Source organism: Rhodanobacteraceae bacterium, from assembly GCA_016713135.1.
In the GTDB taxonomy this organism is placed as follows: domain Bacteria; phylum Pseudomonadota; class Gammaproteobacteria; order Xanthomonadales; family SZUA-5; genus JADKFD01.
Window position 1 is genome coordinate 114,085 of sequence record JADJPR010000016.1, and the last position, 57,671, is coordinate 171,755.

A 57,671-nucleotide genomic window follows, 5' to 3' on the forward strand; every position below is an offset into this window, starting at 1 on the left:
GCAAAGCCCGCGCCGCGCGGCAGGCGTTCTACCCAGGCGTACAGCACGCGCGCGCCGGTGCGCTGGGCGAGTTTGGGGAACAGCGCCATGGTCAGCGCCGGGTGGCCGAAGAAGGGGGCGAAATCGCCCTCGCCCACCTTCGGCTGCTGGTCCGGCAGGATGCCGACCACGCCGCCGTCCTTCAGCCGCTTGAGCAGGGTGCGCACACCGGCGGGCTCGGCGCGCACCGGCTCGGCGCCGAGGCGTCCGCGACAACGGTTGATCAGCGTCTCCACCCAGGCCAGGCGTGGCGGACGGTAAAGGATCGCCACCGGCGCGGTGCGGCTCAGGTACAGGTTCAGCGCCTCCCAGGCGCCCAGGTGCGGCGCTGCGATCAGCACGCCTTTGCCGGCGGCGATCGCGTCGAGAAACAGGCGCTCGCCCTCGACCACCCGGATCGCGCGCGCCAGGGTGGCGGGGCTGCGCGACCACAGCCAGGGCAGTTCCAGCGCGGTGCGCCCGGTCTCGGCCAGGGTGCGCCGCAGCAGCTCGTCCCGCGCGGCGGTGTCCAGCTCCGGAAAGCACAGGCGCAGGTTGATCGCCGCCACTCGCGCCTCACGAAAGCCAGCGCGTAGCCACAACCAGCCGAGTCCCGCACCCAGCAGATGCAGCAGCACCAGCGGCAGTCGGCCCAACAGCCACAGCAGCGTTTGAATCGAACGCGACAAGACCATGAATCGGCGAACTCAGGGGCGGCGAGCATAGCCCCGCCGAATGGCGCGCGCGGCATGCAGGCATCGTTGCGTCGTGGTGAGCCTGGTGTTGATCGCGTGGAAGCTGATCGGGAACAAGCGCTGGTCGCGCTGCGCATGGACCTTGCCCCGATCGGCGCATCCCAACGGAGATTCCGCCATGACAACCAACCCGGCGATCGCCCGCAGTCTTCCGCCGGCGCTCCGATGTGAAACGCGACCAGATCTCAAGACGCCTTGACCCACATCAGGTGCGGACATCAATTCGGCGGTCGCCGGGTGCGAATCGCTCGCATCTGACCCAGGTCATTTTCGCGCGCGGGGTACCCCGAGGAGCATCCGCTGCGACACATTCCAATTCCGCGGAGGCGGCCATGTCAGATACCCGAAAGCTATGGACGATCCTGAGCCTGCTGCTCATTTCATCGTTCTCCGTGCTGCTGTGGATGGGCAGCGAGATTTACCGCCAGGCACCGCCCGTGCCGGCGGCGTTCCAGAGCAGCAACAGCGAGGTCCTTTACACCCGGGACGACATCCAGACCGGGCGCGAGGTCTGGCAGTCGATCGGCGGCATGCAGCTCGGCTCGATCTGGGGCCACGGCAGCTATGTCGCCCCCGACTGGAGCGCCGACTGGCTGCACCGCGAGGCGCTGGCGCTGCTCGACATCTGGGCGCAGCGCGAGTTCGGCCGCAGCTACGCCGAACTGGCGGTCGGCCAGAAGGCAGGGCTGGAAGCCCGGCTGCGCGAGGAAGTCCGCGCGAATACCTTTGACCCTGAAACCGGAAGGGTGACGCTTTCGCGCGACCGCATCGCCGCGGCGCGCGTGGTAGCGCAGCACTACTTCGGCCTGTTCGGCTCCGACCCGGCCTTCCAGGGGCTGCGCGAGAACTATGCGATGAAGGAAGGCACCATCCCGGACGACGCGCGACGAGCGAAGCTCGGCGCCTTCATCCACTGGGCCGCCTGGGCCGCCGTCACGCAGCGCCCCGGCAGCGAGATCAGCTACACCAGCAACTGGCCGTCGGATCCGCTGGTGGGCAATGAGCCCACGTCCGACATCTTCCTGTGGACGGTGTTCAGCTTCCTGTTCCTGATCGCCGGCGTGGGCGCGCTGGTGTGGTACCACGCCGCGCACGGCAACCATTCCGACGATCCGGTGCCGCCCAAGACCGATCCACTCGCCGGCCTGGCACTGACGCCATCGATGAAGGCCACCGCGAAGTACTTCTGGGTGGTCTGCGCGCTGTTCCTGGTGCAGATCCTGCTGGGCGCCTTCACCGCGCACTACCAGGTCGAAGGCCAGGAGTTCTACGGCTACAAGATCGCGGAAGTCCTGCCCTACTCGCTGACGCGCTCCTGGCACACCCAGATCGGCGTGCTGTGGATCGCGACCGCCTGGCTCGGCACCGGCTTGTTCATCGCGCCGGCGATCGGCGGGGTGGAGCCGAAGTTCCAGCGTGCGGGCGTCAATTTCCTGTTCGCCTGCCTGCTGATCATCGTGGTCGGTGCCTTCACCGGGCAGTGGTTCGCGGTGATGCAGAAGATGGGCCTGGCGGAGAACTTCTGGTTCGGCCACCAGGGCTGGGAATATGTCGACATCGGCCGCTTCTGGCAGGCCTTCCTGTGGGTTGGCCTGATCCTGTGGCTGCTGCTGATGGGCCGCGCGCTGTGGCCGGCCATGCGCCGCCGCGACGAGACCCGCTCGATCGTCACCCTGCTGTTCCTGTCGACGGTCGCGATCGGCCTGTTCTACGGCGCCGGCCTGCTGTGGGGCCGCCACACCCACATCTCGATGGTCGAATACTGGCGCTGGTGGGTGGTGCACCTGTGGGTCGAGGGCTTCTTCGAAGTGTTCGCCACCGCCGTGATCGCCTTCCTGTTCGTGAAGCTCGGTCTGGTGCGCGGGCGCACCGCGACCGCCGGCGTGCTGTTCGCGACGGTGATCTTCCTCACCGGCGGCGTGCTCGGCACCGCGCACCACTGGTACTGGGCCGGCACGCCGACTTCGATCATCGCCATCGGCGCGAGCTTCTCCGCGCTGGAGGTGGTGCCGCTGGCGCTGATCGGCTTCGAGGCCTTCGACACCTACCGCAAGAGCTCGGCGACGCCGTGGATGGCGCGCTACCGCTGGCCGATCCTGTTCTTCGTCGCGGTCGCCTTCTGGAACCTGGTCGGCGCCGGCCTGTTCGGCTTCCTGATCAACCCGCCGCTGGCGCTGTACTACATGCAGGGCCTGAACCTGACGCCGCTGCACGGGCACACCGCGCTGTTCGGCGTGTACGGCATGCTCGGCATCGGCCTGATGCTGTTCGTGCTGCGACTGCTGAAGCCGCAGGCAGTGTGGGACGGCGCACTGCTCGGCCGTGGTTTCTGGGCGCTCAACATCGGTCTGGTCGGCATGGCCCTGCTGTGCCTGCTGCCGATGGGCGTGCTGCAGGTGACCGCCGCCATCGAACACGGATACTGGTACGCGCGTTCGGCCGAGTTCATGCAAGGCGCGATCATCGAGACCCTGGTCTGGCTGCGCGTGCCCGGCGATGTGATCTTCTCGGTCGGCGCGCTGTGCATCGCGTGGTTCGTGGCACGGCTGTGGCTGCTGCCGAAGCAGAGTGCGGAATTGACCGTCGATGGCGGCGAGGTCCAGGCGAAGGCCTGAGGCCAGGTAGGAGCGGGGGAGGTGAAGCGGGGCGGGTGAAGCGGGGCAAGGGACCAACTGCACGGTGCAAATGGTGGTGTGTCGTGGTGCGCAGCTGAAACAGACTTCAAAGCTCATGCGGAGCCAGTGGCTGGGCCCCCGACCCCTGCCCCGCTTCATCGCCCCCGCTTCATCTCCGCCAGGTAGGAGCGGGGGAGGTGAAGCGGGGCGGGTGAAGCGGGGCAAGGGACCTGCCAGGCGGTGCAAATGGTGGTGGGGCTGACAAATGGGACCAGGCTGGCCGACCCTGCTTGGCCCCGCTTCTCCAGAGGGGGGGGGACCTGCCAGGGGCGGTGGTGGGGTGGCAGCGAAGATCTCAAGCTCATGGGAGCCAGTGGCGGGCCCCGACCGCCCCGCTTCGCCCGCTTCATCTCCCCAGGAGGGGGGGAGGGAGGAAGGGGCGGGACCGAGGCGGTGCAAATGGTGGTGTGTCGTGGTGCGCAGCTGAAACAGATCTCAAAGCTCATGCGGAGCCAATGGCTGGACCCTCTCCCCCTGCCCCGCTTCATTCCCCCGCTTCATCCCGATTCCCCGCCATGATCGAGTTCTACCCCCAGATCAAGTCGATCCACGTCTGGCTGGTGATGGCCAGCGGCAGCCTGTTCCTGCTGCGCGGGCTGCTGGTGCTGGCCGGACAGCCTTTCGGCAACCACGTGGCGCTGAAGTACCTGAGCTACACCATCGACACCGCGCTGCTGACCGCGGCCTTCATGCTGATGACCATGCTGCACATGTACCCGATCAGCCACGACTGGCTGACGCTGAAGGTGCTGCTGCTGGTGGTCTACGTGGTGCTCGGCGTGCAGGCGCTGCGCCGCTGCCGTACCCAGGCCGCGCGCCTGGGCTGGTTCGCCGCCGCGCTGGCGACTTACCTCACGATGTTCGGTATCGCCCGCGCGCACCATCCGCTCGGGTGGCTGCGCTGGTGGGGGTGGGTGTAGCGAGGGCTGAAAAGGCGGGGCAAGGGGAAGGGGGCAGGGGGTCTGGTTGACGGCGCTTTGGTGTCCAGAGGCAACTTGCGGACCGGGAGGCTGGCAACCCGACCCTGCCGCCGTCCAGGTCCCCTGCCCCCTTCCCCTTGCCCCGCCTTTCCAGCGTCCCGGCCATCGTCCCGCGCTATCCTCCCGCCCATGGACAAACCCACCACCCATTTCGGCTACCGCGACGTTCCGGTGGCCGAGAAGAAGGACCTCGTCGGCGCCGTGTTCAGCTCGGTGGCCTCGCGCTACGACGTGATGAACGATCTGATGTCGCTTGGCCTGCACCGGCTGTGGAAGCGGCATTTCGTGGCCTGCGCGAATGTGCGGCCGGGCGACCGGGTGCTCGATCTGGCGGGTGGCACCGGGGATATCTCCGGGCTGATGGCGCCGCTGGTGGGCGACCAGGGCCTGGTGGTGCTGTCCGACATCAACGCCGAGATGCTGGTGCGCGGGCGCGACCGGATGCTCGACGAGGGGCATTCGGCGCGCATCGCCACCGCGCGCGTCAATGCCGAGGCGCTGCCGTTCCCGGACCGCAGCTTCGACGTGGTCACCATCGCCTTCGGCCTGCGCAATGTCACCGACCAGCCGCGCGCCCTCGCCGAGATGCGCCGCGTGCTGCGCCCCGGCGGGCGCGCGCTGGTGCTGGAGTTCTCCGAAGTCCGCCAGCCGCTGCTGAAGCCGCTGTACGACGTGTATTCCTTCAGCGTGCTGCCGCTGCTCGGGCGCGTGGTGGCCAAGGATGAGGACAGCTACCGATACCTCGCCGAGTCGATCCGCAAACACCCCAACCAGGAAACCCTGGCCGGGCTGATGCGCGACGCCGGCCTCGAACGCGTGTCCGTGCGCAACCTGCTCGGCGGCATCGTGGCCATCCACTCGGGCTACGCCGTATAGCCCCTTTCAACGCGGAGACGCGAAGGGCCTGACCCGGTTAAACGCAGAGACGCAGAGGACGCAAAGGAACGCAGAGAAAAGCGCTTGAAGCTCTTCTCCGCGCCTCTGCGCCTCCGCGTCCAATTGGGTTCGCAAGTCCGCTGCGTCTTCGAGTGGAATGGTGGCCAGCAGTTGCAGAGAAAGGCCCTTGAAGCTCTTCTCCGCGCCCTCTGCGTCTCCGCGTTTAATTGACTGCTTGTCCCAAGGAGCCGGCCAGCGCCTCGCGCGTCAGCTGCAGGTGCAGCAGCAGGTCGATAGCCGCGTCGGCCAGTGCCGAAGCCTCGCCACGCGCGGGATCCTCGATGGCGAGCGCCAGCGCGAGCGTCGCATCGGCCAGGTCCTCCCATCCGACACGCCGGAGTTGGGTGGCGAGTTCGCGTCCGCGGGTCGACCAACCCGCGGCGCCGGCGCCCGAGAGCAGGCGGCTGGCGAGCCAGTCGCCCGCCCGGTCCAGCACCTGCGCCAGCGGGTCCTGGGCGGCGGGCACGGCGCCGATCGGTAGATCGCGCACCGCGCCATCGGGCAGCGCCAGGTCCGGGATGACCAGCGACGCACCGTCGCTGAGCGCCCAGGGATCCAGTTCGGGCAGGCCGCCGGTGTCGCGCAGGGTGCCAGCAACGTGTCTCGGTGGATTGGCGGCGGTCAGCGCCCGCGCCAGCGCGTCGAGCGCACCGGGCGCCGCGCGCTCCCACGGGCGCGTCAGCAACAGCGCCTCGTCGTCGGCATCGACGAGCAGCGCGTGCACGCTCTGGGTGGCCGGGTCGAATCCCACCTCGCTGATCGCCGTCGGCGCGAACACCACGTGGTCGGCCAGTGCATGCCGCGGGCGCAACAGCGCGGGCGGCAGGTGCGCGCGTGCCTCGCGCCAGGCGGCGAGCCTTGTGACCACCAGCGCGGGCGGCAGCTCGGACCAGTCGGCCGATTGCCCGAGCAGCGAAGTGCGCCCGCCATGGCCGGCGCCCAGACGAAGCTCGCCATCGGCGCGTCGATGTGCGCTGACGGTGACCAGTTGGCCTTGGGCCAATTCCACCAGGCGCCCGCTGTTGCTGACCCGCGCCTGCTGGTTGCGGGTCACCGCGGCAGCAGCGGACTGCCCGGCATTGTCCCAGCGACAGGTCCAGGCGATTCGCGCGGAGGTGTCCGGATCGTGCAGCGCCACGCGCGCGCTGCGCTGCTCGCCGTCGGCCTCGATGCGCAGTCCGAGCGCGCGCAGGCGCACGCGCGCCAGCGGGGTTTCCAGCTTCTCGCCGATGCCGAGCGCATGCTGCGCGGCAAGCTCGCCGCCGCCGCGCGCGGCGCGCAGGCGCGCGCCCAACTCCGCCAGCAGCGGCAGCCCGTCCAGCAGGTGGAAGCGCGCGCTGCGCGCATCGAAAGCCACCAGCCACTGCTCCAGGGCCTGCAGCGCCAGCTGCACCCAGGTGGCACCGACCCGACCCGCCGCCTCCAGCGCCTGGGTCAGTGGCGGCGCGTGGCGCGCGCCGCCATCGGCCAGCCCGTGGCGCAGCAGCGCGGCGATGAGCGGCTTCAGCGCCTCGCCCAGGCCATCGGCCGCCACCGCGCGCGCGCCGAGTTGCACCCGCAGCTGCGGCGCGGCGGCATCCTGCGCGTCGGCCAGGCGGAAGGCCCAGGCGGCGAGCACCACGCAGGCGCGATGATCCGCCGGGGTGGCATCCGACTGCGCCGCGCCCGGGTCGTCGCCGCCGTGGAAACGCACGGCCGCATGCGGCAGCAGCGCGGTCGGCACCGGGTCGGCCGGCGACGCGCGGCGCACATCGACCAGCAGCCCGGCGGCGCGCAGGCGCTCGGCCTGCGCCCATGCGGTGGCGCCGGCCCAGGCCTTGAGCGCTTCCTCGCTGGCCGCGCCGGGAGACGCCAGGGCCGGCGCCGCTTCCGCGCTCCCGGCGCGCCGTTGCCAGGCCAGCACCACGATCAGCCGGTGGCGGCACAGCGCCGCGCCACAGGTGCAGCACGCGTCGGCCACGCCCTGCCCCGGCGCGAACTCGGTACGCACGCCGTCGGCGAACTCCGCGCGCAGCACTCCATCCGCGCCGCGCCCGAGCTGCGCCGGCGCGCCCGCCTCCACCTCACGCTGGGCGCGCTTGACCAGGCCCAGGTTGGTCAACTGGGCGAGGGCTTCGGGGGTCAGGCGGAGCAGCGGATCGGGGGCGGTCATGCGGAGCCCCGTGCTTTGCGCCGGTTGTTGGTTGTTGGTTGTTGGTTGTTGGCGGCGAAATGCGCACGCCGCAGGCCTATGGGAGCGGCTTCAGCCGCGATCTTCTCCTGGCGGCCGCTGGAAACATCGCGGACAGAGTCCGCTCCCACAGGCTTTCGGATTGCCGGCTCCTGCTGCCAACAACCAACAACCAACGACTTACAACCGGCCGCGTCCCAGACTCCGCGAGACATTCCGGCGTCGCATCGAGCATTGTCTCCCACCCTAGCCACGCAACTTCTCCCCGATCCACTTCGCCAGTTGTCCGGGGGTCATCGCGCCGACTTCGGCGCCGACGTCGACCAGGCGCTTCGCCAGCGCGCGGTCGTAGGCGGGTTCGGCCTTGTCGTCGAGGGCGGCGAGGCCGAGGACGCGGGTGCCCTGGGCGACCAGGTCGCGGGTCAGGCCAACCAGGCGCTGCGGCGAACCGCCCTCGAAGAAATCGGTGATCAGGACGACGATCGCGCGGCGCGGCGCGCTGATGCGCTGCGCGGCGTAGGCCAGCGCGCCGGCGATGTCGGTGCCGCCGCCGAGTTGCACCTTCATCAGGCACTCGACCGGATCCTCGATGCGGTCGGTGAAATCGACCACCTGGGTGTCGAAGGCGATCAGATGGCTCTGCACCCCGGGCAGCCCGTGCAGACAGGCCGCGGTGACGGCCGCGTGGATCACGCTCGGCACCATGCTGCCGCTCTGGTCGACCACGATCAGCAATTGCCAGCGGTCGAGCTGGCGCCGGCTGCGGGTGGCGAACAGCGCGCGCTCGATGCCGAGCTGGCGGCGCTGCGGATCGTAGTGCTTGAGGTTGGCGCGCAGCGTGGCCTGGGCGTCGAAATTGCGCGCATTGGCGTGGCGCGTGCGCCGGCGGCGGTTCAAGGTGCCTGCGGTGGCCTGGCGGATCTCGCGCGCGAGCTTCTCCATCAGCTCGCGCACCACCCGCGCGACCAGCTGGCGCGCCATCGCCAGCACCTGCGGGTTCATCAGGTGGCGGGTGCGCATGACCGCTTCGAGCAGCGCCGGATTCGGCTCGATGCGTTCCAGCACCTTCGGATCGGTGACCAGCTCGACGATCCCGTAACGCTCCACCGCATCGCGTTCGAGGCGCTCGATGGTCTCCTTCGGGAACAGCCGGTGAACCTCGTTGATCCACTCGGGAACCGACAGGCTGCTCGGCCCGCTGCCACCCTCGCGCCCCATCTGCTCGCGCGCCGCCTCGCCCTGCTCGCGCCCGTAGAGCCATTCGAGCGCGGCCTCGCTGGCCAGCGCATCGCCCGACAGCCCGCCGCAGGCGTTCTCGGCGGCAGCGCCGAGCAGCAGGCGCCAGCGGGTCAGGGTGGGGTCGGTGGTGGGGGGCATCAGGATTTCGATTCGATCAGGGAAAGGGGGGGAGGGGAGGGGGGGGGTGGTGTTCCGTAATGGGGAAGGAGATTTCCGATGAATTTTGCGGCGGGGCAAGGCGAGGAGGAGTCATAGCAGGGCTATGGCGACGACGAGCAACGCCGCATCGGCGCAAAAGGCGCGGAAATAATTCAAGGTAATTCCGGAACACCACACTAGGGACCTGATTCGGGACTTGGGACGGGCACCTCGGTACTCGGATGCACGTGGTGCAGCTTCGAACGGACTCGAGGGATGGTTCTCGCCTGGCTACCCGTCCCTCGCCCCCTGCCCCCTGCCCCGCTCTTCCGCCTTTCGTACCTCATTCCAGCCCCCATCGCCGCATCGCCTCGCGCACGCGCGCCTGCAGCGCGGCGCCGCGCGCGGCGGCGCCGACGTCATCGGGCAGGGTCAGCAGCGCCGCGGCCAGGCCACTGCCGCGGCCGTGCAGGCGCGCGACCATCTCGGCGATGGCGGCGCGCTCGCGTGGCGGGAACCAGTTGAAGGCCTGGCGCAACGCCGGCAGGGCGACCAGGAATTCGTCGTCGCCATAACCGGCGACCAGTGCGTCGAGCGCACCGATCAGGCCGGCGGCGCGGGTGGCGACATCGCGCGCCAGCGCGAACAATCCGATCAGCCAGTCGCCGAGCGCCTGCGCGGTGGGCAGGCGGCGCGCAGCGGCGGTCACTGCGGCCTCGTCGAAGTGCGCATCGTCTTCGGCTTCCGCCGCCTGCCACAGCGCGCCGGCGGCGGCGCCGCGCAGCGCCGGCGCCGCCTCGGGGTCGAGCGCGCGCCGCTGCAGCAACTCGGCCAGCGCGGTCGCATGGTCTGCATCCTCGCTGCGCGCGCGGCGCCAGGCGAGGAAGCGCACCGCATCGATGTCCGCCGGATCGGCGCTGGCGCTGACGCCCTGGCGGCCCTCGATCAGCCAGGACAGGCGCTGCTCCACCAGCACCAGCAGCGGATCCAGCAGCGCGGCCAGGTCGGCGCCCCAGAAACCGGCGTCGGCGAGCGCGCTCATGCGCCGGCCGGCCTGCGCCAGCGCGGTCCAGTCGGCCGAATGCGCCAGCGCGGCCTGCGCCGCCGCGGCCAGGCGCGCACCGAGGTCGAGGTAGCCGCAGCGCAGCGCGGACAGCACCGCGTCCAGCAACTGCGCCGGTCCGGCGGCGCGCGCCCGGTCTTCCAGCTTGCGCGCGGCGGCCTCGGCCAGCGTGGCGCCCCAGGCGCCGGCCTCGATCAGCTGCGCGCGCTGCTGCCCCGGCGCCGTCAGGGTCCAGCGCTCCTGGTAGTGCTGGTCGACGCTGAGCGCGCGCGCGGCGCCCGCCGCGGCGACGCCATCGAGCGCAAATCCGGCGATCTCGAGCGTGCGCAGCCGCCACAGGATCTCGCCGCGCTGGCTGTCGTCGCGCCGGCGCCGGTCCAGTTCGAGCTTGCGCGGCCCGCTCGGCGCTTCCAGGTCGTGCGCCGCGAGCAACGCCAGCACCTCGTCGACCAGCGGCGGCTGCGGCGTGCCGCTGGCCAGCGCGCCGCGGCCATCGCCCGCGAGCACGCGCAGTGCAGACCGCAGCCGCGCATCGGTGGTGCCGGCCATCCGCCGCGCATTCCACGGCGGCGGCTCGTCCAGCGCGCTGTCGCACAACGCGTCGAGCAGCCCGTCGAGCACATCGCTGCGCAGCGGCACGACATGCCCGCGCAGCTGTGCCAGCCCCAGGATCCGCGCCCGCGCCTGCACCAGTTGCGCCGTCGCCAGCGGCTGGCGCGCCTTGCGCAGCGCCGCGACGATAGTCGTCAGCGTCCGCATGCCCGCAGCCGCGGTCCCGTCCCGCCACTGCCAGCGATACCACAAGGGAGAGGGCATCCCGGCGCCATAACCGGCGTAGGCGTCCAGTTGCAGCTCGCTGTAGGGCACGAGGTAGGAGCCGACGCGGGTGAGGGTGGCGGGCGGGGTGAGGGTGGGCTCGGCCTCTGACGAGGGCACGAGGGCCTCTGACGAGGGCACGAGGGCACGAGGGCACGAGGGCACCGGGTGCTGGCAGATCGCGGAGCGCGCTTCGTCGAAGGCGCTTCGGGCTGCGATCAGGGTCCGATGCTCGCGGCCTCCTCGTGCCCTCGTGCCCTCGTGCCCTCGTGTCCTCCTTTTTCACTGCGCCCTCCCGCAATCAACGCCCCCCGATGCCACCCGCCACACACCACCAGCACCGGGCCCGGGGTGGCGCAGGCCCAGGCGATCCATTCGCGCATGTGGGCTTCGCGGGCCTGGTCGGAGGGGTGGCCGGGTTCGTCGGCGCGCAGTTCGTCGAAGTAGTGGTCGAGCGCGGCTTGCAGCGCCACGGTGCGCTCCGGATCGACACCGATCGCATCGGCATCGCGCTCGTACAGGTGGTCCCACAGGGCATCGTCGCCGTCGACGCCGAAGCGCCGCTGCAACAAGGCGCTTACGCGCGCATAGCGCTCACGCCCGGGCAGCGTGTTCAGGGTGTAGCGCTGCGGCAACTCGCGCGCGCCCTCGTGCCAGTAAGGCAGGTCCATGAAGCGCACCCGCGCGCCGACCTCGCGGGCGGCCTGCATCGCCGCCCACTCGGGCGCGAACTCGGCAAACGGCGCGTGGCAGCTCGCCGTGCCCTGCTCATCCCCGTGATAGCTGTAGATCGCGATCGGCAGGGTGTGCGGCAGCGCCAGCTCATCCAGCCGCGCATTGAAGTCGCTCGGCCCCTCGATCAGCACCGTGTGCGGCCTGATTTCCCGGATACGCGCCCGCACCAGCCGCGCACAGGCGGGCGAGTAGTGGCGGATGCCGAGGATGTGGGGCTTCATGCGGGACGTGCCTGGTCGTGAATTGCGTCAAACGTCAAACGGAAAACGTCAATGGGTGCGCGGCCAATTGACGTTTCACGTTTCACATTTGACCCTGCTTGCCAGCAGCCATGACAACTCCAGTGCTATCCCGGCAGCCGATGCCTCGCCTCCCACAACGCCCGCCACGCCGCGCCCTTGCGTTTGGCGACGCGCTGGTCGAGGTAGCGGCGGAGTTTCTTGAGGTCGTCGGGATCGTCCTTGACTGCGGTGCCGGCGAGCGCCTCGACGATGTCGCCGGGTTCGCCGCGGTCGCCGCGCAGGTAGTGGCCGCGCAGGCCGATGGCGCAGGCCACGCTGACCGCCTCGGCGGTCGAGAGCACGGTGGACATGCGCTCCATGCCGCCGCCTTCGGCATCGACGCCCTGGCGCAGTTCGCGGAAGCTGGCCACCAGCACTTCGAGCACTTCGCGCGGCGGGGCGAAGGGCACGCCGGACTCGGCCAGCAGGCGGGTGGCTTCGCGTTCGACCAGGGCCAGTTCCTCGTCCAGGTCGGCGATCGGGAACACGGTCTCGAAGGCGAAGCGGCGCTTCAGCGCGGCGCTCATCTCGTTGACACCGCGGTCGCGGATGTTGGCGGTGGCGATCAGGTTGAAGCCGGCGCGCGCGTATACCGCGGCGGCCTCGCCGAGTTCCGGGATCATCAGCACGCGCTCGCTGAGCACGCTGAGCAGTCCGTCCTGCACCTCGGCCGGGCAGCGGGTGATTTCCTCGAAGCGCACCAACTTGCCTTCGCGCATGCCATTGAGCAGCGGCGCCGGCACCAGCGCGCGCTCGCTCGGGCCCTCGTTGAGCAGCAGGGCGTAGTTCCAGCCGTACTTGATCTGGTCCTCGGTGGTCGCCGCGCCGCCCTGGATGGTCAGGGTGGAATCGCCGCTGATCGCCGCCGCGAGCAGTTCGCCGAACAGCGACTTCGCCGTTCCCGGCTCACCCACCAGCAGCAGCGCGCGGTTGCTGGCCAGCGTCACCAGCGCACGCTCGACCAGTGCCGCCGGCAGCACCAGCTTGGCGCCCGCGCCCGGCCCATCGCCGAGGATGAAGCTGCGTACCGCGTGCATCGACAACTGCCAGCCGGGCGGGCGCGGGGCCTTGTCGGCCTTGCGCAGGCGCGCCAGTTCGTCGGCGTGTTGCGCCTCGGCGGCGGGGCGTTGCAGGGAGGCAGGCTTCATCGCGGCGCATCCGTACGAGGGCACGAGGGCACGAGGGCACGAGGGCACGCAAGAGCCACGAGCCGCGGCGCTCCGGCTTCTCCGTGCCCTCGTGCCTTCGTGCCCTCGTGCCCTCGCAGAAGGCCTTCGTGGCCTCCGGTCAGCTTCGCCATTCCCGCCATCACGCCACCTCCGTCAGTCGTTCCACGTCGCGCAGCACTTCGCTGACCTGCACCGGGTGCAGGCTGTGCCAGGGCGTGCCTGCATCATCGCCGAAGACGCGCGCGCGGCGCAGTTGCAGCTTGCCGAGGGTCTGCACCGGCTCGGCCAGCGGTTCGCGCGGGTCGCAGCCCGGCCCGAACGACAACTCCGCTGCGTGCTCTCCTAGCGCCCGGCGCAGCGCGGCGAAGTGCTGGTACTCGCCGTCCCGGCGCCAGCCGCGCGATTCCAGGCCGAGCAGGCTGCCGCTGGCGACCCGGCGTCCGCTGAAACGCTGCAGTGTGTCGCCCGCGGCTTCCGCCGGATCCAGTCGCCAGACCTCGCGGCCGAGCTGCGGGAACGGCTGCAGGATCTCGTAGTCGGCGAACTGTCCAAAGGCCATGGCAGCGGCCGGGTCCAGTTCGCAAGGATGCGCCAGGCCGATCTCGTCGCCGTCCGCGAGCGTCAGCAGGCTATCGCTGGCATCCGCGAAGCTGCCGTCCTCGGCGACGCGCAGGCAGCGCTGCGGACGATCGTCCACGTACACCGCCCACAGCAGCCGGCGCGCGAGGTGGCGCAGCAACGGATGGCGCACGATCAGGGTCTGCCACTCGCCGGCGTTCCAGCGCCTTCGCGTGCACATGGCCTGTTCCAGCCGCGCGATCTGCAGGCTGGCGAGCGCGCGCGCACTGGCCTTGAGGCTCTTCCACTGCGCGCTCGCCAGCGAGGCGAGGGCGGCATCGTCGCCGCGACTTGGTTTCGGCAGCTCGCGCAGGCGCTTGCCGTCGCCGTCGCGGACGTAGGGCGCCAAGGCCTCGTCGAAGCCGACCGTGAACTGGCGCGGCCCGAAGTCCAGGCGCAGCGAGCCGTCGGCGTCGAGGCCGAGGTCGGGCACCAGGCGGTCGTCGAGTTGCTCGCGGCTGAGTTCGCGCGCCTGGGCGATTGCCGCGATCTTCGCCTCGGCGCGGCGCTGCAGCCCGCCCACCTTGCGCTGCTGGGCGAGGCCGTTCAGGTGCATCAGCGCGACATCGCTGGCGATCGCGGCGAGCACTTCGAGGCCCGCCAGCGCGCGCGCCAGTTCGCCCGCACGCGACCATTCGCGCAGCCGCCGCGCAAGGCGTGTGGCGCAGTCGTCGTCGCCGAGGTGCGCGAGCGCGTGGAAGGCCCAAGTGTCCTTGCCGGGCGCGGCGCCGGCGTGCCAGGCCTCGAACAAGGCCCAGGCGAAAGCGCCGAGGCTGGCCGGACGGCACAGTGCGCGCAGGCGGTCGAGGCCGGCGTAGCGCTGCTCCAGGGTAGAGATCGCGAGCATCTCGCCGATCGCATCGAGCGCCTCGGGCGGCAGCGCGCGGCCGTCGAGCAGCTGCGGGCGCGGCCATGCGACCGGCGTCCAGAAGGCTGGCATCTGCGGAATCCGCAGGGGCGCAAGTTGCATCGGGTCGAAGGCGCGCAGCTGCGCCAGCGCGGCCGCCCCGGCCGTACCGTGCAGCGCCGCCGCCTGTTCCAGCGCCGCCGGGTCCTGCTCCAGCAGCCAGCGCAGCGCCGGCAGCGCATCAGCGCCGGCCTTGCGATCGGCGAGCTGCGGCAACAGCGTCGCCGCAGCCAGCGTGGCGTGCCGTTGCAACCAGGCCTGCGCCTGCAGGCGTGCGCCGCGCGCCTTGCCGCGCAGCGCGCGCGCCGCGCAGGTGGCCACGCGCGCGCTCGCCAGCGCTTGCGCCAGGCGCAGGCCGATCTCGGCGTGGCGATCCGGCAGCGCATCAAGGACCGGAATCGCGGCCTCGTCGAGCCAGGCGACCACGCCTTCGAGTCCGGGCGGCGACCATGTGGTCCAGCGGCGCGGATCGCGCAGCGCCAACAGCGCCACTGCTGTGGCGGGCGGCAGCACCAGCAGCGCGGCCGCCAGCGCGTCGTGGCTGCCGTCGACGTCCTCGGCCTGCAGTGCCGCGCCGGCGAGCGCGCGCGCCTGCGCCGCGGCGGCGACGCCGAGATGGGTGAGCAGCGCCGGCTCCAGCGGCCTGCCCTGCAACCAGGCGTGCCCGGCGAAGCGCTCGCGCACGCGCTGCGGTGTCTGCCCGTCGAGCCAGCGCTCGCGCTCGCCGGCGCGCCAGGCGAGCGTCGGCGGCGGTGCGTAGACCGGCAGCGCCGGCCAGGCCAGCGCGCGGCGGCCGCGCACGCGCCACGGCGGCGCGCGCAACCAGTCCGGCAAGTCCGCGAGCGCTGCTTCGGGCTGGGCGGATCCGCTGTCCGCCAGCTGCTCGAACAGTTCGCGCAGCGCGCCTTCGCTGCGCCCCTGGCAGGCGACGAGCGCGGCGGGCTGCGCACGTGCCAGCCACGCCAGCCAGTCGCGCAGCGCCGGCCGCGGCTGCGCCAACTGCGCCTGCGCGACCTCGCGCAAGGCAAACTCCGGCCAGGCCTGCGCGATCTCCTCGGCGTGCGGTCGCACCTCGCGATCTTCCAGGCGGGTCAGCAGCCAGCGCAGCGCGGCCGGGGAATCGTGCGCGCGGATCAGGTCGAGGATCGCGCGCCGGCCCGCCGCATCCTGCTGCTGCGGCAGCGCCGCGATCGCAAAGTCGAGCGCGTCCGCCAGTTCGCAGCGCACCGCGTTCAGCAGCGCGATCCGCCAGTGGCCCGCAGAGGTCAGGAATCCGAGGCGGGCGTGCACCTTGCGCGCCTGCGGCCCATCCAGGCGGCAACCGGCCAGCAGGGCGGCGCGTGTGATGTCGGCGTCGGAGCCGTCGAGCGCGGCGCGCACCAGCGCCGCCTCGCCCGGCAACAAGTGCGCGGCGAGGGTGGCCGCGTGCCCGCGCAGCCCGGCAGCCGCCACTTCCGCGAGCAGCGCCTGGTATTCCGCCTCAGGCAATGCGGCGATGCGCTCGCGCAGCTCGTCGAAGCCGCAGGCGGGATAGCAGTGCAGTGGCAGGTCTGCCGGTGCCAGTGCGGCGACCGCGGCGAGCACCTGGCGGGTCGCGAAGACGACCCCATGAGCGGCCGCCGCCAGTTGCCACAGCGTATGCGGCCGCGGAGCTTCCTTGCGCCCGTAGAGCTCGATCGCCACCAGCAGCGCGCGCAGCGCGCCCTGCCAGGCGCTCTCGTCGGCCTCGCGCGCCAGCGCCGCCGCATCGATCAGGCTGACGCGGGTCGCGCCGATTTCGCGATAGCGCGGGATCGCTGCGTGGCGATACGCGATCTCCGATTCCAGGTCGCTGCGCTGCAGGACGGTCTGCGCCGCTTCGAACTGCGCGAGGCACTGCTGCGCATCGAGTGCGACCGGCGCCGTCAGCGGCTCGCCGCGCCACACCGGCAGCGCGCGTTTCCAGGCCGGTGTCCACAGGAAGTGGCCCGGCGGCTGCGGCTCGCCCGCTGCGATCATGCCAGCACCGCCAGCCGGTCGACCTCGCGCAGCAACTCGCTGGCCAGCACCGGATCGAGCGCACCCCAGTTCGCCGGGCCTTCGAGTTCCAGCGTCTCCAGCGTCTGCACCGGCTCCGATTTCGCATCGCCGAGCCAGGCGCCGGGCGCGAAGGGCAGGCGCACGCGGACGCCATCGCCGAGCGCGCGCACCGCCTGCGTGTGGCGGCCGCTCTCGATGGTCAGCTCGTCCTTCGCCCAGCCGCGCGACTCGAGGCCGAGCAGGCTGCCGATCGCGACCTTGCGGCCGGCGAAACGGTCGATCGCGGTCGCCGCACGTTCGGCTTCCGCCAGGGTGTACACCTCGCGACCGAGCTGCACGAAGGGCTGTGCGATCTCGTAGTCGGCGAAGATCCGGGCGAAGGCGGCGAGCTCGTCGGCCGCAAGTTCCAGCGGATGGGCGAGGCCGACCACGGCGTTGTCGGGAAGCGTCAGCAGCGCGTCGCGTGCGTCGGCCAGGCTCAGGTCCTCGGCGACGCGGAAGCCGCGCACCGCCGCGCCATCGGCGTACTCCGCCCACAGCAGCCGGCGCGCGAGGTGACGCAGCAGCGGATGCTCGACGAAGCAGGCGCGGAACTCGCCCGCGCGCCAGCGGCGGCGCAGCACCATCGCCTCCTCGAGCCGCCGCAGTTGCTGGCCGGCAAGCGTGCGCGCGTCCTTCTTCAGTGCCTTCCAGCGCGCCACCGCGTCCGCGGCGAGCGCGGCATCGTCGGATTTCGCTGGCGTCGGCAGGTCCTTGAGCAGGGCGCCCGTGGCATCGCGCAGCTGCGGCTGCAGATGCTCGTCGAAGCCGACCTTGAACTGGCGCGGACCGAAGTCCAGCAGCAGTGTGCCGTGCTCGTCGAGGCCAAGATCCGGCACCAGCCGGTCGGCCAATTGCGCACTGGACAGGCCGCGCACCTGCGCCAGCTGTTCCAGCTTCGCTTGCGCCTTGGCCTGCAGCGGCTTGCTCTTGACCTTCTGGGCGATGCCATGCAGCTGCATCAGCGCGATGTCCGAGCCGAGCGCGGCGAGCACGTCGAGGCCGGACGCCGCGCGCGCGCTGGCGCCCTCGCTCGGCCAGACGCGAATCAGCTTCGCCAGCCGCCGCGCGCACTCGTCGTCGCCGAGGTGCGCGAGGGCGCCGAAGGCCCACTTTTCCTTCGACGGCGCGCCGGCGCTGTCCCAGGCCTCGAACAGCGCCCAGGCGAAGGCGCCGAGGCTCGCCGGCGTGCACAGCGCGCGCACGCGGTCGAGGCCGGGGTAGCGCGGTTCCAGCGGCGAGAAGGCAAGCATCTCGGCGATCACCTCGAGCGCCTGCGCCGGCAGCGCGCGGCCGTCGGCCAGCAGCGGTGGCGGCAGCGCGCTGGCCTGGAAGAGATCCGGCAGCTTCGGTGCCTTGGCCGGTGCACCGTCGGCGCTCGCCGCGCCCTTGCGGCCGCGCCAGGCGGGCGCGCGCAGCCACTCCGGCAGCTCCGCGAGGGGGACCTGCGGGCGCTCCGCCGGCAGGCTCTGTTGCAGGCGTTCGAGCAGCGGTCGAATGGCCGCGTCCGCCTGCGCGCAGGCCGCGGCCAGCGCCGCGCGCTGTGCCAGCACGAAGCGCTGCAGCCAGTCGCGCAGCGGCTTGTCCTCGTGGGTGACCAGGCGCTCGGCGGCGAGCCGGATCGCGGCCTGCGGCCAGGCGTGGGCGAAGGGATCCAGCTGCGCGCGCACCAGCGGATCGTCGCTGCGCCCGAGCAAGGCGGCGAGAGCGGCGAGGCTGTCGTGTGCGCGCACCACCTCGAGCGCCGCGCGCCTCCAGTCCTGCGCGCCTTGGCGGCCATAGCCATCCAGCGCAATCTCGGCCGCCTGCGGATGGCGCAGCCGCGCCAGGTTCAGGTGCAACACACGCCAGGTGGTCCAACGGTGGTCATATCCGGCCGTGCTGGTGTACACGCGCCGCGCCTGCGCCTCGTCGAGGTGACAGGCCATCAGCAGACTGGCCTCGCTGCCGGCGGTGGTTGCCGGCAGGGCCTCGACCGCTGGCGTGACCAGCTCTGCCTCGGTCGGGAACAGCCAGGCCATGAGGCCACCGACCACACCACCCGCAGCCGCCGCGACCGCTTCCTCGCGCAGCGTCGCGTAGCTCGCGTCATCGAGCGTGGCGATGCGCACGCGCAGTTCGTCGAGCCCCCAGCGCGGCAGGTCGTCGGCCGCTATCCACGCGCGCCCGGCGAGCGCGGCGCGCAAGGCCGCGAGCGTGAACGGCCAGCCGTGCAGCACCGCGCACAACTGCCAAAGCGCTTGCGCATCGGTCATCGCGCTGCGCTCGACGTGGCTGGAGCTGAACTCGATCAGCAGGCGCAGCAGCGCGGTCCAGTGCGCCAGGTCGCTGCACTGCGCCAGCCGGGCCGGGTCGAAGGTGGTGGCATCCAGCGCCACGCCGGCGTGTTTGCTGTACTGCTGCAGCGAAAACTGCGCGGATTTGCTGGCCTGGCTGGCAGCGACGCGTCGGGTGAAGTCGGCGATAACCGTCTCGCGCTGCAGCGGCGGCGGGGCGACGAAGTCTTCGCCGCGCCATGGCGGCAGCGCCTTGCGCCAGGCTGGCGTCCACAGGAATTTGCCGGGGGGCTGAGGCTCGGGGCCGGCGTCAGGGGTTGGTGTTGGTGTTGGTGTTGGTGTTGGTGTTGGTGTTGGTGTTGGTGTTGGTGTTGGTGTTGGTGTTGGTGCTGGTGCTAGTGCTGGTGTTGGTGTGCGTGTTGGTGCTGGTGTTGGAACAGGTGCTGGTGTTGGTGTTGGAACAGAAGCAGGTGCCGCGGCCGCAGCCGTGCCCACCTCCGCATAGCCCTTGCCGGTCTTCTCGCGGATCAGCTTGTCCGCTTCGGCCTGTGCCGCGGCAGCGCTGGCGCAGGCCTTGTCCTTGGCCTGCCCCTGGGTGCCGATGCGCCCATAGCGCACGCGCAGCACGCTGCCTTCGACCGCGACTTCCCAAAACTTGCTGGATGTTCCATCCACGCATTCGAATCGACGCATGCAAGGCTCTCGTTGAGGAAAAGGTCAGGCGCAGGTGGGCCGGACTACGGCTCGCCGCCTTTGCCACTTACTACTCACCACTCACCGCTTCTCGGCCAGCCGCTGGATATCGCGCAGCACCTCACTGGCCAGCACGGGATGCAACTCGCCCCAGCGGCGGCGCGCGCTGTCGTCCCAGCTGCCGGGGCGGCGCAGGGACAGCGATTCGATGGTCTGGACGGGCTCGGTCTTCGGATCGCCGATGATGTGGCCCGGGTTGACCACCAGGCAGGCTTCGAACTCCGGCCCGAGCGGGCGCAGGTAGGTGTTGACCCAGCCGCCGTCGCCGCTGTCCTCGCGCTGCCAGCCGCGCGCATCAAGGCCGAACAGGCTGGCGGTGACCACCTTGCGGCCGGCGAAGCGTGCCAGTTCGAAGGACTGCTGCTCCTCGGCGTCCAGGCGCCAGGTCTCGCGTCCGAGCTGTGCGAAGGGCTGCAGGATCTCGTAATCGGCGAAGATCTGGCCGAAGGCGGCGGCATCGGCAGGGGCCAGTTCCAGCGGGTGCACCAGAGCGATCTGCGCCTCATCAGCGAGCACCAGCAGGTCGTCGTTTGCGTCCGCGTAGCTCAGGTCCTCGGCGACCCGGAAACACTGCGCGGGAATGCCGTCCTCGCAGCGCACCCACAGCAGGCGGCGCACCAGGTGGCGCAGCAGCGGGTGTTCCACGAAGAACTGGCGGAACTCCACGGCATTCCAGCGGCGGCGGCGCACCATCGCATCCTCCAGCCGTGCGAGCTGCTGGCTGGCGAGCGTCCGCGCGTCCTTCTTCAGCGCCTTGAAGCGCGCCACCGCGGCCTCGGCGAGCGCGGTGTCATCCGACTTCAGCGGCGCCGGCAGGTCCTTGAGCACGGCGCCGCTGACATCGCGCACCTGCGGCTTGAGATGCTCGTCGAAGCCGACATTGAACTGGCGCGGGCCAAAATCCAGCCGCAGCGTGCCGCTTTCGTCCAGACCCAGGTCCGGCACCAGGCGATCGGCCAGTTCCTCCGGCGACAGCCCACGCACGAGCGCCAACTGTTCCAGCTTCGCCCGCGCCTTTTCCTGCAGCGGCTTGCTCTTGACCCGCTGCGCGATGCCGTGCAGCAACATCAGCGCCAGGTCCGACTCCATCGCGGCCAGCACGTCCAGGCCGTTGGCCGCGCGTCCGCTGGCGCCCTCGCTGGGCCAGCCGCGGATCAGCTTCGCCAACCGCCGCGCGCACTCGTCGTCCCCCAGGTGGGCCAGCGCGGAGAACGCCCAGGCCTCCTTGGCCGGCGCACCCGCGGTCAGCCAGGCCTGGAACAAGTCCCAGGCGAAGGCGCCGAGGCTCTCTGGCGTGCACAGCGCACGCAGGGCATCCAGGCCGGCGTAGCGCGGCTCCAGGGGCGTGAACGCGAGCATTTCGCCGATCGCATCCAGGACCGCCGGCGGCAGCAGCCGGCCATCGCACAGGACCGGGCGCGCGTAGCTGGCCGGCAGCCAGAACGGCGGCAGTTTCGGCAGGCGCGCGGGCGCAAGGTCCAGCGGGTCGAAGGCTCGCAGCGCGGCCAGCGCGGCGTGGCCGGCGGCACCGTAGCCCGCGGCGGCTGCCTCGACGGCCGCCTCGCGCCCGTTGGCCAGCAGCCAGCGCAGCGCGAATCCCGCGTCTTCGCCGCCCTTGCGCTCCGCCAGCAGCGGCAACAGCGCATCGGCGGCCACCGCGGCATGGCGCAGCAGCCAGGTCTGCGCCAGCGCCTTCGATTTCTTCGAGGTACGCAATGCATTCGCGGCCGCCGCCGCCACCCGTGCACTGGCAAGCGGCTGCGCCAGTTGCAAACCGCGCTCCAGCGATTGCGCCGGGAAGTCCTCGACCACCCGCGCGGCGAGGCCATCGAGCCAGGCCACCACCGACTCCAGTTGCGAAGTCTCCATGTGGTACCAGGGGTCCGGTCCCCAGGCCCACAACAGCGAACGCGCGGCCAGCGGCGGCAGCAGCATCAACACCGGCGAGGCCAGCGTGCGCTTGCCCCCGAGTGCGCCGGCCGGCAGGCGCTCGCCCGCCAGCGCCTGCGCGTGCAACGCGTCCGGCACGCCGAACAGGCGCAGCGTGGCGGCGAGCAGCGCGTCGCCGTCCAGACCCTGCAGTTCGGCAAAACGTGCGTTGACGCGCATGCTGGCGGGACTGAAGCTGCCCTGCCAGCGCGCGCGCTCGCCCTCCTGCCAGTCGAAATGTGGGGCGACCTCGTGCGCGACCAGCGCCGGATACGCGGTCGCCGGCCTGCGCTTGCGTGCGCGCCACGGCGGGCTGCGCAGCCAGTCGGGCAGGTCCGCTTCGGGCGCCTGCGTGCGCTCGCTGCCGAGCTTGCCGGCGACCGCATCGAGCAGCGGCCGGATGGGCTCAGCGGCGCTCGCCTGCGCTGCCGCCAGCGCCGCGCGCTGGCTCGCGGCGAAGCGTTCCAGCCATTCGCGCAGTCCGGCATCGGCGCCCGCGAGCACACGCTCCGCCGCCAGGCGGATCGCCAGACGCGGCCAGGTGTGCGCGAAGGGATCGAGCTGCAACCGCGCATCCTTGTCGCCGAAGCGCTCGACCAGCGCCGCGAGTGCCTCGACGCTGTCGTGCGCCCGCGCGAGCTCGAAATAGCCGCGCCGCTGCTCCTGGTAGTGATCCTGCTGCGCACGCTTGAGCGCCAGCGACAGTGTGAGGGATGCCGGCACGCCCAGCCGCACCATGTTGAGCAGCAGCTCGCGCGCCGAATCGTAGCGCAGCCAGATGCGGCCAAAGCCCTGAAGCAAACCCGCGAGCTGCGCCTGGGTCATGCGGCAGCCGGTGAGAAACTGCGGGCGCGCCCCATGGCTGGTCGCGTTCTCTCCCAAGCGCGCCAGCGCCAGTTCGAGCGGCGCCGGCTCATCCGGAAGGAGGTAGGCGCAGAGCGAGGCCAGCAACCCGCTGCGTGGCGCCTGCACTTCGACAATCGCCAGGATCCGCGCATATGCATCCGCGTCTGCGGCGGCGCAGCGCGAACGCAGTTCCGGCAGGCCGCCATAGTCGACCAAGCTGTCATGTGTGAGCGCGATCTGTCCCGAGGCCTGCACCGCATCGAGCATCACCGCCAGCGCGAACGGCAGGCCGTGCGCCGCGCCGGCCAGGCGCCAGACCATGCGCGCAGTCAGCACATCGGCATGGTACTGGCGCGAGGACAGGATCACCCGGCTGCATAGCGCGCTCCAGTCCTCCAGGACCGGCGCCCCCTCAAGCCACTCGACCGGCAGTCTGAACAGCTCATCGAGGCGCGACGCGCCCAGCATTTGCCAGATGGTCGGACTGTTCGCCAACCGCGCGCGCGCCTTCGCCAGACCCTCGCGGTACTCGGCCAGGCAGGCTTCCAGCACCAGCGGCGACGGCTGCGGCACCGCCTCCACACTGCGCCAGGCCGGCAGCAACCGGCGCCAGTGCGGCGTCCACAGGAACTGGCCGGGCGGGTGGGGTTCGGGTGTGGGTGTGGGTGTGGGTGTGGGTGTTGGTGTTGGTGTTGGTGTTGGTGTTGGTGCTGGTGCTGGTGCTGGTGTTGGAGCTGGTGCTGGTGTCGTTGGAGCTGGTGCTGGTGTCGTTGGAGCTGGTGCTGGTGTCGTTGGAGCTGGTGCCGGTGTCGTTGATTGAGCCACTGGCGCGATGCGCGCGGCCGAGGCTGGCAGCGCGGCGGCGGCGGCGGCGGGGCCGACCTCGACATAACCCTTCCCGGTCTTCTCCCGGATCAGCCTGTCGTATTCCGCCTGCGCCTTGGCGGCGCTGGCGTGGGTCTTGGTCTGGGTTTGGCCCTGGGTGCCGATGCGGCCATAGCGCACGCTCAGGGCATCGCCCGCCAGCGCGACTTCCCAGAACTTGCTGGACCCACCCTCCACGAACTCGAATCGACGCACGCAGGACTCACTCCGCACAAGGGAAACATCCGACACGGCGTAGCGCCCCAGCGCGCCAGCCGCCTTTGCCACTCACCACTGACCACTCACCACTCACCGCTCTTCCGCCAGCCGGTCGATGTCGCGCAGCACCTCGCTGGCGAGGATCGGGTCCAGTTCGCCCCAGCGGCGGCGGCCATCATCGCCCCAGGTGTTGGGGCGGCGCAGCACCAGCGCGCCGAGTTTCTGTTTCGGCTCATAGCTGATGTCGCCGACCACGGTGCCAGGGTCGAGGTCGAGTTCCACCTCCAGGTCCGCGCCCAGGCGCCGGGTGAACCAGCCGATCCAGCCGCCGTCCTGGGCGTCGCCACGTCGCCAAAGACGGTTCTCGAGACCGAACACGCTGCCGGTGGCGACCTGCTTGTCCTTGAACCGCGCCAGTTCGACACTGCCCTGCTCGTCGGGAGTGAGTCGGTACACCTCGCGCCCGAGTTGCGCGAAGGGCTGCAGGATCTCGTAGTCGGCGAAGATCTGGCCGAAGGCGGCGGCATCGGCCGACGCCAGCTCCAGCGGATGCACCAAGCCGATCTGCGCATCGTCGGCGAGCGTCAGCAGGTCGTCGTTGGCATCGGCATAGGACAGGTCCTCGGCCACCCGCAGGCAGCGCTGCGGGCTGCCGTCTACGAACTCCGCCCACAGCAGCCGCCGCGCCAGGTGGCGCACCAGCGGGTGCTCGACGAAGAACTGGCGGAATTCGATGGCGCTCCAGCGGCGGCGCTGCGCCATCGCCAGTTCCAGCCGCAGGATCTGCTGGCTGGCGAGCGTGCGCGCGTCCTTCTTCAGCGCCTTCCAGCGCTCGCTGGCGTCCTCGGCCAGCGCCGCGTCGTCGGACTTGTTCGGCTTCGGCAAATCTTTCAGCGGGGCGCCGCTGGCATCGCGCGCATAGGGCTTCAGCGCCTCGTCGAAGCCCACCGTGAACTGGCGCGGGCCGAAATCCAGCAGCAGCGTGCCGGCCTCGTCCAGGCCCAGGTCCGGCACCAGGCGATCGGCCAGTTCCTCGGCCGACAGGCCACGCGCTTCCGCGAGCAAATCGATCTTTGCGCGCGCCTTTTCCTGCAGGCCCTTGAACTTGACCTTCTGCGCGATGCCGTTGAGATGCATCAGCGCGACATCGCTGCCGATCGCGGCAAGGATGTCGAGGCCGGTGACCGCCCGCGCATGCCCGCCCTCGCCCGGCCAGGCGCGGATCAGCAGCGCGAGCTTGCGCGCGCACTCGTCGTCGCCCAGGTGGGCCAGCGCGGTGAATGCCCAGCCCTCCTTGCTCGGCGCGCCGGCGACCAGCCAGGACTGGAACAGATCCCAGGCGAAGCCGCCCAGGCTGGCCGGCCGGCACAGATCGCGCAATCGGTCCAGGCCCGCGTAACGTTGGTCCGCGGGCGAGAAGGCGAGCATCTCGCCGATCGCATCGCAGGCGGCCAGCGGCACAGCCTGGCCATCCCGCAGCAGCGGGCGGGTGTAGCCGGCAGGCACCCAGAAGGATGGCAGCTTCGGGATCTTCTGCGGCGCCAGGCTCATCGGGTCGAAGTCGCGCAACTGCTGCAGCGCGGCGCGGCCATCGGCGGCATAACCCTCGGCGGCGGCGACCACCGCCGCCTCGCGTCCGTTGGCCAGCAACCAGCGCAGCGCAAAGCTGGCGTCGTCACCGTGCTTGCGGTCCCCCAGCTGCGGCAGCAGGGCGTCGGCGGCGAGCTGCGCGTGGCGCAGCAGCCAGGCCTGGGCCGGCGCCTTGGCCTTCTTCGAAGTGCGCAGCGCGTTCGCCGCGACATTGGCGATGCGCGCGCTGGCCAGCGGCAGCGCCAGTTGCAGGCCGCGCTCGGCGCTGCGTTCGGCGAAGGCTTCCAGCGCCGGGACGGCAGTGGCGTCCAGCCAGGCGATCACCGCGTCCAGCTTCGAATCGCCCCACTCGCTCCATTCGCGCGGGTCCTTGGCCTCCAGCACTGCACGCGCCGCCACCGGCGGCAGCAGCATCAACATCCCCGGTTCCGCCCAGCGCTGGGCCGTGAGGTCCGCGCCCGACAATCGCTCGCCGGCCAGTGCCTTCGCATGCGCGCCATCGCGCACCCCAAGCACGCCGAGCGTGCCGCGCACCAGCTTGTCGCCGGTCTGGCCTTTCAGTTGCTGGTGCCAGAGCCCCGCGCGCACGCTCTCCGGCGAGCGCCCGCCCAGCCAGCGCGCGCGCTCGCCGTCCTGCCCAGGCCAGGCAGGGGACGATGTCGTGCGGGACGATCTTCGGGAATGGCACCGCCGTGGCGCGCCGCTTGTCGCGCCAGGGCGGTGCACGCAACCACTCGGGCAGGGAATCGACCGGCGCTTCCGGCGCCGCCGCCGACTGCCGTGCGGCCAGCGAGTCGAGCAGCGGCCGGATGACCACGCTGGCGCGCGCGCGGGCCGCGGCGAGCGCCTGCGCATGCGCATTGGCGAAGCGTTCCAGCCATTCGCGCAGCGGCTTGTGGCCGCTGGCGACCAGGCGCTCGGCAGCCAGCCGGATGGCCAGCTCCGGCCATAGCCGCGCAAAAGCGTCAGCCACCGGGCGTGCGTCCTTGTCGTCCAGCCGCGCGAGCAACTCACCCAGTGCTTCGACGCTGTCGTGGGCGCGCACGATGTCGTAGCTGGCGCGCCGCTGGTCGGTCGAGGTGTAGGCTCCGGCGGCGAGCCGGAGGGTCAGCATCAGCGCCTGCGGCAGATGCTGGCGCTGGCGCGCGAGATTCAGCATCAGCAGGCGCACCGAATCGAAAACGAGGTAATGCTGGGCCACGCATGCATCGACCAGCGCCTGCGCCTGCTCCGGCGTCAGCAAGCAGCCGGCGAGCATCGCAATGTCACCGCTGGATGCAGCCTTGCCGAGGTGCGCGAGTGCCGCTGTGACCGCGTCTTGCTCGGTGGGCATGAGGCAGGCTGCCAGCACTGCCGGCAACTCACCGCGCTGCGCGTGCGCCAGGGCGATCTCGCGCAGCGTCGCGTACTCGGATTCCGGCGCCGCGGCGATGCGCGCGCGAAGCTCGTCGACACCGGCGACGCGCCCCAGGGTCCAGCTGTTGACGGCGTTGCGCGGGGCCGCCTGCAGGCCTTCAAGCAGCGAATCCAGTGCGAAATAAAGCCCGTGCGCGGCAGCCGCCACCTGCCACACCTGCGCGATCTCCACGGTCTCGTGGTCGCTGTGCGTGATCTGGCCAGCGACGGCAGCCTGCTTGACCATATCCACCCAGACCTCACGATCCGGCGGCGAGGTGAACAAGGACGGCGGCAACTCGAAACTGGGAAGTTCGAGGTTCATCCCCAACGACGCCAACAGCCGCTTGAACGAGATATCCCAGTTGCGCCGGGCGTATTTGCGCGCGGCCTCCATGCGGCCACGCAGGTCGGCCAGACATGCGGCGAGGTCCAGGGGTGCCGGCGCACCCACCGCCTCTCCGCGCCAGACCGGCAGCAGCTTGCGCCAGTGCGGCGTCCACAGGAACTGGCCTGGGGGTTGGGGTTCGGCCTCTGGCTCTGCCGCCGGAGGTGTTGGTGCTGGTGTTGGTGTTGGTGCTGGTGCTGGTGTTGGTGCTGGTGTTGGTGCTGGTGTTGGAGTTGGTGCTGAGGCTGCTGGCGCTGGGGCCGCCGTCGGCGTGGCGGTCACCACTGGCGCCGCAATCGTCGCAGGCGCCGCCTTCGGCGCCACCGGCGCCAGGGTGGCCGCGCCGGTCACGGCGACCTCGACATAGCCCTTGCCGGTCTTCTCGCGTACCAGCTTGTCGTGCTCGGCCTGCGCCTTGGCGGCGCTGGCGAAGGCCTTGGTCTGCACCTGGCCCTGGGTGCCGATGCGGCCGTAACGCACGGTCAGCGCATCGCCCGCGACCTCCACTTCCCAGAACTTGCTGGAACTACCCTCGACGAACTCGAAACGACGCATGCACCGTGCCCGCTGTCCGATGGATGCGACGAGCATAGTGCCAGCGCACCGGGCGAGTGCAAGTTGGTTACAACGCCGCGCACACAAAAAAGGCGCGGACCCTGCGGCCCGCGCCTCTGGTTCAACTCACCCGGAGTAGGCGCTTACTGGCAGCGTTGCACCCGGATGTTGTCGATCGACCAACCGTTCGGGGCGGTCGCCGCGGTGTTGCTGTCGCTGGTTGCGCGGAAGCGCAGCTGGATGTTCTGCCCGGCGAATCCGGAGAGATCGACGATGTTGCGCGCAGGCAGCAACTGCGCCGTGTCCTCGAAGCCGCTGAGGAAGGAGAACGGCTGCACCGTCAGATGACACCAGCCGCCACGACCGGCCAGCGGCGCGCCGTCGCTGATGGTGCCAACGTAGGGATCGGTGAACATGCGCGAGTCGTCGAGATAGGTCCAGTTGGAACCGCCATCGGTGCTGACCTCGAGCGAGCCCGCATCCCAGCAACCGGCGGGACCGTCGATCTCGAAGTTGTGGTGGGTGTCGTAGGACAGGGTCACGTCGGTGGCACCACCGGGGATCGCGATGACCGGCGACACCAGCTGGCGATCGCTGGTCACGGTGTTGTTCGGCACGCGCCAGACCATGGTCGACATGCGCGTACCGGCGACCGCCGCCTGCCGCGACCAGGCCGTGCCGCCCGTGCCCGCGGTGGTCCAGCCGTTGGTGCCCGTTTCCACGTCATCGGAGAACACCACCACGCGCGACTGGCCGGCGCCACAGACGCCCGCGGTGCCGGTCACGAAGCTGCGCGCCGCGCTGAACGTACCATCACCGCAATAGTTGCTGGTGCGCACGCGCCAGTAGTAGGTGCGGGTCGGGTCCAGAGTCACGCTCGGGGTCCATTGCGTGGTGGTCAACGTGGCGCTGGCGATCACATTGGCGAAGGCCGGGTCGTCCGCGATCTGCACGAAGTAAGCGAGCGCGCCCGGAGAGGTGTCCCAGCTCAGCGCTGGACGCTGGCTGACATTGCTCGCGGCGTTGGCCGGCGACGACAGCGCCGGTGCCGCGGCCGGCGCCGACGACAGGCCGAAACTGACCGGCACGCTGCGGACGAGTGCGCCGCTGGTACCGATCAGGCTGAGCTCGTACTCGCCCGACGGCAGAGCGGCGCCGTTGGTCAGGGTGAACACGGTGGCAGCCGGTGCCGTCGCGTTGGCCGGCGAGAACGTGGCGGTGGAACCGACCGGCGTGCCAGTCGCGCTGAACACCACATTGCCGTTGAATCCGAACAGGGCGCCCGCGCGCAGATTCCAACTGGGATCGGTGGTCGTGGTCATGGCGCACTGTTCGATGCGCTTGGGCGAATCCGACACCACGGAGAAATTGGGCTCGCCGCATCCATCCAGGACGAAGGAACAGATGCGGGTCTGGTAAGACCCGGACGAGGTGCTGGGATACCATTCATTGGTGTGCCAGAAGGTGCAGTCGTCGCTCGGATCCACGCTCATCGACGAGTAGTCGCCCCAGCGCCCGGAGGTGCTGGTCTGCGAGCCGGTGGTCGGCGGTGTGCAGGCGGTCTCGTCGCGCAGCACGCCAGGCGCATCGCCGAGCTTGCGCGAGGTCAGCATGATCGTGGGATTCGTCGTGCTGCTTGAGCGGGTGTAACCGACACCGATGTTGCCGTTCTTGTCGATCGCCACGCTGCCCATCCAGCGCGAGCTGGTGTCCGGGGCGAAAGTGCCTTCATCGACGATCGACTTGGTCATCGCGGCCGGCGTGCCGGCGCCCTGCTGGAGGTCGAACTGCACCCACTTGATCGCCCCCTGGTCCGCCGGGCCCAGCACGTGGTGGTTGATCACCAGAGCGGTGGTGAACGGCGCGCCGGCCGGGAAGGTGCGCGCGGCAGCGCGGAACATGATGTTCGAGCCGAAGCCGTCGAGCCTCTGGGCAGTGCCGGCCTGCGGCACCTGGGCAAAGTTCGGGCGGAAGGTGGAACCGGAAAGCACCCGTTGTGGCGTGTTCGTGATCGTGCTGCTGCCGGGTGTCGTCCAGTTCAGGCACAGGTCCCAGAACAGATAACTGGAGTCGGCCTCATCGAAGTGAACGAAAGTCGGGCACGCACCCGTGGGCGCCTTGAGCTGGCCGTCCAGGTGGATCGGCTGGGTGCCGTAGGCGTTGAAGCCGGAGAAGCGAACCACGCCGGCCGGCTGGCCTGCCAGCATCTTGTCGCGCTCCATCGCCACGAAGCTGGCGCCCTGGAAGGTCAGCGGGCTGCCACTGAAATCATGCGTGACCATCAGGTAGGCGTTCTGCGTGCCGCCCTCGTCGGTCCACACACCGATGTGCGGGTAGTCGCCGAAAATCGGCGAGGTGAACTCGTAGCGGTGGTAGGCGCCGAGCGGATCGCTGGTGGCGGATACCGCGACGCACTGCTTGAACGGCGCGCGGGTGACGAACTGGCTCATGACCCAACGTTCCGCAGTGTCATCCCAGATCGCCAGGGGATCGCCGGCGTTGGTGTTCTGGCAGTCGCCACCAAAGCCGTTCCAGAAGGAGTTGCCGGCCACGGTCAGACCGATCTGGGTGCCGGTGGTCTTGTTGAAGATGCCCCAACTGGTGTTGATCCACTGGATGTAGTGTGTCGGGCTGACGTCGCCATTGGTGTCCGGCGGCATGCCGTTGGCGCCGTTGCCCACACCGAGGCCATTGAACGAGGCGATTGTCGGCGGCGTCACTTCGCGCGAGGCTTCGGTCTGGTACTTCGGTGCGCGCAGGACACCGAATCCAGGCGCGAGTGCCGGGCGCTCAGCTTGCGGCGCCTTCAGGAACTGGTTCTCGATCAGCGGCAGGCTCTCGGCCGAGCGGCTCTGCACCGGGCCAATGTCGGCGATGATCTCGCGCAAGGGACGCGAAGTGTCGTTGCGCACCGAATAACTGATCTCCATGCGGATCTCGCCGGCGTGCGCGCCGGATACCGCGAGCAGCGCAAGCGCTGCAAACCTGATCTTGCCCCTCATTCCCCGTCCTCTCTTCACGATGATCACTCCAGTGATGTCGACTGCCCGGTCGCCAGTGCGAGGCGGCGCAGGTGGTCGCGCAGGAACTCCCGCGAGGTCGCGGGCAATTGCGTCAATTCCAGGGCTTGATGCGCTGCAACGCGCTCGCGCTCCGGATCGATGTTGCGGATGGCCAGCAGTGCCGACTCGACGACGGCCGCGCTGTCGCATGCGACCAGCCGCTCCAGCAGGTCGATGTCCACCTTCAGCGCGTCGTCCCGCACCAGTTGCAGTGCCAGCGAGACCAGTTCGCCGGGCCCGGGCTGTACCTGCTGGTATCCGTCGAGCGGCGCCTCGGCAAGGATCCGCTGCACCGCGTCCGCCAGATACGCCCGCGAGTAGCTTGCGACGTTCGCGGACGCCACGCGCAACAGTGCGGCGCGCGCGGTTGGATGGCCGTCGCGATTGTCGATCAGCGTCTTGACCGCGCGCACCAGGGCTGGGTCGCCGCTGCGGGCGAGATCGCCGATCAGGGCCAGCTCGGCCGCATGGAAGTTCTGCACCTGGGAATCGCGGCTGGCCAGTCCGGCGATGACACGATCGAGGAAGGTCGGCGATTTCAGCGCGTCACCATCCAGCGGGTGCAGCAGGACGTCGCGCAGGCTTTCGGAGTCGATGAACAGCGCCGGCTGCAACCCCGGCCAGTCGATCAGCCGGGGGCCGTCGGTGTCGACCAGGACTTCCTTGCGGAAGCGCGGGTTGCGCAGATAGGCGGTGTAGGCGAACAGGTAGCGATGCTCGGTGCTGAGCAAGGCGGCGAGCCAGTCCGGGCCGCGGACCAGGACTTCGGCGGGGACCTCGTCGGGGCCGCGGATGCCAGCTGACATCGATGAAGCGATAGCGGCCATCAGGCAGGCGACCGGCGAATGCGCCGACAACCACCTGGGTGCGTGGGGACTGCAGGACCTTGGAAGGCGGGTCCACCGGCGGCGCGGGCAAGGGCGTACCCGCCAGACCAGCGACGAGGAGTCCGGCCAGCACCCACGATTTCAAGCCAAGCTGCAGCAATGCGCCGAATCCTCGCCCTGCGCATGGCAAGCCACGGCGCTCGGCAGTGTGCGGGACACAGCAGGCTGGGGCCTGAGGGTCGCCGGGAAAAGGGGCACAAGTCTAGCGCTTTTCGTCAGTTTCCGCCCGCAGGCGTCGACGGAGATCTTCAGCCGCAGACGACGCCACGCGTGATAGAACTGGCGCCCCGCTCAGCCACTGGATATTCCCATGCGCAAAACGCTGCTCGCCTCGCTGCTGACCCTCACGCTGGCCGCCTGCCAACCCGCCGAGACGCCGAAGGACACCTCCGCGCCGGCGCCGGCGCCCGCCGCGGAACCAGCCACCACGCCGCCACCGCCACCCGCCGGCAATCCCTCCGATGCCTTTGCCGCGAAGCTGGACCAGATGATCGCCGGTGCGCACCGCAGTGACGGAAACAAGGCGCGCGATGCCTACCGTCACCCGAAGGAGACCCTGGGCTTCTTCGGCCTGGGCCCGGGCCAGACGGTGGTCGAGATCACGCCCGGCGGCGGCTGGTACACCGAGATCCTGGCGCCGACCCTGATGAACGACGGCCGCTACGTTGCCGCAGTCATCGATCCCGCCAGCGTGGCCAGCGAGGGCGCCAAGGCCTACTACACCAAGAACAACCAGGCTTTCCGCGACAAGCTGGCCGCCCACCCGGAACTCTACGGTCAGGCCGAGATTGTCGAGATCTCGATGGCCTCACCCAGCTTCGGCGCCGACAACTCCGCGGACCTGGTGGTGACCTTCCGCAATGTGCACAACTGGGTGGGCCAGGACGCCACCCAACCGATGTTCGATGGCTTTTTCAAGGTACTGAAGCCGGGCGGCGTGCTCGGCGTGGTCGAGCACCGCGCCAAGGCCGACGAGACCCGCGAACTCAAGGAGGTGGCGAAGACCGGTTACTTCCCGGAATCCGCGGTGATCGAGATGGCCACCAAGGCCGGCTTCCAGCTCGCCGACAAGAGCGAAATCAACGCCAACCCGAATGACACCAAGGACCATCCGAATGGCGTGTGGACCCTGCCGCCCAGCCTGAACATGAAGGATGTGGCGGAAGCGGATCAGGCGAAGTATCCGGCGATCGGCGAGTCCGACCGCATGACCCTGAAGTTCGTCAAGCCGGCGGGATGAGAGACCTGCCAGGGCAGCGCGCCGCGTGCTGCCCTGGCCCCCTGCATCGCCGCGCGTGCCCCTGCCGGTCCGTCGGGCTGTCGCCGGCTGCGCGCTTGGGGCAAAATGCGCAACCAGCCTGCCGGCCGCGTCCGGCGCCTGCCTGGCGGACGCGGCGGACCGGACTGCCCGGCGCCGGGCCCGGCGCTCCGGCAACGCGGACGATACCGGCCAGACGCCCGTGCTCCTGAGTACCGAACCGGGGTTGACGAGAAGATCAAATCGCCCGATCACGCGCTGGCGCGCCGCCGGCATCCACCTTGGGTTCAGTATCCTGGTCGCCATCGCGGTGACCGCGTTGATTTTGCTGGTGTGGTACCCCGGGCTCTACTACAAGGCCTCCGGCGCCGACCACCTGTTCGTCGTCCTGATGTCGGTCGACGTCGTCGCCGGCCCCTTGCTGACGTTGATCCTCTACCGCCACGGCAAACCCGGCCTCATGTTCGACCTGGCCACCATCCTGGTGTTGCAGCTGGCTGCACTGGCCTATGGGCTGTCGGTCATCGTCGGTTCGCGCCCGGTGTTCCTGGTCGGTGCGCTGGATCGCTTCGTCGTTGTCGCGGCGAACCAGATCGACCCGGCCGAGATTCCGACCGACCCGGCCAGCCCATACCGCGAGCTCTCGCTGACCGGACCGCGTCTGGTCGGCTTCGCCCTGCCGGAGGATGTGGAAGCCCGCAATCAGGCCATGTTCGACGAAATCGCCGGCAAGCAGGCCGAAATGCGCCCGCGCTTCTACCGCCCCTTCGCGGAGAGCACTGCGAAGCTGCTGGCCAGCGCGCGCACGCTCGATCAACTGCTCGCGCGGCCGGCGCCGGACGGCACTGCTGTGCGCGTCTGGATCGAAGGCTCGGGTCGGCGCCCCGCAGAGCTTCGCTGGTTGCCCCTGCAGGCGCGCAAGCGCGACATGGTGATGCTCATCGACGCGCAAACCGCGCAGCCGGTCGGCATGCTCGAAATCGCCCCCTGGTGATGGCCGGCCTTCAGCCCGGCTGCTGCGGGGCGACGCGAGCCACGCTGCCGCAAACAACAGCGCTTCACCAAGGATCAGCGCCAGCCTGAAGGTCACCGCAGCCGTGACGACCAGGGCCGCCCCGGCGACTGCCGGCAGCATCTGGGTGAGGACACTCTCGCGCACGCCGACACCACCCGGCGCACCAATCACGAGGTAGCCGGCGACCCAGGAAAGGCAGGCCGCCGGCAGCAGTTGCCAGGCGAGACGAATGTCACCGGCCAGCCAGGCGAGGGCCGCGCAGGTCAGCCCGAAGTACAACGCAGTACAGCCGATCGTCGCCAGGACGTGCATGATCGCCGCTGGCCGCCGGGTCTGGTGGAAGGCGAGGGCGGTCGCCGCCAACAGCAGCAGCACACCGGCCAGGGGCAGCGGCGCATGCTGCAGCCATGGCGCCGGCAGCGCCGACTCATCCGATCCGGCGCCGATCAGCGCGCATCCGATCAGGATCATCGACTCCAGCGTGGTCGCCCACAGCAGTTGCGCATGGCTGAGGCCGGCGTTGCGGCCCAGCCAGTGGCGTGCGCCGAAGTGTGCGACGTTGCCGGGGAGGTACTTGGCCGGCTGGCTGAGCGCGTAGGCGCGCATCGCAGCGAGCGTGTCGCTGCCGGGATTCAGCGCGCAGGAGCAGCGCCCAGCCGATCGCCAGAGCACATGCCGCCAGCGTGCACGCCAGCGTGGCCAGGCCGAATGCCGTCCAGCCGGGCCAGCGCGCCTCCGCGCCGCGATGCTCCAGCAGCAGGCCGTGCGCCATCCAGGCGCAGCCGGCAGCCGCCATTAGGAGTCCTGCCCGCTTGAGCCAGCGGACTAGCGGACCCGGCACAGCGCCATGGTCCATGGCAGCGGATAGCGCGTCGCCACCACCGTGGTGCGCGCGCGCAGCAGGCGCAGGAATGCCCCCGCGGACCAGTGGTTCACGTGCCCCGGCGTGTTGCCCAGGTCGCGCAGGTAACGCCCGCGGCAGAGGTTCAGGATGCGCCAGAGCGGCTCGCGCGGCACGCTCACCAGCAGCCAGGGATTGGCCATCCCGATGAGCTGGTCGAGGGCGCGTTCCGGGTCCGGGATGTGCTCCAGCACCTCGCAGCACACTAGCAGCGGTGCGCGCGTGCCGCGTTTCGCCAGTTCGTCGACATCCGCCCGCGCGTAGCTGATCGCCAGGCCCGCCGCAGCCGCCCGCCGGTGCGCTTCGTCGACTGCGGCGTCGGCGATGTCGAACCCGCGCACCGCGAAGCCGGCGCGCAGCAGCCGTTGGCACAGCTCGCCCTCGCCGCATCCGACCTCGATCGCGCTGCGTTCCGGCTGTGCCAGCGCCAGCGCCAGGAATGCGTCGAGGAAGCCGCCGACCATCCAGCGCGCGATCGGGTTGCGCGTGTGGTACTTGTCGTAGTGATTGCCCGCCGGCTGGTGCACGTCGCTCACCGCGCGGCGTCCTTTCCAGCTACCTCGCGCTGCGCTTGCTCGAGCCGCCGCAGGCGCCACTCGATGCGCTCCAGCAGACGCCGGTTGACTGAGATGAGATCGGCGAGGAAGCCCAGGATGAAGGTGATCAGGCCGATCGTCACGCAGGCGGCCGCCAGGATGACCGATTGCACATGCCCTTCGCCAAAGCCCATTGCCTTCAGGATCAGGTAGCGGATACCGGCGATCAGGCCGATACCGGTGAAGGCCAGGCTCACCATCCAGAAAAAGGTCAATGCGCGATAGGTGGCGAAAATCCGCACGATCGTGCCCAGCGACTTGCTGATGTAGTCGGCGACGCCGCGCACCAGGCGCGAGGGCCGCAGGTCGCGGTTGGTGCGGATCGGCACCGACAGCACCCGGATATTGCTGCGCCCCGCCTGGATCAGGGTTTCCACGGTGTAGGTGTAGGTGTTGAACACGTTCAGTCGCATCGCCACGTCGCGGGTCATCGCCCGGAAGCCACTCGGGGCATCGGCGACATCGGTGCCCGACGCCATCCGGACGACCAGGCTGCCGAGCCGCTGCAGACGCTTCTTCAGCCAGGAAAAATGCGCGGTCTGCTCGATCGGCCGGGCGCCCACCACCAGGTCCGCCTTGCCGTCGATGATCGGCGCCACCAGTCGCTCGATGTCGCGCGCGTCGTACTGGTTGTCCGCATCGGTGTTGACCACGATGTCCGCGCCGGCGCTGATCGCATGCTCGAGGCCGGTCATGAACGCCGCCGCGAGCCCGCGGTTGGTCGGGTGGATCACCACATGGTCCACCCCGTGCGCGCGCGCGGTGCCCGCGGTGTCGTCGTGCGACCCGTCGTCGATCACCAACCACTCCACACTGTCGCATCCGGCGACCGCTGCGCGGCAAGTCGGCGAGCGTGACCGGCAGGGTCTCCGCCTCGTTGAAGCAGGGGATCTGGATGATCAACTTCACGCACGCACCGCCCGCAGGGAAAGCGCTAGCGTACACCGGCGGGCGTGGCGCGGCGCGGCTCCAACTGGAGGGCTTCCAGCCGGCTGCGCGCCGATCCGCGACACAAAGTGACCCTGAGCGGCAAATCAAACCCGCCGGCGTGTGGTCGAATAGCCGCGCTGCGGCTTGCCCGCTATCGGGCCAGCCCACAGCACGTTTGATAATTGCGACGGAATTGGTCTATAGCACGGCCAGTGGCACGGGGATTGCATCCGTCGCAATGCGGACTGAATGGCGTGGCTCCCGGAGTGAAAGGATTCGACTCCGCCCAAGTCTGATCGATCCGCTAACCAGCGTCCCATTGCAATCCCTTCGCGAGAGGAAAAAGTCATGTCGAAGATCCAGAAAGGTTTCACCCTGATCGAACTGATGATCGTGGTCGCGATCATCGCCATCCTGGCCGCCATCGCGCTGCCGGCCTACCAGGACTACACCATCCGCGCCCAGGTCGGTGAAGGCCCGATCAACGCCGCGGCGTTGAAGACCGCCATTGCCGAGTTCCGCGCCGACCGTGGCGGCTGGCCGACCAACAATGCTTCCGTCGGCATCACCAACACCGTCAGCGGCACCTATGTGGCCAGCATCGCCAACGCGTCAGGTCGCGCTCCTGATCACCTACGGCAACAACGCCAATACCGCGATCGCGGCCTCGACCATGACCCTCCGCGCCGCCGTGAACGCCAATGGCGACGTCTCCTGGGTCTGCGGTAATCGCGCTGCGCCAACCGGCTTCACCGTTGCGGGCAACCCGGCGACTGCCACGTCCGTGCTGGCCAAGTACCTCGCTGCGAACTGCCGCGCGTAAGCTGCATCCTGCGTCGCGCGAACGGCCCGCATTGCGGGCCGTTCGCTTTTTCCGTTTCCGAGCTACGCCATCACGCCCTGCAGTGGGACCTGTGCTGACGCTGCGCAGCCGGGCTCGGCCGGCGTCCGTCCCGCACGGTCAGGCATGCCCTCCCGTTTGGCGCCCCCCCTGTCAGGGTTCTCCCTTACCCAGAGCGTCAGCTTCGCCCCTTGCGTGTCAGCCATGGCCCTCGGGCCCTGCCGGCCAGCCCCCAGTCCCGGCAGAAATCGTGACGCAAGTCTCGCGCCCGGGCGCCTCCGGTCATGGCACATCTTTTGCAGTCTCATTCGGCAAAGGTCTCGCGGCCTGCGGGGTCTCTCAGGCTGCATTGGGAGGATTGGCATGAACAGCATCCGGATCGATCGCGGTTTCACCCTGATCGAGTTGATGATCGTGGTGGCCATCATTGCCATCCTGGCGGCGATCGCGCTCCCCGCATACCAGGACTACACGATACGTTCCCAGGTCAGCGAGGGGACTATCGTCTCCGGCGGACTGCGCATCGCAGTGCGCGACTTCTATTCCGACCGCGGCAGCTGGCCGACCAACAACGCGTCCATCGGTATCACCGGTACGGTCTCCGGAACCTACGTCCAGTCGGTCATTCTGAATACCGGCGTGCTTGTCGTGACCTTCGGCAACAACGCCAACAGCCGGATCCAGGGCTCGACCCTCGGGGTGGCTGCCGCGGTCAATTCGAACGGCGACGTGGCCTGGGTGTGCGGAAACCGCGCGGCGCCCTCGGGCTTCACCGAAGCCGGGGCGGGCGCGGCGGCGGCGACAGGAATCGATCCGAAATTCCTGCCTTCGAACTGCCGCCTGTAATCGGGGCGCAGCGCAGGGGCGCTCGCGCTGCCTGCCCGGTCGCCGTATGCTCGGCAGAGTCAGTCAGCCCAGTCGGCCGGGCATACTGGACGCCACGGCCCCCGGATCGCCCCCTTGCCCATGCTCAACCCCCTGCGCCGCGCGACGCTGCTGTTCCTCGCGGGGCTGACGCTGGCCTTCCTGGTCTACCTCCCCGGGCTGCACGGCGGATGGGTTTACGACGACTTCGCCTTCATCGTCTCCAATCCCGCCGTCCACGTTGAATCGCTGAGGCTGTCCGAGTGGGCCGCAGCCGCCAATTCGTTTCCAGCCGCGCACCAGGGACGCTGGCTCGGGATGCTGAGCTTTGCCGGCAACCACTACCTCGGTGGCCTCGAACCCTGGGGTTACAAGCTGGCCAACCTGCTGATCCACCTGCTGAATGGCTGCCTGGTGGCGTTGGTCCTGGACGCCTTGCTGGCACTTCGGCGCGAGGTCCAGCCAGGTGCGCAGGGAACCGCAGCGAGCGACCGGATCCACGCGGTGCTGATCGCGATCGCGTGGATGCTGCTGCCGGTCAACCTCACCGCAGTGCTGTATGTGGGGCAGCGACTGGAATCGCTGTGCAATACCTTCGTCCTGCTCGGGTTGCTGCTGTACGTCCGCGTGCGTGCCCGCGACTGGCGGGGCGCGGCAGGTGGCCTGCGCCTGCTCCCGGCGCTCGGCGCGTGCACGCTGCTGGGGGTCCTGGTCAAGGAATCGGCGGTGCTGCTGCCGCTGTATGCCGCGTGCATCGAGGTCGTGCTGCTGCAATGGCGCCGGCGGGACGGCGACTGGAGCCGCCCGGCGCTGGCCACCCTCGGCGCGACGCTGGTCGTGCCGCTGATCGCCGGCCTGATCTGGCTGGCTACATGGGTCGGCACCGAGCGCGCCTACAGCCGCAGCTATGACACGGTCGAGCGCCTGCTGACCCAGGGACGCGTTTTGATCGACTACGTGCACTGGACCCTGCTGCCCAACCTGAGCCGCTTGACCCTGTATCACGACGATGTCGTGGTTTCCCGGGACCTGTGGACGCCGGCCACCACCCTGCCATCCTGGCTCACGATTCTGGTCCTGATTGCCGCAGCCGTGCGGGTGCGTCGCAGCCGGCCGCTGTTTGCGCTCGGCGTGCTGCTGTTCTTCGCCGGGCATGCGCTAACGTCCACGGTCATTCCGCTCATGCTCGCGTTCGAGCATCGCAACTATTTCCCGTCGATCGGCTTGTTGCTGGCGCTCGCTTCAGTGATCGGACTGGAAACGCGGCTTCTGCAGCTGCGCATGCAATGGGTGGTGTACGCGGGGTTCCTGCTGCTGTACGTCGGCACCACCCAGCTGCGCGCGCTGGAATGGAGCCACCCGCTGCGGTTGGCCGCCAGCGAGGCGGCGAAGCGACCGGATTCGGTGGATGCGCAGTATGGCTATGTACGCACGCTCATCCGTGCAGCCGGTGGCGACCCTCGTTCGGAGTTGATCGACACCGCAATTCAGCTGCTGCGAGGCAAGCGCGGCATGCCGGGTTCCGGGTTGTTGTTCGAGCACGCCCTGGTCGTGCTGCTGGCCAAACGCGGTGCGCCCGAGGAGCCGGAGCTGTGGGCCGCGATGCGTACCACCGCGCTGGCGCACCCGCCGCGCGCGAGCGACGTCTCGGCCATCGCTACGCTCTACGACTGCATGCTTCGGCAAGAATGTCCGCAACGCTTCGACGAACTGCGCGGCGTGCTCGAGGCGATCCTCACCCATCCCAATGCCGAGGCCAATCTCCACTCCATCCATGGGCTCCTGCTTGCGCGCCAGCGTGACCTCGCGGGTGCGCGCGCCGCGTTCGCGCGCGCGCTGACGCTGGCGCCGCGGAACCCGGACTTGCGCGCCAAGTACGTGCACATGCTGATCGAGGCCGGCGACGCCACTGCGGCGCGGGCGGAACTTGACGCGCTGCGCCGGCTTGGCGCCTTCGGCAGCGTGGATCACCTGGTCGGACCCCTGCAGGGCCGGCTGGATCGGCTCGAAGCGCGGCCCTGAGCGGGCGGGACGGGCGCGCCCCGCGGGCCTTACCTCAGTCGATCCCCAGGCGTTTGAGCCGGTAGCGCAGCGCGCGGAAGGTGATGCCTAGCTTCTTGGCCGCGGCGGTCTTGTTGTAGCGGCACTCCTCCAGGGCCTTGTTGATGGCCTCGCGCTCGAGGGTGTCGATGTAGTTCTCCAGGCCCACCCGCTGCGCACCGGCGAGCACGCTGGTCTCCGCCGCAGGGGCGCCGGCGGCGACCGGCGCAGCCGCTGCGGCGACCTCGCCCCCGGCCGACACGCGCGAATTGAGCTGCAGGTCCTCGGCGCGGATCACGTCGCCGTCGCTGAGCGCCACCGCGCGCTCCAGGATGTTCTCGAGCTCGCGCACATTGCCCGGGAAGTCGTAGGCCTGCAGTTCCGCGAGTGCCTGCGGGGACAGTGTCGGCCGCGCGATCGCCCACTCGGGCGCGAGCTTGTCGAGATAGCGCTCGGCGAGCGGCGCGATGTCCTCGCGGCGCTCGCGCAGCGGCGGCATGCGCAGTTCGATGACATTGATGCGGTAGTAGAGGTCCTGGCGGAACTCGCCGCTGTCGACCAGCCGCGCGAGGTCCTTGTGGGTGGCGCTGACGATGCGCACGTCCACCGGGATCTCGGCGCGGCCGCCGATCGGGCGCACCGACTTCTCCTGGATCACGCGCAGCAGCTTGACCTGCATGTGTTGCGGCAGTTCGGCAATCTCGTCGAGGAACAGGGTGCCGCCGTGGGCGGCCTGGATCAAGCCGTCCTTGTCGCCATGGGCGCCGGTGAAGCTGCCCTTCTTGTGGCCGAAGAACTCGCTCTCCATCAATTCGGTGGGAATCGCGCCGCAGTTGACCGGCACGAAGGGCCCGGCCGCGCGCGGACCCTGCTCGTGGATCGAGCGCGCGGCCAGCTCCTTGCCGACCCCGGATTCGCCGTAGATCAGCACTGGCGCCTGGCTGCGCGCGAGCTTGGCGATTGTGGCCCGGGCGCGCTGCATCGCCGGCGACTCGCCGAACAGCCGCGGCTCGCTCGGCCCACCCGGCACGCGCTCGGCGCGCAGGCGCAGCGCGGTCTTGACCAGGTTGCGCAGGACGTTCAGGTCGACCGGCTTGGACACGCAGTCGAAGGCCCCGGCACGCAGGGCCTGCACCGCCGCCTCGGCGTTGCCGTAGGCGGTGATCATCGCCACCGGCGTGTCCGGGTGCTGGCGACTCATCAACTCGATGAACTCGTGACCGTTGCCATCCGGCAGGCGCATGTCGGTGAAGCAGAGGTCGTAGTTCGCCTTGCCCAGCAGAGCGCGCGCTTCCGCCAGCGTCGCCGCCGAATGCACGCTCAGGCCGAGGCGCGTCAGCGTCAGCGTCAGCAGCTCGCGGATATCCGCTTCGTCATCGAGGATCAGTGCCTGACCTTTTTCCATGGGCGAGCTCCGGGGCCGTCGGGGGAGGATAGCGGTTGGGGATCAGCAACTAGAAATCAGCAATTGGCGATTGGGGCGCATCGACGAGGTCTACTGTCGCGAAAAGGTGCTCGGCCGACGACGGATCCGACCAAGCGCGCCCCAATCGCCGGTCGCCAACAGCCAATGGCTGCTCTCAGGCCAGATCCCGCTGCGGCACCGCCAGCTGGATGCGGAAGCAGCTGCCGCCACCCGGCACATTCACGTACTCGATGCTGCCCTGGTTGGCGCCAAGCAACTGCTTGCAGATGTACAGGCCGAGCCCGGTGCCGTCGGCGCGGGTGGTGAAGAAAGGTTCGAACAGCTGGCGCTGGTGCGGCGCCGGGATGCCGGGGCCCCGATCGATGATTTCCACCAGAGCGCCCTGGGTGGGATTGGGCTGGCGGATGCGCAAGGTGATGTCGGCCGGCTGGTCGGGCTGGCGCCCGTAGCGGATCGCGTTGCGCAGCAGGTTCCACACCGCCTGGGTGAGCTGCGAAGGGTCCACTAGCGCGCGCGCGTCGCGGTTGTCGACCACCAGCCGCAGTTGGTCCTGGCCCAGCGGCTGGGCCTGCTTGAAGTCGGTGACCAGGCCATGACCCCAGGAGGCGAGGTTGATGCACTCGGGGCGCGAGCGTTCGCGCCGCGACAGTTGCAGCACGTTCTCGACGATGCCGTTCACCCGCCCGCAGTGGTTCATGATGATCTCGATCAGGCGCCGGTCGGCGTCCGGCATCTCCTCCGACTCCGCGAGCAACTGCGCGGCGTGGCTGATCGCCGCGAGCGGATTGCGCACCTCGTGCGCGATGCTCGCGGACAGGCGCCCGAGCGAGGCGAGCGTCAGCTCCTCGGCGCGCCGGTAGACCATGCTCTCGTCTTCCAGGAAGCACAGCGTGGCGGCATCGTCCTCGCCGCCCAGGCGGGTGAAGCGCGGCACCACCGCGGGCACGCCCTGGGCGATCTGGATCGGCACGTTGTTGTGCTTGCCGGTGGTCAGCCAGTAGCGCCAGCGGTCGTACAGATCGGGCGAAAGCCTGCGCACATCGTGCTCGGTGTGCGGCGGCGTGCCGAGCAGGTACCAGCCGGATTCGTTGAAGCGACGCACGTGACCGTCGCCGTCGAGCACCAGGATCCCGGTGCGCATGCGCTGAATGATCAGTTCGTTGATCTGCGCCAGATTGGCGATATCGACGCCCTGGCGTTCGACCATTTCCTGGCTTTCGCGGGTCAGCCGCGCCAGCCAGTAGAAAATCGCCACCGTCAGGAAGAAAGCGGTGCCCAGCAGCGCCGCCTGCGCGAGGTTGCGATCGGTGGTGCGCTCAAGGCCGATCGAATAGATCGACTCGGACAGCAGCGTGACCGTTGCGATTGCCGCCGCGAGCAAGGCCAGGCGTCCCGGCAGCAGCAGCGCCGACATCGCCACCGTGATCAGCAGCAGCACACCGACGCCGCTGGACAGGCCGCCGAAGACGAACAGCAGCAGTCCGCCCATGACCAGATCGAAGCCGACGCCGATCAGGGTCAATGTGGTCACGCCGAAACGCCGGGCCTCGCTCGCGGTGAACACCGCCGCCGCCGCCAGCGCATACAGCAATACTGCGACCTGGCCGCTGGTCAGCAGCGGCCCGCCAATATCGAAATAGCGCTTGCCGAGGCTCGACAGCAGCAGCAATCCGAACACCGCCGCGACCAGCACCCGGTAAAGGTTGAACAGGCGCAGTTCGTACCAGCGGAGAGCCTCCGATGGCGCCGGCGAGTCGCTGCGGTTGCTGCTGGAAAGGCGCATCCGGACGGCGTTTGGGAGGATGTCAAGCCGACTATAGCATCGCGGTTTTGCCGCGCAGATTCCGCCCCGTGCAGGCATGCTCGCAACCGCGCATGCCAATGGGCTGAACGCGGTGGTGCCGCGCGCTAAATTTCCACTTGGCGCGGCGCAGTGCTTTCATCACAATACGCGCCAATTTTGCGCAGGGCACGCGCATCTCACAACGACAACGCCCACGCGAGCTTTCGATCAGGAGACAGGATGAACTTCCACGAGTACCAAGCGAAGGACTTGTTCGCGCAGTATGGAATTCCGGTGCCGCAGGGCATCGTCGCGAACACAGTCGATGCCGCCGTCGAAGGCGCGCGCCAGATCGGCGGCGACCAGTGGGTGGTGAAGGCACAGATCCACGCCGGCGGGCGCGGCAAGGCCGGCGGCGTCAAGGTGGTCAAGACCCTGACCCAGGTGCGCGATGCCGCGGCGAAAATGCTCGGCACCAAGATGACCACCTACCAGAGCGGTGGCCGCGCGCTGCCGGTCAACCAGGTGCTGGTCACCGAAGCCACCGAGATCAGCAAGGAGTTGTACCTGTCGATGCTGGTCGACCGCACCGCGCGTGCGGTCACTTTCATCGCCTCGCCGATGGGCGGCGTGGATATCGAGCAGGTCGCGCGCGAGCACCCGGAAAAGATCTTCACCGTCGAGGTGAACTTCATGCAGAGCCTGCAGGCCTTCGAATGCCGCAAGCTCGGCTTCGCGATGGGCCTGGGTGCCAAGCAGACCTCGCAGCTGGCCAAGATCATGCTGGCGATGTTCCAGCTGTTCAATCAGTGCGACATGAGCCTGATCGAACTGAACCCGCTGGTGATCAACAGCGCGGGTGACCTGATGGCGCTGGACGGCAAGCTCAACTGCGACGACAACGCGCTGTTCCGCCAGCCCAAGCTGGAAGCGATGCGCGACGTCTCGCAGGACGACCCGCTGGAAGCACAGGCAGCCAAGCACGACCTGAATTACGTCTCGCTGGACGGCAACATCGCCTGCATGGTCAACGGCGCCGGCCTGGCGATGGCGACGATGGACGTGATCAAGCTCTACGGCGGCGAGCCGGCGAACTTCCTCGACGTGGGCGGCGGCGCCACCACCGAGCGCGTCACCGAGGCCTTCAAGCTGATCCTCGGCAACGACAAGGTCAAGGCGATCCTGGTCAACATCTTCGGCGGCATCGTCCGCTGCGACCTGATCGCCGAAGGCATCATCGCTGCGGTCAAGGAAGTCGGGATCAGCATCCCGGTGGTGGTGCGTCTGGAAGGCACCAACGTCGAGAAGGGTCGCGATCTGTTGAAGTCGAGCAATCTGTCGCTGATTCCGGCCAGTGATCTGGCCGATGGTGCGCAGAAAGCAGTCGCAGCCGCCAAGGGCTGATCACAAGGACGTCGAGGAGCAGTCATGGCAGTTTTGGTCAACAAGAAGACGCGGGTGATCTGTCAGGGATTCACCGGCACGCAGGGCACCTTCCACTCCGAGCAGGCGCTCGACTACGGCACCAAGCTGGTCGGCGGCGTGACCCCGGGCAAGGCCGGCAAGGACCACATCGGCCTGCCGGTGTTCAACACCGTGCAGGACGCGGTCGAGGAGACCGGCGCCGAGGCGAGCATGATCTTCGTGCCGCCGCCGTTCGCGGCCGACGCGATCCTGGAAGCCGCGGATGCCGGCATCAAGGTCATCGTGGCGATCACCGAGGGCATCCCGGTGCTCGACATGCTGCGCGTCAAGCACGTGCTCAGCACCTACTACCCCGGGACCTACCTGATCGGCCCCAACTGCCCGGGCATCATCACCCCGGGCGAGTGCAAGATCGGCATCATGCCGGGCTTCATCCACAAGCCCGGCAAGGTCGGCATCGTGTCGCGTTCCGGCACCCTGACCTATGAAGCCGTGTACCAGACGACCAAGGTCGGCCTGGGTCAGAGCACCTGCATCGGCATCGGTGGCGATCCGATCCAGGGCATGAACTTCGTCGACTGCCTGCGTCTGTTCCAGGACGATCCGCAGACCGAGGCCATCATCATGGTCGGCGAGATCGGTGGTAGTGCAGAAGAAGAAGCCGCGGAGTTCATCGCGGAATACGTGACCAAACCCGTGGTTGCCTACATTGCCGGTGTGGCTGCGCCGGCTGGCAAACGCATGGGTCACGCTGGCGCCATCATCGCCGGCGGCAAGGGCACGGCAGCAGCCAAGTTCGAAGCGCTGGACCGCGCCGGAGTGACGACGGTGCGTTCCCCCACGGAATTGGGAGAAGCGATCCAGAAGCGCCTGTCCGGCGCCAAACCAAAATCGTCATCCACGAAGGGGAGTGCCATCATGAAGACTGAAACCGTGACGCAAGACGTGCCGGCGGCGGCTGCCGCTCCGGCGAAGAAGGCTGCACCGGCGAAGAAGGCCGCAGCGAAGCCCGCAGCCAAGAAGGCTCCGGCTGCCAAGGCGGCTCCGGCCAAGAAGGCCGCGGCTCCGAAGGCCGCCGCTCCGGCGAAGAAGGCTGCGCCCGCCAAGGCCGCTCCGGCCAAGGCTGCGCCGGCCAAGAAGGCTGCGGCTCCGAAGGCTGCCGCCCCGGCGAAGAAGGCTGCGCCCGCCAAGGCCGCTCCGGCCAAGGCTGCGCCGGCGAAGAAGGTAGCGGCTCCGAAGGCTGCCGCCCCGGCGAAGAAGGCTGCGCCGGCCAAGGCCGCTGCTCCGGCCAAGGCCGCTCCGGCGAAGAAGGCCGCGGCTCCGAAGGCTGCCGCTCCGGCCAAGAAGGCTGCACCTGCCAAGGCTGCTCCGGCTGCCAAGAAGCCCGCCGCGAAGAAGGGCAAGTAAGCGTGCCGAGCGCCGGCTTGCCGGCGCCACGGACCTGATTCGGGGCGGCGGCATTCGCCGCCCCCTTTTCGGTCCGCCCCGTTTCATCGCATTCCGCTGCCAGGGAAAGCCGTGTATCGCATCGCCCTTGCGCAGTTCGATTTCCCGGTCGGCGCGGTGCAGGACAATGCCCGCCGCATCCGCGCGCTGCGCGAGCAGGCCGCCGCATCCGGCGCCCGCCTGCTGCTGACACCCGAACTTGCGCTGTCCGGCTACCCGCCGGAAGACCTGCTGTTCCGTCCCGGCTTCCAGGCGCGCATCGACGGCGCGCTGTCGGATCTTGCGGATGACGCCTCCACCACCGAATTGCTGATCGGCCATCCCGCACGCCAGGACGGCCGCCTGTACAACTGCGCCAGTTTCGTCAGCGGCGGCCGGGTGGCCGCGACCGCGCGCAAGCAGCGCCTGCCGAACTACACCGTGTTCGACGAGAAGCGCTACTTCTCGGAGAGCCAGGGCGCGACCGTGATCGACAGCGGCGGCCTGCGCATCGGCGTGCTGATCTGCGAGGACGCCTGGTTCCCCGAACCCGCCGCCGCCGCGCGCGCGCAGGGGGCGCAGATCCTGCTGGTGCTGAATGCCTCGCCCTACCACCAGGGCAAACGCGCGGACCGCGCCGCCGTGCTCGGCGCGCGCGCGCTGGAGAACGGCGTGCCGCTGGTCTACTGCAACCTGGTCGGCGGCCAGGACGATCTGCTGTTCGACGGCCAGAGCATGCTGTTCGCCGCCGACGGCTCGCTGACCGCCTGCGCGCCGGCCTTCGGCGAGCACCTGCTGCTGATCGACCTGATGCCTGGCGAGACCGTTCAATGCAGCCCGGTCGACTGGCCCGCCGCGCCGCGCGAACCGGCCGAGGCCGAGGTGTACCGCGCGCTGGTGCGCGCCACCGGCGACTATGTGCGCAAGAACGGTTTCGCACACACCCTGATCGGACTATCCGGCGGCATCGACTCGGCGCTGACACTGGCGATCGCCGTCGATGCGCTTGGCGCGGACCGCGTGACCGCGGTGCGCCTGCCCAGTCGCTACACCTCCGCGCTCAGCAATGACGAAGCCCTCGCGCAGGCAATCGCGCAGGGCGTGCGCATCGAGACCCTGCCGATCGAAGGGCCGGTGCAGGCTTTCCTCGACACGCTGGCGCCGGTGTTCGCCGGACGCGCGCCGGACCTGACCGAGGAGAACCTTCAGGCGCGCTGCCGCGGCGTGCTGCTGATGGCGATGAGCAACAAGTTCGGCGGCCTGCTGCTGACCACCGGCAACAAGAGCGAGATGGCGGTCGGCTACGCGACCATCTACGGCGACATGTGCGGCGGATTCGCGCCGCTGAAGGATGTCTACAAGACCCAGGTCTACGCTATCGCCCGCTGGCGCAATACGCTTTCGCCGGTAATCCCGGAAGCGGTGATCGAGCGCGCGCCGTCCGCGGAGTTGCGCGAGAACCAGACCGACCAGGATTCGCTGCCGCCCTATCCGGAGCTGGACGACATCCTGCGCCGCTTCATCGAACTCGACCAGCCGCGCGCGGCGATCGTCGCGGCCGGCCACGACCCTGCAACCGTGGCGCGCGTCACCGGCCTGGTACTGAAGAACGAATACAAGCGTCGCCAGTCCGCACCCGGCCCGCGCGTCACCGCCCGCTCCTTCGGCCGCGACCGGCGCTTCCCGATCAGTTCCGGGTATCGCTGAGCACATCGTCATCACATCGTGGCGACTGCAACCACCGGCGTATCCGGCGCAGCGGGCTGAGGTCGCGGTCGCGCAGCGCGGTCGTCCACCGGGACGGCAGGACTGGATGTGCGTCCTGTGCCGGGCTTGGCGCCATACTCCGGCATCGATCCTGTCGTCCCAAAGCTCATGAAAAGCGCCCTGTTCGTCGACTTCGACAATGTCTACACCCAGCTGCGCGACCTGCAGCCGGACGCCGCGGAGCGCTTCGCGCGCTATCCCTCCGAATGGATCCGCTGGCTGGTGGAGTCGCTTGGCATCCCCGAGGGGCACGATCCGGGCGCGCGCCGGCGCCTGCTGGTACGGCGCTGCTACCTCAACCCGAGCTGGTACCAGAACTACCGCTCGTCCTTCCTGCGCGCGGGCTTCGAGATTGTCGACTGCCCGCCGGTGACCAGCCAGGGCAAGACCAGCACCGACATCCACATGGTGCTGGACATCATCGAGCTGCTGCAGCACGAGACCCGCTACGACGAGTTCATCGTGCTCTCCGCCGACGCCGATTTCTCGCCGGTGCTACGCAAGCTGCGTCGCTATGACCGGCGCACCTCGGTGCTGGCGATCGGCTTTCCGTCGGCGGCCTACCAGGCCAGCGCCGACCTGCTGATCGACGAGCGCCTGTTCGTCGAGAAGGCGCTCGGCCTGCCGCTGGAAGCGGAAGCAGAGGAAGTGCTGCCGGCGCCGGCCGCGGCGGCAGCGGCACCCGCCGCACTACGCCTGACGCCCGAGCAGCGCAGCGAAATCGCGCATTCGATCGAACTGGCGCTGGCGCAGTCGCCCACCCCGGTGGCCGCCGGACTGCTGGCCTCGCGCCTGCGCCAGGCCTATGGTGCGGCGCTCGCCAACTGGGACGGCCACGAGGCCTTCCGCCCCTTCTTCCACTCGCTGAAGCTGGATCACCTGGTGTGGCTCAGCGGGTCCGGCGGGCGCATCGCCGACCCTGCCCGGCATTCGCTGGAGGCACCGGCACTGGCTGCCGACGATGCCGACTGGAGCGGCCACGAGGTGCTGCTGCCGGTCGCCCGCGAAGTGGCGCAGCTGACCGGCGCGCCGCTGTGGTCGCCACCGACCGCGCGCGCGGTGCTCGAATCGCTCGCGGAAGACCTCGCGCAGCATGCCTTCGACCTATCGGCCACCGCGGCGCGCGTGCGCGATGCCTGCGCTGCGCGCAACCCGGGCATCGAGGTCAGCATGCGCGACGTGGTGTTCACCCTGCGCGGCATGCAGTTCAACGGGCACGCCTTCGGCCGCGGCATGGACGACGCCGGCACCCTCGCCGGGCGCCTTTGCAACCAGGTGCTGTTCCTGTGCCAGCGCGAAGGCATGCTGGTGGACGACGACCGACGCGCCCAGGTGCGCCAGTGGCTCGGCGGAGATCTGCTGGGATAGCGCGGCGGGCGTGCTTTCTGGGCGTCGTGCTGGTCGACAGCGCCGGCGACGACTGGGAGCAGGCCACCATGGGCCATGACATCCTGAAGCGCTTGGCGCTTGACTACAGCCAACTCACGACCGACGTCGCCTGAGTTGGCAACAGCGCAGTCGGTCCTGGTCGCGCAGCGACGCACGTGCTCGCTCGATGCTGGCGATCAAGCGAAGGCGGCCCGCATGATCAACGTGCATCATTGCATCCACAGCCCCCATGATCCTTGGGGTGCGCACGGCGAGCCCTCAACAACATCGGGTTCCACACAAACATCGCCTGGAGGGCTGGTCATGGTTCGCCTTGCAATGCAGATGATCACGCTGCTGCTGATGCCATTGCTGGCGTTTTCGCTGTCGGCGCAGGAGGTCTACAAATGGACCGACGACCAGGGCGTCGTCCATTTCAGCGATCGCAAGCCCGCCGACGCACCCGCACACACCGTGCAACTCGAAGCTGCGCCGGCCACGGCCAGCGCGAGCGCCGCCCCGGCGCCCGTCCAGAGTGCGCCGGACGAACCTGCCGCGACGCGCAAGCGCCCGCTCAACATCACGATGTACTCGACGGCTGATTGCGGCTACTGCAAGCGGGCGCGCAACTATTTCGCCACGCGCAAGCTGCGTTATGTCGAACGCGACATCGGCAACCCGCAGAACCATGCCCAGTGGACACGCCTGGGAGGCCGCGCCGTTCCCCTGTTCGTCATCAACGGCCAGGTGAGCAGCGGGTTCAACGCCGACGGCATGACCCAGCAATTGCGCCGCTTCGGCTGGTAAGGCGCCGGAGCCTTCTCGCACGACAGCGCGGAGTTGGTGCGAGTGCAGCCGGTCTGCAGCACCATGTCGCTCGCAGATCCGGTCGCGCAACTCAAGCGGTGTCTGCGTCGATCGCCAACTGCCGTCCGGGCGCGGCTTTCGGTCGCCGCGCGGACTGCGCATTCACTGCGCCGTTACGCGGCTCGCGTCGCTCAGCAGCAATCCGCCTGGTTATCCGGCGCAACGCACTTCCACGCGCCGATTGAGCGAGCGGCCGATCTCGTCGTCATTGGGGGCGGCAGGGCGCGATTCGCCCGCGCCGGTGGCCCGCAGGCGGGCGGCGGGCAGGCCGCGAAGTACCAGCGCGTCGACCACCGCCTGGGCCCGGCGTTGCGACAGTTGCTGGTTGTAGCTCGCCTCGCCTTCGCTGGAGGTGTGACCTTCGATGTCGATGTCCATTCGGCGGTCGCGCAGACCATCGAACAAAGCGGCCAGCACGGGCTCCGAGTCGGCGCGAATGGTGGCCGAGTCGAAGTCGAAGCGGATGCCGTGAATCACCGACCCGCAACCCAGCGTCGCTCCTTCGGGCGCGTTGCAGGCCTTGCCGACCGTTGCAACGCTGCCGGCATCGAAAAGGTAGAACGGTGCGCCGTTCGTCGATCGCATGAGCTGCAGGCGCCCATCGTCGTCCAACGATGCCACGAAGGCGCTCGGCACCCCGGTGCGCACGGCCTTGCCGGTGGCGTGCAGCAGCCGCCCCTCCACCGTTCCCTGCAGCCGCCCTTCGCCGTTGTCGTAGCAGCCGCTGACCACGGGGCCCTGCTGCTGCAGTTGCAAGGCCACGCCGCGCCCCTTCCAGGCGCCGCCAAAGCCGGTGTCCAGCGGCGTCGCGTCCTGGCGGCCGGTACCGACGATCTCGCTGAAGCTCAGGGTTACCGGCACCGGCGGCTGCGGCACATCGAGCCCACCCGTCAGTTCCAGCCGAACCCAGCGCACCGGGTCACGATTCAGCACCGTCAGCAAGGTCTGCTGGCCAGCCTTCGCATGCGCCGCCAGCGTGGCCGTAGCCAGTTGCACGAAGCCGTCGTGCGACGAGCGGGCAGACCCCCAGACCGAAACCTCGCGCACGAAAGTCTGTTGTGGGCTGGGTGTCTCCAGCACGTCGGGCACCGCGAACTGCTCGAATACGGTGGCCGCTGGCAAGGCATAGACCAGGGCGATGCGGGTCGAGGCTGGCACCGGCCGCGTAAGCGCGAAGCCGGCGTTCGAACCGTCGATCGCGCGGATCGCCTGTTCGGTCGTCACGCGCGCAGCGGCATCACCCTCCACGCGTAACGGAACCGCGCCGTGGGCAAAGCTCAAGAGATCGGGCGACTGGGCCTGCACAGGGCCAATCGCCAGCAGGGCCACGGTCCAACACCATCGCTTGTACATTCCGCATCCTCGCTTGACTGGCGCCGCAGGTCGCCGTCGGGCCGGCGTAGGCGCACCGAGTATCGCAGCCCTCGCGCCGGGGCACGCGGCCTCACCCACGTGCCCCGTCTCACAGCAAGCGCTGGGTGATCGCCTTCAGCACTGCATGCGTGCGGTCACGACAGTCGAGCTTGACCAGGATGTCGCTGATGTAGTTCTTCACGGTGCCCTCGGAGAGGTGCAGGGTGCGCCCGATTTCCTTGTTCGAATAGCCGCCGGCGACCAGCCGCAGGATGCTGGTCTCGCGCTCGGTCAGGTGCAGCTTCGGGCCGATGTGCGGCTCCGCGCGGCGCAGCGCGCGCACGGGCCCGAGACTGACCGGTTGCAGCAGGGTGTCGCCACCAGCGACGCGATGGATCGCCTCGGACAGGTCTTCCGGCGAGGCGTCCTTGAGCAGGAAGCCCTGCGCTCCGGCATCCACCGCGGCGAGCATCAGTTCGCTGTCGTCGAAGGTGGTCAGCAGGATCACCGGGGTCGCATCGCCCGCCTCGCGCAACCGGCCGATCAGCTCGATGCCGCCGACGCCCGGCATACGGATGTCGCTGACGATCACATCGACCGGGCGCTGCGCCAGCGCGTCGATGAGCTGCGCGCCATCGCCGGCTTCCAGCGCCACCTCGATGCCGGCGTATCCGTGCAGCAGCGCGGACAAGCCCTTCAGGACCAGCGCCTGGTCGTCCACCAGCGCGATGCGGATGGCGCGAGTGGCGGACTCAGCCATGCGCGGGCAACACCGCAGTCAGGTCGGCGCCGCCGTTCGCGCGCGGCTTGAGGTCGAGCAGGCCGCCCACCGCGGCCAGGCGTTCGCGCATGCCGGTCAGGCCATTGCCGAAGCGCGACGCGCGCAGCGGCGCGCCATCATTGCCGATGCGCAGCTCCAGGCGGTCGGCATGCCGGTGCAGGCCCACGTCGATGGTGCTCGGGCGCCCATGGCGCAGCGCGTTGGTGATCCCTTCCTGGGCACAGCGCAGCAGGATCTCGGCGCGGTCGACGTCCTCGACGCGCAAGGCGGGATCCAGGTCCAGGCGGAAGCGCGTGCCCGGGATCTGCTGCGCCAGGGTGGCGATCGCCGCCGGCAAATCGATTCCGTCGTGCTTGCGCAGCTCGCTGACCACCGCGCGGATGTCCTGCAGCAATTCGTCGACCAGGGTCGCCGCCACCCGCACTTCCTCGCGCGCCGCGAGTGCCGGGTCGCGCTCGAGCAGGCGCAGATTGAGCTTGAGCGCGGTGAGCTTGTGCCCGGCCACATCGTGCAGCTCGCGCGACAGCCGCAGGCGCTCGCCGCTGCGCGCACTGTCCTCCAGCAGGCGTTGGGTGGCGAGCAGTTCCGCGTGTGTATGCGCCAGCTGCTGGCGCGCCGACTCGGCACTGGTGGCGTAGTGCACGGTCAGCGCGGCAAACGTCTGGAAACCGATCATCGGCAGCAAGGCCAGCAACGCGCTGCTGAGGGAAATGCCCAACAGCCAGATCGCCAGCATCAGTCCATTGATCGCCGCCATGATCGCCAGCGCCTGCCACCGGGGCCACATCGCCACGACTTGCGCCGCAACGATGATCAGCAGGATGCCGGGGCCGCCGTTGCGCAAGCACCAGGTGGCCACGAGCACCGCGGCCGCCTGGGACAGCGCCAGCGCGCGCTCGGCGCCGCGGCCGGTCAGGCGATTGCCGGCAAGGTAGCCCGCCAGCACGAAAAGCAGCGCCAGCAGTCCTCCCCATTGCAGGGCATCCCCGGTAGCCAACCTGGACCAGCGCAGGGACTGCACGGACACCGCCAGCCAGGTGATGTAGGCGGCCAGATTCAGCGGCGCCAGCCAGTGCGTGTTCCACGGCGAGTCGGATACGGCGGTTGGTCGGTTCTCCATGAGCCCAGTGTAGCTGCGCTCGCCGAGCGAACGGACCCAGCCGGTGCAAGTGGTGACTTTACTCACCCTGTCGCGATGACGGTCCGCATCTGCGTCCCGGCCCCGGTCCGGCCGATCCTGCATCCACGCCGATCCCGCCCGGCATTCGTCGCGCAACCCTGGCGGAGGCACCCGACCGAAACGATGGAGGTTCAAGATGAACGCAATCTACCGCTCCCTGCTGCTTTGCACGCTGTCGCTGGCCGCCGGACATGCGCCGGCTGCGTCGCTGTCGGTGGAGGTGGGTACCGGCATGCGGCCCGGCGATCAACTGATGCTGGCGGTGTACGACCGCGAGGACACCTGGCTGGGCAAGTCGCTGCGCGGCGTTCGCGAACCCTTGCCGGCGGCGATCGGCCGCGGGGACTGGCATGCGGTGCGGATCGACGACCTTCCGCCCGGACGCTATGCGCTCGCCGTCTATGTGGACCGCAACGGCAACGGAAAGCTCGACCGCGGCATGTTCGGGCGTCCCACCGAACCCTATGGATTCAGCAATGGCGGCGGCACCTTCGGCCCACCGGACTTCGCGGATGCAGTGGTCGAAGTGGGCGCGGCCGGCGGCGCGATCCGCATCGAACTCAACTGACAGGCAATCACCGGAGCACCCCCATGGACGCATATCGTTTGCTGGTCATCACCCACATCGCCGCCGGCTCCGTTGCGCTGCTGACCTTCTGGACCGCGGCATTCGCGCGCAAGGGCAGCCCGGTGCACAAACGCGCCGGCAAGGGCTATCTGCTGGCGATGCTCGGCATCCTGGCGACCTCGCTGCCGATGGCCGCGGTGTTCCTCGCCCGCGGGCGCATCGGCCTGGGGGTGTTCTTCGCCTACCTGGTGGTGATCACCGGCACCAGCGTGTGGCTGTCCTGGCGCTCGATCCGGATGAAGCGCGATGTGCGCGGCTACCACAACCGGCGCTATCGCATCGTCGGTTGGGCCAATCTGATCGCGGGGCTGGTCGTGTTCGCGATCGGGGTGGATCGCGGCAGCGCTCTGCTGAGCGGGTTCTGCTGGGTCGGCGTGTTCATCGGCATCGGCATGATCCGGCAGGCGCGCAAGCTGCCGACCGCGCCCACCTGGTGGCTGCGCGAGCACTACGGCGCGATGCTCGGCAACGGCGTCGCCACCCACGTGGCCTTCCTCGGCGTCGGCTTGGGCAGCTTCCTGTCGAGCTTCAATCTGCCGATCTTGCAGCTGCTGCCCTGGTTCGGCCCGCTGGGGGTGGCGCTGGTGGCGGGCGCGTACCTCAACCGGCGGTACGCGCCGCGCCAGGCGGCGGCGCGGACATGACGTGGAGTTGTGGGTTCTGGGTTGTGGGCGGCAAAAGCCTGCAATCTCGTACCTTGGTCGCGACCGTGCCAGCTCCTGCTGCCCACAACCCAGAACCCAGAACCCACAACCCTCCTCCCGTATACTCCGCGGCCCGCTCCGCCACGCCCGGCCGCCCGCATGTCCGCTCCGACCTTCCAGGAAATCATCACCCGCCTCAACGCCTACTGGGCGGACCAGGGTTGCGTGCTGATCCAGCCGCTCGACACCGAGGTCGGTGCCGGCACCTTCCATCCGGCGACTTTCCTGCGCTGCCTGGGCCCGGAGCCGTGGAATGCGGCCTATGTGCAGCCCTCGCGCCGTCCGACCGACGGCCGCTACGGCGAGAACCCGAACCGCCTGCAGCACTACTACCAGTACCAGGTGATCCTGAAGCCCTCGCCGAAGGACATCCTGGAGCTGTACTTCGGCTCGCTGAAGGCACTCGGTATCGATCCGCTGACGCATGATCTGCGCCTGGTCGAGGACAACTGGGAATCGCCCACGCTGGGCGCCTGGGGCCTGGGCTGGGAGGTCTGGCTGAACGGCATGGAAGTGACCCAGTTCACCTACTTCCAGCAGGCCGGCGGCATCGAGTGCAAGCCGGTGTCGGGCGAAATCACCTACGGCCTGGAACGCCTGGCGATGTACCTGCAGAACGTCGAGAACGTCTACGACCTCATCTGGACGCGCGGCCCGCAGGGCGTGGTTACCTACGGCGACGTCTACCACCAGAACGAGGTGGAACAGAGCACCTACAACTTCGAGGAAGCCAATGTCGAGGCGCTGTTCCACGCCTTCGACACGCACGAGGCCGAGGCGAAGAAGCTGGTCGAGCGCGGCCTGCCGCTGCCGGCCTACGACCAGGTATGCAAGGCCAGCCACAGCTTCAACCTGCTCGACGCCCGCCGCGCGATCAGCGTGACCGAGCGCCAGCGCTACATCCTGCGCGTGCGCACCATCGCCAAGGCGGTGGCCGAGGCCTATTACGCGCAACGGGAGAAGCTCGGGTTTCCTGGCCTGAAGCGCGTCGCCTGAGCCGACGACCCTGCGCGCTGCGCCGGTGAAGGCGCCGCCACCCACGACTCGAAGAAGCCGAATCATGACCACCACCGCCGACCTGCTCGTCGAACTGCTCTGCGAAGAGCTTCCTGCCAAGGCCGTTGCCGATCTCGCCCACGGGCTGAAGAACGGTTTGTCCGAACGCCTGGCCAAGGCCGGCATCGCGCACCCGGCCGCTCGCGCGCAGGCGCTGTGGACGCCGCGCCGGATTGCCGTGCTGATCCCGGACGTGGCGCTCGCCGCGCCGGAGCAGACCCTGGAGCGCCGCGGCCCGGCGCTGGCCGCCGGGATCGGCCCGGATGGCGCGCCGAGCAAGGCGCTGGCCGGCTTCGCCGCTTCCTGCGGCGTGACGGTGGAAGCGCTGGAGAAGCTGGAAACCGACAAGGGCAGCTGGTTCGTGCATCGCAGCACCAAGCCCGGCGCGCGCAGCGCCGAGGTGCTGCCGGCGATGGTGCAGGAAGCGATCGCGGCGCTGCCGCTGGGCAAGCCGATGCGCTGGGGCGCCAACGAGTTCGCCTTCCTGCGTCCGGTGCACGGGCTGATCGTGCTACTCGGCAGCGAGGTGCTGCCGGCCAGCATCTATGGGGTACAGAGCGGCACCACGACCCGCGGCCACCGTTTCCACGACGCGCGCGACCTCGGCATCGCGCACCCGGCCGATTACATCGCCGCGCTGGCCGCCGCGCACGTCATCGTCGACCCGCAGGCGCGCCGCGAGCGCGTGCGCGCGGAAGTTGCCGCCGCGGCGCAGCGCCAGGGTGGCATCGCGCGCCTGCCGGAAGACCTGATCGACGAGGTCAGCAATCTCACCGAATGGCCGTGCGCGATCGCCTGCTCGATCCCGGCCGAGTTCATGCGCCTGCCGGAGGCGGTGATCGTCACCACCATCGAGACCCACCAGCGCTTCTTCCCGGTGCTGGATGCGGCGGGCAAGCTGACGCCGTATTTCGTCGGCGTGGCCAACATCGAGAGCCGCGATCCGGACGAGATCCGCAAGGGCTACGAGCGCGTGGTGCGCCCGCGCCTGTCGGATGCCGCCTTCTTCTTCGACCAGGACCTGAAGCAGCCGCTGGCCGACCTGGTCGAAGGCCTGAAGACCGTCACCTACCAGCAGAAGCTCGGCACGCTGTACGACAAGACATCGCGCGTGATCGCGCTCGCGCGCGCGGTGGCGCCGGCGGTGGGCGTGGATCCGGGCCTGGCCGAAGCCGCCGCACGGCTGTCGAAGGCCGATCTGTTGACCCGCATGGTCGGCGAGTTCCCCGAACTGCAGGGCCAGATGGGCCGCACCTACGCGCTGGCGCAGGGCCAGCCGCAGGCGGTCGCGGATGCATTGGACGAGATCTACTGGCCGCGCCAGTCGGGTGCGCCGATCGCCGCCAGTCCGCTCGGCCGCGTGCTCGCGATCGCCGAGCGCCTGGACACCCTGGCCGGCATCTTCGCGGTGGGCCTCAAGCCCACCGGCAACAAGGACCCGTTCGCGCTGCGCCGCGCGGCGCTCGGCCTGGCGCGCACGCTGATCGAGGGCGGCATCCGCCTCGACCTGCCGCAGATCCTGGAGCAGGCGGTGCTCGGCGTGCCGGCCCAGAGCCTCAAGGACTACCTCGGCAAGATCGCCAGCGCGGTGTTCTTCGACAACGCAATGGTGGCCAAGCTGGTCGACCAACTGACCGCGCCGGCAGTCAACGAGCTCTACGAGTTCATCCTCGAACGCACGCGCGCCTGGTACACCGATGCCGGCATCACCGGCGACGTGTTCGAGGCCGTCGCCGCGCGCCGCCCGCACGATCTGGTCGACTTCGACCGGCGCCTGAAGGCGGTGCTGGCGTTCAAGCAGCTCAGCGCCTGCCAGAGCCTGGCCGCAGCGAACAAGCGCATCCGCAACATCCTGCGCAAGGCAGCCGAGGGCGGCATCGACGTCGCTTCGCTGGGCCCGGTCGAGTCCGACCGCCTGCACCACGATGCCGAGAAGGCGCTCTACGTGGCCATCGGCGACGCCGAACGCGACAGCGCGCCGCGCTTCGCCGCGGGCGAGTACATCGACGGCCTGAGCCGTCTCGCCGCGCTGCAGGGCCCGGTGGATGCCTTCTTCGAGGGCGTGATGGTGATGGCCGAGGACGAGGCCGTGCGCAACAACCGCCTCGCGCTGCTGGAACGCCTCAGCCAGCTGTTCCTGC

The 57,671-nt window shown here is 69.5% G+C and carries 35 protein-coding genes and 2 pseudogenes (2 of these 37 only partly in view); 18 read left to right on the forward strand and 19 right to left on the reverse strand.

Features of this window, described 5'->3' with window-relative positions:
- A protein-coding gene (locus IPK27_13400) for a lipid A biosynthesis acyltransferase (GenBank protein ID MBK8068577.1) crosses the window boundary here: on the reverse strand, positions 1–713 show its 5' portion. The gene continues 151 nt to the left of window position 1, outside the view; only the first 713 of its 864 coding nucleotides appear in the window; its start codon is at positions 711–713; its stop codon lies beyond the left edge, outside the window.
- A 392-nt stretch (positions 714–1,105) separates the two neighbouring features.
- On the opposite strand from IPK27_13400, the gene IPK27_13405 reads away from it, so the two are divergent.
- From IPK27_13405 to ubiE, 3 genes are all read left to right on the forward strand, one after another.
- Positions 1,106–3,388 (forward strand): nitric-oxide reductase large subunit, encoded by a 2,283-nt coding sequence (locus IPK27_13405; protein MBK8068578.1) that lies wholly within the window; start codon positions 1,106–1,108, stop codon positions 3,386–3,388.
- A 575-nt stretch (positions 3,389–3,963) separates the two neighbouring features.
- On the forward strand, positions 3,964–4,368 hold the full coding sequence (locus IPK27_13410; protein MBK8068579.1) for a SirB2 family protein: 405 nt from the start codon (positions 3,964–3,966) through the stop codon (positions 4,366–4,368).
- Between the two features lie 189 nt (positions 4,369–4,557).
- Positions 4,558–5,304: a bifunctional demethylmenaquinone methyltransferase/2-methoxy-6-polyprenyl-1,4-benzoquinol methylase UbiE gene (ubiE, locus tag IPK27_13415; GenBank protein MBK8068580.1), complete on the forward strand. Its 747-nt coding sequence runs from the start codon at positions 4,558–4,560 to the stop codon at positions 5,302–5,304.
- A gap of 223 nt (positions 5,305–5,527) precedes the next feature.
- On the opposite strand, the gene IPK27_13420 is transcribed toward ubiE, so the two are convergent.
- The 11 genes from IPK27_13420 to IPK27_13470 form a co-directional block, all read right to left on the reverse strand.
- Positions 5,528–7,516, reverse strand: a complete 1,989-nt coding sequence (locus IPK27_13420) for a hypothetical protein (protein ID MBK8068581.1) — start codon at positions 7,514–7,516, stop codon at positions 5,528–5,530.
- A 264-nt stretch (positions 7,517–7,780) separates the two neighbouring features.
- The gene (locus IPK27_13425; GenBank protein ID MBK8068582.1) at positions 7,781–8,911 is read right to left on the reverse strand and encodes a VWA domain-containing protein; all 1,131 of its coding nucleotides are present in this window, start codon (positions 8,909–8,911) and stop codon (positions 7,781–7,783) included.
- Between the two features lie 343 nt (positions 8,912–9,254).
- Positions 9,255–10,910, reverse strand: a complete 1,656-nt coding sequence (locus IPK27_13430; GenBank protein MBK8068583.1) for a hypothetical protein — start codon at positions 10,908–10,910, stop codon at positions 9,255–9,257.
- Positions 10,911–11,008: 98 nt separating this feature from the next.
- Positions 11,009–11,746, reverse strand: coding sequence for a hypothetical protein (locus IPK27_13435; GenBank protein MBK8068584.1), 738 nt, complete (start codon positions 11,744–11,746; stop codon positions 11,009–11,011).
- Between the two features lie 125 nt (positions 11,747–11,871).
- Positions 11,872–12,954, reverse strand: a complete 1,083-nt coding sequence (locus IPK27_13440; GenBank protein ID MBK8068585.1) for an AAA family ATPase — start codon at positions 12,952–12,954, stop codon at positions 11,872–11,874.
- A gap of 160 nt (positions 12,955–13,114) precedes the next feature.
- Complete coding sequence (locus IPK27_13445) at positions 13,115–16,498, reverse strand: DUF4132 domain-containing protein (GenBank protein ID MBK8068586.1); 3,384 nt, start codon at positions 16,496–16,498, stop codon at positions 13,115–13,117.
- Complete coding sequence (locus IPK27_13450; GenBank protein ID MBK8068587.1) at positions 16,495–19,527, reverse strand: DUF4132 domain-containing protein; 3,033 nt, start codon at positions 19,525–19,527, stop codon at positions 16,495–16,497. Before IPK27_13450 ends, IPK27_13445 begins: the two co-directional genes overlap by 4 nt.
- 81 nt (positions 19,528–19,608) lie before the next feature.
- Positions 19,609–23,442, reverse strand: coding sequence for a DUF4132 domain-containing protein (locus IPK27_13455; protein ID MBK8068588.1), 3,834 nt, complete (start codon positions 23,440–23,442; stop codon positions 19,609–19,611).
- 1,678 nt (positions 23,443–25,120) lie between these two features.
- Positions 25,121–27,373 (reverse strand): WGR domain-containing protein, encoded by a 2,253-nt coding sequence (locus IPK27_13460; protein MBK8068589.1) that lies wholly within the window; start codon positions 27,371–27,373, stop codon positions 25,121–25,123.
- A gap of 143 nt (positions 27,374–27,516) precedes the next feature.
- A complete protein-coding gene (locus tag IPK27_13465; protein ID MBK8068590.1) occupies positions 27,517–30,375 on the reverse strand; it encodes a hypothetical protein in 2,859 nt (952 codons plus the stop codon).
- 23 nt (positions 30,376–30,398) lie between these two features.
- Positions 30,399–31,241 carry a hypothetical protein gene (locus tag IPK27_13470; protein MBK8068591.1) on the reverse strand — a complete coding sequence of 281 codons (843 nt, stop codon included), beginning with the start codon at positions 31,239–31,241 and terminating at the stop codon, positions 30,399–30,401.
- Between the two features lie 391 nt (positions 31,242–31,632).
- Here IPK27_13470 and IPK27_13475 point away from each other — a divergent pair, with 391 nt between their 5' ends.
- The 3 genes from IPK27_13475 to IPK27_13485 all read left to right on the forward strand — a co-directional run bounded on the left by IPK27_13475 (position 31,633) and on the right by IPK27_13485 (position 34,193).
- A complete protein-coding gene (locus IPK27_13475) occupies positions 31,633–32,562 on the forward strand; it encodes a class I SAM-dependent methyltransferase (protein MBK8068592.1) in 930 nt (309 codons plus the stop codon).
- 55 nt (positions 32,563–32,617) lie between these two features.
- Positions 32,618–33,574, forward strand: a complete 957-nt coding sequence (locus tag IPK27_13480) for a hypothetical protein (protein ID MBK8068593.1) — start codon at positions 32,618–32,620, stop codon at positions 33,572–33,574.
- Between the two features lie 250 nt (positions 33,575–33,824).
- Positions 33,825–34,193 (forward strand): hypothetical protein, encoded by a 369-nt coding sequence (locus IPK27_13485; protein ID MBK8068594.1) that lies wholly within the window; start codon positions 33,825–33,827, stop codon positions 34,191–34,193.
- A 227-nt stretch (positions 34,194–34,420) separates the two neighbouring features.
- Here the strand turns inward: IPK27_13485 and IPK27_13490 are convergent, their stop codons facing one another.
- Together IPK27_13490 and IPK27_13495 are read right to left on the reverse strand one after the other, a co-directional pair.
- Positions 34,421–34,960, reverse strand: a complete 540-nt coding sequence (locus IPK27_13490; protein MBK8068595.1) for a methyltransferase domain-containing protein — start codon at positions 34,958–34,960, stop codon at positions 34,421–34,423.
- 68 nt (positions 34,961–35,028) lie between these two features.
- Positions 35,029–36,001 (reverse strand): annotated as a pseudogene (locus IPK27_13495) (glycosyltransferase family 2 protein).
- Between the two features lie 369 nt (positions 36,002–36,370).
- Between IPK27_13495 and IPK27_13500 the strand changes: the two are divergent.
- The 3 genes from IPK27_13500 (at position 36,371) to IPK27_13510 (ending at position 39,749) form a co-directional block, all read left to right on the forward strand.
- Positions 36,371–36,751, forward strand: a complete 381-nt coding sequence (locus IPK27_13500) for a prepilin-type N-terminal cleavage/methylation domain-containing protein (GenBank protein ID MBK8068596.1) — start codon at positions 36,371–36,373, stop codon at positions 36,749–36,751.
- Positions 36,752–37,235: 484 nt separating this feature from the next.
- Entirely contained in the window at positions 37,236–37,709 is a 474-nt protein-coding gene (locus tag IPK27_13505; GenBank protein ID MBK8068597.1) for a pilin, read from the forward strand.
- A gap of 120 nt (positions 37,710–37,829) precedes the next feature.
- Positions 37,830–39,749, forward strand: coding sequence for a tetratricopeptide repeat protein (locus tag IPK27_13510; protein MBK8068598.1), 1,920 nt, complete (start codon positions 37,830–37,832; stop codon positions 39,747–39,749).
- Between the two features lie 34 nt (positions 39,750–39,783).
- On the opposite strand, the gene IPK27_13515 is transcribed toward IPK27_13510, so the two are convergent.
- Positions 39,784–41,172: a sigma-54-dependent Fis family transcriptional regulator gene (locus IPK27_13515; protein MBK8068599.1), complete on the reverse strand. Its 1,389-nt coding sequence runs from the start codon at positions 41,170–41,172 to the stop codon at positions 39,784–39,786.
- 175 nt (positions 41,173–41,347) lie between these two features.
- Complete coding sequence (locus tag IPK27_13520; protein ID MBK8068600.1) at positions 41,348–42,976, reverse strand: two-component sensor histidine kinase; 1,629 nt, start codon at positions 42,974–42,976, stop codon at positions 41,348–41,350.
- A gap of 240 nt (positions 42,977–43,216) precedes the next feature.
- Between IPK27_13520 and sucC the strand changes: the two genes are divergently transcribed.
- The 5 genes and pseudogenes from sucC to IPK27_13545 all read left to right on the forward strand — a co-directional run bounded on the left by sucC (position 43,217) and on the right by IPK27_13545 (position 49,768).
- On the forward strand, positions 43,217–44,380 hold the full coding sequence (gene sucC, locus IPK27_13525; protein MBK8068601.1) for an ADP-forming succinate--CoA ligase subunit beta: 1,164 nt from the start codon (positions 43,217–43,219) through the stop codon (positions 44,378–44,380).
- A gap of 24 nt (positions 44,381–44,404) precedes the next feature.
- Positions 44,405–45,274: pseudogene (gene sucD, locus IPK27_13530) on the forward strand (succinate--CoA ligase subunit alpha).
- Between the two features lie 624 nt (positions 45,275–45,898).
- Positions 45,899–47,533 (forward strand): NAD+ synthase, encoded by a 1,635-nt coding sequence (locus IPK27_13535; protein MBK8068602.1) that lies wholly within the window; start codon positions 45,899–45,901, stop codon positions 47,531–47,533.
- 168 nt (positions 47,534–47,701) lie between these two features.
- Entirely contained in the window at positions 47,702–48,961 is a 1,260-nt protein-coding gene (locus IPK27_13540; GenBank protein MBK8068603.1) for an NYN domain-containing protein, read from the forward strand.
- Between the two features lie 216 nt (positions 48,962–49,177).
- Complete coding sequence (locus tag IPK27_13545; GenBank protein MBK8068604.1) at positions 49,178–49,768, forward strand: glutaredoxin family protein; 591 nt, start codon at positions 49,178–49,180, stop codon at positions 49,766–49,768.
- 210 nt (positions 49,769–49,978) lie between these two features.
- On the opposite strand, the gene IPK27_13550 is transcribed toward IPK27_13545, so the two are convergent.
- From IPK27_13550 to IPK27_13560, 3 genes are all read right to left on the reverse strand, one after another.
- The gene (locus tag IPK27_13550; protein ID MBK8068605.1) at positions 49,979–50,413 is read right to left on the reverse strand and encodes an OmpA family protein; all 435 of its coding nucleotides are present in this window, start codon (positions 50,411–50,413) and stop codon (positions 49,979–49,981) included.
- A gap of 877 nt (positions 50,414–51,290) precedes the next feature.
- Positions 51,291–51,941: a response regulator transcription factor gene (locus IPK27_13555; protein MBK8068606.1), complete on the reverse strand. Its 651-nt coding sequence runs from the start codon at positions 51,939–51,941 to the stop codon at positions 51,291–51,293.
- Positions 51,934–53,082, reverse strand: coding sequence for a sensor histidine kinase (locus tag IPK27_13560; GenBank protein MBK8068607.1), 1,149 nt, complete (start codon positions 53,080–53,082; stop codon positions 51,934–51,936). Before IPK27_13560 ends, IPK27_13555 begins: the two co-directional genes overlap by 8 nt.
- 196 nt (positions 53,083–53,278) lie before the next feature.
- On the opposite strand from IPK27_13560, the gene IPK27_13565 reads away from it, so the two are divergent.
- The 4 genes from IPK27_13565 to IPK27_13580 all read left to right on the forward strand — a co-directional run.
- Positions 53,279–53,710, forward strand: coding sequence for a DUF2141 domain-containing protein (locus IPK27_13565; protein ID MBK8068608.1), 432 nt, complete (start codon positions 53,279–53,281; stop codon positions 53,708–53,710).
- Between the two features lie 23 nt (positions 53,711–53,733).
- Positions 53,734–54,414 carry a hypothetical protein gene (locus IPK27_13570; GenBank protein ID MBK8068609.1) on the forward strand — a complete coding sequence of 227 codons (681 nt, stop codon included), beginning with the start codon at positions 53,734–53,736 and terminating at the stop codon, positions 54,412–54,414.
- 159 nt (positions 54,415–54,573) lie between these two features.
- On the forward strand, positions 54,574–55,470 hold the full coding sequence (glyQ, locus tag IPK27_13575) for a glycine--tRNA ligase subunit alpha (GenBank protein MBK8068610.1): 897 nt from the start codon (positions 54,574–54,576) through the stop codon (positions 55,468–55,470).
- Positions 55,471–55,534: 64 nt separating this feature from the next.
- A protein-coding gene (locus tag IPK27_13580; protein MBK8068611.1) for a glycine--tRNA ligase subunit beta crosses the window boundary here: on the forward strand, positions 55,535–57,671 show its 5' portion. It continues 32 nt past the right edge of the window; 2,137 of the gene's 2,169 nt are visible here — the first part of the coding sequence; its start codon is at positions 55,535–55,537; its stop codon lies off the right edge, out of view.

Coding starts and splice junctions, on each gene's coding strand:
- IPK27_13405 (MBK8068578.1), top strand. CDS start 1,106: ATGTCAGATACCCGAAAGCTATGGACGATCCTGAGCCTGCTGCTCATT.
- IPK27_13410 (MBK8068579.1), top strand. CDS start 3,964: ATGATCGAGTTCTACCCCCAGATCAAGTCGATCCACGTCTGGCTGGTG.
- ubiE (MBK8068580.1), top strand. CDS start 4,558: ATGGACAAACCCACCACCCATTTCGGCTACCGCGACGTTCCGGTGGCC.
- IPK27_13420 (MBK8068581.1), bottom strand. CDS start 7,516: ATGACCGCCCCCGATCCGCTGCTCCGCCTGACCCCCGAAGCCCTCGCC.
- IPK27_13425 (MBK8068582.1), bottom strand. CDS start 8,911: ATGCCCCCCACCACCGACCCCACCCTGACCCGCTGGCGCCTGCTGCTC.
- IPK27_13435 (MBK8068584.1), bottom strand. CDS start 11,746: ATGAAGCCCCACATCCTCGGCATCCGCCACTACTCGCCCGCCTGTGCG.
- IPK27_13440 (MBK8068585.1), bottom strand. CDS start 12,954: ATGAAGCCTGCCTCCCTGCAACGCCCCGCCGCCGAGGCGCAACACGCC.
- IPK27_13445 (MBK8068586.1), bottom strand. CDS start 16,498: ATGATCGCAGCGGGCGAGCCGCAGCCGCCGGGCCACTTCCTGTGGACA.
- IPK27_13450 (MBK8068587.1), bottom strand. CDS start 19,527: ATGCGTCGATTCGAATGCGTGGATGGAACATCCAGCAAGTTTTGGGAA.
- IPK27_13460 (MBK8068589.1), bottom strand. CDS start 27,373: ATGCGTCGTTTCGAGTTCGTCGAGGGTAGTTCCAGCAAGTTCTGGGAA.
- IPK27_13465 (MBK8068590.1), bottom strand. CDS start 30,375: ATGAGGGGCAAGATCAGGTTTGCAGCGCTTGCGCTGCTCGCGGTATCC.
- IPK27_13470 (MBK8068591.1), bottom strand. CDS start 31,241: ATGTCAGCTGGCATCCGCGGCCCCGACGAGGTCCCCGCCGAAGTCCTG.
- IPK27_13475 (MBK8068592.1), top strand. CDS start 31,633: ATGCGCAAAACGCTGCTCGCCTCGCTGCTGACCCTCACGCTGGCCGCC.
- IPK27_13485 (MBK8068594.1), top strand. CDS start 33,825: ATGTCACCGGCCAGCCAGGCGAGGGCCGCGCAGGTCAGCCCGAAGTAC.
- IPK27_13490 (MBK8068595.1), bottom strand. CDS start 34,960: ATGGTCGGCGGCTTCCTCGACGCATTCCTGGCGCTGGCGCTGGCACAG.
- IPK27_13500 (MBK8068596.1), top strand. CDS start 36,371: ATGTCGAAGATCCAGAAAGGTTTCACCCTGATCGAACTGATGATCGTG.
- IPK27_13510 (MBK8068598.1), top strand. CDS start 37,830: ATGCTCAACCCCCTGCGCCGCGCGACGCTGCTGTTCCTCGCGGGGCTG.
- IPK27_13515 (MBK8068599.1), bottom strand. CDS start 41,172: ATGGAAAAAGGTCAGGCACTGATCCTCGATGACGAAGCGGATATCCGC.
- IPK27_13520 (MBK8068600.1), bottom strand. CDS start 42,976: ATGCGCCTTTCCAGCAGCAACCGCAGCGACTCGCCGGCGCCATCGGAG.
- sucC (MBK8068601.1), top strand. CDS start 43,217: ATGAACTTCCACGAGTACCAAGCGAAGGACTTGTTCGCGCAGTATGGA.
- IPK27_13540 (MBK8068603.1), top strand. CDS start 47,702: ATGAAAAGCGCCCTGTTCGTCGACTTCGACAATGTCTACACCCAGCTG.
- IPK27_13545 (MBK8068604.1), top strand. CDS start 49,178: ATGATCAACGTGCATCATTGCATCCACAGCCCCCATGATCCTTGGGGT.
- IPK27_13550 (MBK8068605.1), bottom strand. CDS start 50,413: ATGCGATCGACGAACGGCGCACCGTTCTACCTTTTCGATGCCGGCAGC.
- IPK27_13555 (MBK8068606.1), bottom strand. CDS start 51,941: ATGGCTGAGTCCGCCACTCGCGCCATCCGCATCGCGCTGGTGGACGAC.
- IPK27_13560 (MBK8068607.1), bottom strand. CDS start 53,082: ATGGAGAACCGACCAACCGCCGTATCCGACTCGCCGTGGAACACGCAC.
- IPK27_13565 (MBK8068608.1), top strand. CDS start 53,279: ATGAACGCAATCTACCGCTCCCTGCTGCTTTGCACGCTGTCGCTGGCC.
- IPK27_13570 (MBK8068609.1), top strand. CDS start 53,734: ATGGACGCATATCGTTTGCTGGTCATCACCCACATCGCCGCCGGCTCC.
- glyQ (MBK8068610.1), top strand. CDS start 54,574: ATGTCCGCTCCGACCTTCCAGGAAATCATCACCCGCCTCAACGCCTAC.